The organism is Petrotoga sp. 9PW.55.5.1, assembly GCF_003265365.1.
In the GTDB taxonomy this organism is placed as follows: domain Bacteria; phylum Thermotogota; class Thermotogae; order Petrotogales; family Petrotogaceae; genus Petrotoga.
Genome location: NZ_AUPM01000010.1, coordinates 115,343 through 168,025 on the forward strand (window position 1 = coordinate 115,343; position 52,683 = coordinate 168,025).

At 31.6% G+C, this 52,683-nt stretch carries 50 protein-coding genes and 1 tRNA gene (1 of these 51 running past the window's edge); 26 read left to right on the top strand and 25 right to left on the bottom strand.

Annotation, left to right across the window (positions count from 1 at the left end; all coding sequences use genetic code 11):
- A protein-coding gene (gene ackA / locus PW5551_RS01820; protein WP_113073970.1) for an acetate kinase crosses the window boundary here: on the bottom strand, positions 1-938 show its 5' portion. It extends 268 nt beyond the left edge of the window; 938 of the gene's 1,206 nt are visible here — the first part of the coding sequence; the start codon lies at positions 936-938; its stop codon lies beyond the left edge, outside the window.
- 333 nt (positions 939-1,271) lie between these two features.
- Between ackA and PW5551_RS01825 the strand changes: the two genes are divergently transcribed.
- The 3 genes from PW5551_RS01825 to PW5551_RS01835 all read left to right on the top strand — a co-directional run bounded on the left by PW5551_RS01825 (position 1,272) and on the right by PW5551_RS01835 (position 3,997).
- The gene (locus tag PW5551_RS01825) at positions 1,272-2,495 is read left to right on the top strand and encodes a hypothetical protein (protein ID WP_113073972.1); all 1,224 of its coding nucleotides are present in this window, start codon (positions 1,272-1,274) and stop codon (positions 2,493-2,495) included.
- A 40-nt stretch (positions 2,496-2,535) separates the two neighbouring features.
- Positions 2,536-3,549 (top strand): alpha/beta hydrolase, encoded by a 1,014-nt coding sequence (locus PW5551_RS01830; RefSeq protein WP_113073974.1) that lies wholly within the window; start codon positions 2,536-2,538, stop codon positions 3,547-3,549.
- A 372-nt stretch (positions 3,550-3,921) separates the two neighbouring features.
- Positions 3,922-3,997: transfer RNA gene (locus PW5551_RS01835), tRNA-Pro, on the top strand.
- A 44-nt stretch (positions 3,998-4,041) separates the two neighbouring features.
- Here the strand turns inward: PW5551_RS01835 and PW5551_RS01840 are convergent.
- The 3 genes from PW5551_RS01840 to PW5551_RS01850 form a co-directional block, all read right to left on the bottom strand.
- Positions 4,042-4,641 carry an isochorismatase family protein gene (locus PW5551_RS01840; RefSeq protein ID WP_113073976.1) on the bottom strand — a complete coding sequence of 200 codons (600 nt, stop codon included), beginning with the start codon at positions 4,639-4,641 and terminating at the stop codon, positions 4,042-4,044.
- 42 nt (positions 4,642-4,683) lie between these two features.
- On the bottom strand, positions 4,684-5,445 hold the full coding sequence (locus PW5551_RS01845; RefSeq protein ID WP_113073977.1) for a YdcF family protein: 762 nt from the start codon (positions 5,443-5,445) through the stop codon (positions 4,684-4,686).
- 464 nt (positions 5,446-5,909) lie between these two features.
- A complete protein-coding gene (locus PW5551_RS01850; RefSeq protein ID WP_113073979.1) occupies positions 5,910-6,986 on the bottom strand; it encodes a lipopolysaccharide assembly protein LapB in 1,077 nt (358 codons plus the stop codon).
- 251 nt (positions 6,987-7,237) lie between these two features.
- Between PW5551_RS01850 and PW5551_RS01855 the strand changes: the two genes are divergently transcribed.
- Positions 7,238-7,591, top strand: a complete 354-nt coding sequence (locus tag PW5551_RS01855) for an encapsulin-associated ferritin-like protein (protein ID WP_113073981.1) — start codon at positions 7,238-7,240, stop codon at positions 7,589-7,591.
- 33 nt (positions 7,592-7,624) lie between these two features.
- The gene (locus PW5551_RS01860; RefSeq protein ID WP_113073983.1) at positions 7,625-8,422 is read left to right on the top strand and encodes a family 1 encapsulin nanocompartment shell protein; all 798 of its coding nucleotides are present in this window, start codon (positions 7,625-7,627) and stop codon (positions 8,420-8,422) included.
- Positions 8,423-8,473: 51 nt separating this feature from the next.
- On the opposite strand, the gene dnaA is transcribed toward PW5551_RS01860, so the two are convergent.
- Positions 8,474-9,838, bottom strand: coding sequence for a chromosomal replication initiator protein DnaA (gene dnaA, locus PW5551_RS01865; RefSeq protein WP_113073985.1), 1,365 nt, complete (start codon positions 9,836-9,838; stop codon positions 8,474-8,476).
- Positions 9,839-10,399: 561 nt separating this feature from the next.
- Here dnaA and PW5551_RS01870 point away from each other — a divergent pair.
- The 5 genes from PW5551_RS01870 (at position 10,400) to PW5551_RS01890 (ending at position 15,877) form a co-directional block, all read left to right on the top strand.
- Positions 10,400-11,902 carry an ABC transporter substrate-binding protein gene (locus PW5551_RS01870; protein ID WP_113073987.1) on the top strand — a complete coding sequence of 501 codons (1,503 nt, stop codon included), beginning with the start codon at positions 10,400-10,402 and terminating at the stop codon, positions 11,900-11,902.
- Positions 11,903-11,988: 86 nt separating this feature from the next.
- Positions 11,989-12,996 (top strand): ABC transporter permease, encoded by a 1,008-nt coding sequence (locus PW5551_RS01875; RefSeq protein WP_113073988.1) that lies wholly within the window; start codon positions 11,989-11,991, stop codon positions 12,994-12,996.
- An 11-nt stretch (positions 12,997-13,007) separates the two neighbouring features.
- Positions 13,008-13,883, top strand: a complete 876-nt coding sequence (locus tag PW5551_RS01880; protein WP_199562150.1) for an ABC transporter permease — start codon at positions 13,008-13,010, stop codon at positions 13,881-13,883.
- A 4-nt stretch (positions 13,884-13,887) separates the two neighbouring features.
- Positions 13,888-14,877: an ABC transporter ATP-binding protein gene (locus PW5551_RS01885; RefSeq protein WP_113073990.1), complete on the top strand. Its 990-nt coding sequence runs from the start codon at positions 13,888-13,890 to the stop codon at positions 14,875-14,877.
- On the top strand, positions 14,870-15,877 hold the full coding sequence (locus PW5551_RS01890; protein ID WP_113073992.1) for an ABC transporter ATP-binding protein: 1,008 nt from the start codon (positions 14,870-14,872) through the stop codon (positions 15,875-15,877). Before PW5551_RS01885 ends, PW5551_RS01890 begins: the two co-directional genes overlap by 8 nt.
- Before the next feature lie 5 nt (positions 15,878-15,882).
- Here the strand turns inward: PW5551_RS01890 and murJ are convergent, their stop codons facing one another.
- Genes murJ through PW5551_RS01910 form a run of 4 tightly spaced genes read right to left on the bottom strand, consistent with a single transcriptional unit; the run spans position 15,883 to position 19,190 of the window.
- Positions 15,883-17,370: a murein biosynthesis integral membrane protein MurJ gene (gene murJ, locus PW5551_RS01895; protein WP_113073994.1), complete on the bottom strand. Its 1,488-nt coding sequence runs from the start codon at positions 17,368-17,370 to the stop codon at positions 15,883-15,885.
- Positions 17,371-17,404: 34 nt separating this feature from the next.
- Positions 17,405-18,034: a uracil phosphoribosyltransferase gene (gene upp / locus PW5551_RS01900; protein ID WP_113073996.1), complete on the bottom strand. Its 630-nt coding sequence runs from the start codon at positions 18,032-18,034 to the stop codon at positions 17,405-17,407.
- 38 nt (positions 18,035-18,072) lie between these two features.
- Positions 18,073-18,255, bottom strand: coding sequence for a hypothetical protein (locus PW5551_RS01905; RefSeq protein ID WP_199562151.1), 183 nt, complete (start codon positions 18,253-18,255; stop codon positions 18,073-18,075).
- Positions 18,256-18,293: 38 nt separating this feature from the next.
- Entirely contained in the window at positions 18,294-19,190 is an 897-nt protein-coding gene (locus PW5551_RS01910) for an aldo/keto reductase family oxidoreductase (protein WP_113073998.1), read from the bottom strand.
- A gap of 134 nt (positions 19,191-19,324) precedes the next feature.
- Here PW5551_RS01910 and PW5551_RS01915 point away from each other — a divergent pair, with 134 nt between their 5' ends.
- The 3 genes from PW5551_RS01915 to PW5551_RS01925 are packed head-to-tail and all read left to right on the top strand — an operon-like array spanning position 19,325 to position 23,010.
- A complete protein-coding gene (locus PW5551_RS01915) occupies positions 19,325-20,146 on the top strand; it encodes an HAD-IIA family hydrolase (protein WP_233488395.1) in 822 nt (273 codons plus the stop codon).
- Complete coding sequence (locus PW5551_RS01920; RefSeq protein ID WP_199562152.1) at positions 20,139-20,696, top strand: methionine synthase; 558 nt, start codon at positions 20,139-20,141, stop codon at positions 20,694-20,696. Before PW5551_RS01915 ends, PW5551_RS01920 begins: the two co-directional genes overlap by 8 nt.
- Positions 20,689-23,010: a homocysteine S-methyltransferase family protein gene (locus PW5551_RS01925; protein ID WP_113074003.1), complete on the top strand. Its 2,322-nt coding sequence runs from the start codon at positions 20,689-20,691 to the stop codon at positions 23,008-23,010. The genes PW5551_RS01920 and PW5551_RS01925 overlap by 8 nt, the downstream gene beginning before the upstream one ends.
- Positions 23,011-23,062: 52 nt before the next feature.
- On the opposite strand, the gene PW5551_RS01930 is transcribed toward PW5551_RS01925, so the two are convergent.
- From PW5551_RS01930 to PW5551_RS01985, 12 genes are all read right to left on the bottom strand, one after another.
- The gene (locus PW5551_RS01930) at positions 23,063-23,830 is read right to left on the bottom strand and encodes an inositol monophosphatase (protein WP_113074005.1); all 768 of its coding nucleotides are present in this window, start codon (positions 23,828-23,830) and stop codon (positions 23,063-23,065) included.
- 28 nt (positions 23,831-23,858) lie between these two features.
- Complete coding sequence (locus PW5551_RS01935; protein ID WP_233488396.1) at positions 23,859-25,460, bottom strand: alpha-amylase family glycosyl hydrolase; 1,602 nt, start codon at positions 25,458-25,460, stop codon at positions 23,859-23,861.
- A gap of 11 nt (positions 25,461-25,471) precedes the next feature.
- Positions 25,472-26,545: a glucose-1-phosphate thymidylyltransferase gene (locus PW5551_RS01940; protein ID WP_113074009.1), complete on the bottom strand. Its 1,074-nt coding sequence runs from the start codon at positions 26,543-26,545 to the stop codon at positions 25,472-25,474.
- Positions 26,546-26,625: 80 nt separating this feature from the next.
- Positions 26,626-28,485 (bottom strand): nucleoside-diphosphate sugar epimerase/dehydratase, encoded by a 1,860-nt coding sequence (locus PW5551_RS01945; RefSeq protein WP_113074011.1) that lies wholly within the window; start codon positions 28,483-28,485, stop codon positions 26,626-26,628.
- A complete protein-coding gene (locus tag PW5551_RS01950; RefSeq protein WP_113074013.1) occupies positions 28,469-29,722 on the bottom strand; it encodes a DegT/DnrJ/EryC1/StrS aminotransferase family protein in 1,254 nt (417 codons plus the stop codon). Before PW5551_RS01950 ends, PW5551_RS01945 begins: the two co-directional genes overlap by 17 nt.
- Positions 29,723-29,800: 78 nt before the next feature.
- On the bottom strand, positions 29,801-30,652 hold the full coding sequence (locus PW5551_RS01955) for a hypothetical protein (protein ID WP_113074015.1): 852 nt from the start codon (positions 30,650-30,652) through the stop codon (positions 29,801-29,803).
- Between the two features lie 26 nt (positions 30,653-30,678).
- Positions 30,679-31,944, bottom strand: coding sequence for a histidine--tRNA ligase (gene hisS / locus PW5551_RS01960; RefSeq protein ID WP_113074017.1), 1,266 nt, complete (start codon positions 31,942-31,944; stop codon positions 30,679-30,681).
- A gap of 161 nt (positions 31,945-32,105) precedes the next feature.
- Complete coding sequence (locus tag PW5551_RS01965) at positions 32,106-32,477, bottom strand: S1 RNA-binding domain-containing protein (protein WP_113074019.1); 372 nt, start codon at positions 32,475-32,477, stop codon at positions 32,106-32,108.
- 247 nt (positions 32,478-32,724) lie between these two features.
- Positions 32,725-32,940, bottom strand: a complete 216-nt coding sequence (gene rpmE, locus PW5551_RS01970; RefSeq protein ID WP_113074021.1) for a 50S ribosomal protein L31 — start codon at positions 32,938-32,940, stop codon at positions 32,725-32,727.
- 131 nt (positions 32,941-33,071) lie between these two features.
- Positions 33,072-34,058 (bottom strand): alpha/beta hydrolase, encoded by a 987-nt coding sequence (locus PW5551_RS01975; protein WP_233488397.1) that lies wholly within the window; start codon positions 34,056-34,058, stop codon positions 33,072-33,074.
- 83 nt (positions 34,059-34,141) lie between these two features.
- Entirely contained in the window at positions 34,142-35,323 is a 1,182-nt protein-coding gene (locus PW5551_RS01980) for a hypothetical protein (RefSeq protein WP_113074022.1), read from the bottom strand.
- Between the two features lie 80 nt (positions 35,324-35,403).
- A complete protein-coding gene (locus PW5551_RS01985) occupies positions 35,404-36,894 on the bottom strand; it encodes a B12-binding domain-containing radical SAM protein (protein ID WP_370445888.1) in 1,491 nt (496 codons plus the stop codon).
- Positions 36,895-37,409: 515 nt separating this feature from the next.
- Here PW5551_RS01985 and PW5551_RS01990 point away from each other — a divergent pair.
- Positions 37,410-38,687, top strand: a complete 1,278-nt coding sequence (locus PW5551_RS01990; protein ID WP_113074026.1) for an alpha-amylase family glycosyl hydrolase — start codon at positions 37,410-37,412, stop codon at positions 38,685-38,687.
- Here PW5551_RS01990 and PW5551_RS01995 read toward each other — a convergent pair.
- The 4 genes from PW5551_RS01995 to PW5551_RS02010 are packed head-to-tail and all read right to left on the bottom strand — an operon-like array spanning position 38,684 to position 42,228.
- The gene (locus PW5551_RS01995) at positions 38,684-39,388 is read right to left on the bottom strand and encodes a YjjG family noncanonical pyrimidine nucleotidase (protein ID WP_113074028.1); all 705 of its coding nucleotides are present in this window, start codon (positions 39,386-39,388) and stop codon (positions 38,684-38,686) included. The genes PW5551_RS01990 and PW5551_RS01995 overlap by 4 nt on opposite strands.
- A 33-nt stretch (positions 39,389-39,421) precedes the next feature.
- A complete protein-coding gene (aroH, locus tag PW5551_RS02000) occupies positions 39,422-39,784 on the bottom strand; it encodes a chorismate mutase (RefSeq protein WP_199562153.1) in 363 nt (120 codons plus the stop codon).
- A gap of 14 nt (positions 39,785-39,798) precedes the next feature.
- Positions 39,799-41,895, bottom strand: a complete 2,097-nt coding sequence (gene infB / locus PW5551_RS02005) for a translation initiation factor IF-2 (protein ID WP_113074030.1) — start codon at positions 41,893-41,895, stop codon at positions 39,799-39,801.
- On the bottom strand, positions 41,896-42,228 hold the full coding sequence (locus PW5551_RS02010; RefSeq protein WP_113074032.1) for a ribosomal L7Ae/L30e/S12e/Gadd45 family protein: 333 nt from the start codon (positions 42,226-42,228) through the stop codon (positions 41,896-41,898).
- A gap of 219 nt (positions 42,229-42,447) precedes the next feature.
- On the opposite strand from PW5551_RS02010, the gene PW5551_RS02015 reads away from it, so the two are divergent.
- From PW5551_RS02015 to PW5551_RS02070, 12 genes are all read left to right on the top strand, one after another.
- The gene (locus tag PW5551_RS02015; RefSeq protein ID WP_113074034.1) at positions 42,448-43,596 is read left to right on the top strand and encodes an alanine--glyoxylate aminotransferase family protein; all 1,149 of its coding nucleotides are present in this window, start codon (positions 42,448-42,450) and stop codon (positions 43,594-43,596) included.
- Between the two features lie 6 nt (positions 43,597-43,602).
- A complete protein-coding gene (locus PW5551_RS02020) occupies positions 43,603-44,535 on the top strand; it encodes a D-2-hydroxyacid dehydrogenase (protein WP_113074074.1) in 933 nt (310 codons plus the stop codon).
- 147 nt (positions 44,536-44,682) lie between these two features.
- Positions 44,683-44,865 (top strand): ferredoxin, encoded by a 183-nt coding sequence (locus tag PW5551_RS02025; protein ID WP_012208110.1) that lies wholly within the window; start codon positions 44,683-44,685, stop codon positions 44,863-44,865.
- A gap of 198 nt (positions 44,866-45,063) precedes the next feature.
- Positions 45,064-45,888 carry a septum site-determining protein MinD gene (minD, locus tag PW5551_RS02030; RefSeq protein ID WP_113074036.1) on the top strand — a complete coding sequence of 275 codons (825 nt, stop codon included), beginning with the start codon at positions 45,064-45,066 and terminating at the stop codon, positions 45,886-45,888.
- 7 nt (positions 45,889-45,895) lie between these two features.
- Positions 45,896-46,162 (top strand): hypothetical protein, encoded by a 267-nt coding sequence (locus PW5551_RS02035; RefSeq protein WP_113074038.1) that lies wholly within the window; start codon positions 45,896-45,898, stop codon positions 46,160-46,162.
- Positions 46,163-46,185: 23 nt separating this feature from the next.
- Complete coding sequence (locus PW5551_RS02040) at positions 46,186-46,584, top strand: secondary thiamine-phosphate synthase enzyme YjbQ (protein ID WP_113074041.1); 399 nt, start codon at positions 46,186-46,188, stop codon at positions 46,582-46,584.
- Positions 46,585-46,863: 279 nt separating this feature from the next.
- Positions 46,864-47,994, top strand: a complete 1,131-nt coding sequence (locus PW5551_RS02045) for an ABC transporter substrate-binding protein (protein ID WP_113074043.1) — start codon at positions 46,864-46,866, stop codon at positions 47,992-47,994.
- A 76-nt stretch (positions 47,995-48,070) separates the two neighbouring features.
- Positions 48,071-48,985, top strand: coding sequence for a branched-chain amino acid ABC transporter permease (locus tag PW5551_RS02050; protein WP_113074046.1), 915 nt, complete (start codon positions 48,071-48,073; stop codon positions 48,983-48,985).
- 2 nt (positions 48,986-48,987) lie between these two features.
- Positions 48,988-50,040: a branched-chain amino acid ABC transporter permease gene (locus tag PW5551_RS02055; RefSeq protein WP_113074048.1), complete on the top strand. Its 1,053-nt coding sequence runs from the start codon at positions 48,988-48,990 to the stop codon at positions 50,038-50,040.
- Between the two features lie 54 nt (positions 50,041-50,094).
- Positions 50,095-50,892, top strand: a complete 798-nt coding sequence (locus tag PW5551_RS02060) for an ABC transporter ATP-binding protein (protein WP_113074050.1) — start codon at positions 50,095-50,097, stop codon at positions 50,890-50,892.
- Positions 50,889-51,623 (top strand): ABC transporter ATP-binding protein, encoded by a 735-nt coding sequence (locus PW5551_RS02065; protein ID WP_113074052.1) that lies wholly within the window; start codon positions 50,889-50,891, stop codon positions 51,621-51,623. Before PW5551_RS02060 ends, PW5551_RS02065 begins: the two co-directional genes overlap by 4 nt.
- A 132-nt stretch (positions 51,624-51,755) precedes the next feature.
- On the top strand, positions 51,756-52,448 hold the full coding sequence (locus PW5551_RS02070) for a hypothetical protein (RefSeq protein ID WP_113074054.1): 693 nt from the start codon (positions 51,756-51,758) through the stop codon (positions 52,446-52,448).
- Positions 52,449-52,683 lie beyond the last annotated feature (235 nt).

Genomic DNA, 52,683 nt, shown 5'->3' on the forward strand with positions numbered 1-52,683 from the left:
ATATACTTTGCTATTCTGTATTCGTATATATCAAGTGCTAACCTACAAGTTTTATCTCCCTCTAAGGCGTTGTCTTCAATATCTCTCATATCGCTTGAAAATCCTTTTGTTAAACCATATACACCACTCTTTTTATTCAATATGTCTACTACTTCTTTTGCGGTTATACCTTCTTCCTGAGCTAAGAATGAAACTACAGCTGGATCTAAATCACCACTTCTTGTTCCCATTACTAATCCTTCTAAAGGTGTAAATCCCATGGAAGTGTCGATGGATTCTCCATATTTTACAGCTGCAATTGATGCTCCGTTTCCAATATGGGCAGTAATGATTTTCAAACTTTTCACATCTTTTCCAATTATTTCTGCGGCTCTTCTTGAAACGTATTTATGACTTGTCCCGTGGAATCCATATCTTCTTATTTTGTATCTTTCATAGTATTCGTATGGGATGGCGTATAAGTATGAGGTTTTAGGCATAGTTTGATGAAAAGATGTGTCAAAAACCGCTACCTCGGGAACATTTGGCAAAAGGTCCATTGCTGCTTTTATACCCATTACATTTGCAGGATTATGTAAAGGGGCCAAGAAAGACATCATTTCTATAGTATCTAAAGATTCTTTGTCTATTATAACTGATGATGAGAATCTCTCTCCTCCATGAACAACCCTATGCCCGACTGCGTTAATTTCATTCAGAGATGAAATGACTTTGTATTCATCCGATGTAAGTAAAATTAAAACATCCTTCAAACCATCTTCATGGTTTTTAATCGGCTTTTCTATAATTTGTTTTTTTTCATCTACTCTGTGAATTATTCTAGAACCTTCTATTCCTATTCTTTCTACTAAACCCTTAGCCAATACACTTTCATTGGTCATATCTAATAATTGATATTTTATAGAAGAACTACCAGAGTTGATAACTAGAATTTTCATAATCTTCCTCCTTGCTGAATTTTTGTTCCTTTAATTATACAGCATAGTTGAGAAATTTTCAAACAAAAATATCCAAAATTCAGAGAAAAATAATTCTAATTCAACACTAAAATTTTTGAATATATTTGCTAGAATATGACAACTAATTTCAACAATATCATGATTTTGTGTTATAATATTATTAAATTATATAAAGAACATTCATTTACGATACAAGTAAAAAAATGTTAGTTTATCCAGTGAGCGATTTTTAAATCAATTCAAAGGAGAAGGGTTATCTGTTAAATTGAACTTTGCGTTTGGTTTTTAATCAAATATAAAGGGGGGGAATCTTTGAAAGTCAGACTCATTAGTATGTTTTTGTTATTGGCAGTGTCTTTTATGGCATTTTCAACGACCTTAACAAGTTTTGATAGTGAATTAAACACATCATTACTAGAAGCTATGGGAAAGAGACAGTTTTTTGAAATTGGAGTGGAAGGAGATATTTTTCTTTTTCAAAACGCTTATGATTATACTAATCTACTAAGTATTGTCGGAGATTTTATTTCACAGGATTTTAGCTTAGATTTTGTAGAATTAACAGATACAAGAACTTTTGATTTTGAAACTTCAGATAATATGAACGGTCATTTTCTTGTTAGCATTGCAGATTTTGGGTTGGGTGTTGTTGGTAGTTTTGATTTAAGAAATAACTTTCAAATGTCTGATGATTTAATCTTAGCAGTGAACAATAAATCTTCTAAAACAGGGAAAATTTCCTTTGATTTGGATACCTTGTTAAAATTTGGTTTATATGGTTCATATAATTTTGAAGGAATCTCGGTTGGGGTATTATACAATTTCTTGTTACCTTTGGTTTATGCTCCTGAGATGAGTATGGATTATGATTTAAATCAAGATTCAACAAATTCTTCTTTGTTTTTAGATACAACTTTACAATTGTATTCGCCTTTTAACGATGAAGATTTGAATGAATTTATGGAAAGAAGAGTAGATGTAGTACCATTATTTTCAAAAGTATATGAAAATGGGGGGCAAAGTTTAGATATTGGTGTGACGTTTGGAGAATCTAGTGATCCTGTTTTTGGATTTGGAGTAAACAATATTGAGATAAAACAACCTACTTTCAAAAATGAGATTACTTATGAAACAACATTTGAGATTTCGTCAGATGGAGTTGCCACCCCATCTGAAGATTCTACATTGACATCTAAACCTTTTTCCGATCATGTTGAATATCCTGTTCCTTTGGCATTATCAGGATTTTTAAGAATACCTTTTGACATTTTTGATATATTGACCTATGGGGAATTCTTGATCGACGATCAAAAAATTAACTGGGGAGTTATGTTAAAATCATCGCTTTTTGGTTTTATTCCTTTATCCTTAGGAATAGAGTATTTTAATGATTATTGGGCTACTAGCGTAGGATTTGGTTTAGATACCCGTATAATTGAAAATAGAACAGAAATAGGTTTAAAATCTAAAGATTTAGATACTTTAATTGATCTAAGAGGGTTTACTTTTAAAACAAGTTTTGCGATAGGTTTTTAATTTAGATATACAAACTAAATTAAGGAGAATAAATTAAAAAATGTTTGAAGATGTGAGAAAAATTGATTTTAGTTATAAAAGAGGAGATATAGATTTTTCACGGGCTTTTATAAATAAGGGGGAGAATTTTAGAGAATCCTTAGTCAAATTTTATTCAAAATATTATTCACCGAAAAAAGGAACAGAAACTGTTGAAGTATTTATTTTTGAACCTAAAGGGAAGGTATTAGGGGTAGGACTTATTCTTCATGGTTTGGGCACGAAAAATATCTCTTATATTTTAAAAATGGGGAAATATTTTTCTCGGTTGGGGATAAGAGCTATAGTACCAATATTACCAGAGAATTACACTAGAACATCTCATGGTTCAATGAGCGGTAAAAATTATTTTTCAAGTGATATCAACACCATTTTAAACACATGGGAACACGCTGTGGTTGATGTATTGTCTATAATAGACTTTTTAAAAATGAATAAACTTTGGCATGAAAAGAATTTTATGGTTGGATATTGTCTAGGGGGAATGGTATCTGTAATAGCTAATGCTTTAAACCCATCAATTGATCATACTTTTATAATAGCCAGCGGTGGCAATATGGCTGAACTCATATGGGATTCTCCAACTTTAGAATATACAAGAAGAGAACTCCTAGATAATGCTAAAGTATCCGCTTATTTGAACGATAGAGAAAGACTCGTAAGTACAATTAACAAATCTTTTGAAAAAATATCGCAATACCATACTGTTTCAGATATATTAAATTCTGATATTCACCCACTAATGAAAGTGGACCCTGCAGTATATGCTAAATTTTTGTTGAGAGAAAAGGTAACTTATTTGGAAGCAAGATTTGATAGAACTCTTCCAAAAAGCACAAGAAATCTCTTGTGGAAAAATTTAGGAAAACCCCGAAAAATCTTGATACCTATAGACCACATTTCTTGGTTGCCTTTTCAAAGGTTAATTTCAAACATTATTATCAACGAAATGAGGTTTGAAGGTATAGGCTACCGACCAATTAACCTTAGATATTTAGCAAAATCATATAAATAAAAAAACTCGATTTTATCATAATATGATACCTCCAAAGTATACACGTAATTAATAAAAATTGCGAAACTGCTTTGGAGGTATAATATTATTAAAATTGGCTTTAATTCCCCTCTTGAGAGGGGTGGATGCGACGTTCTTTGTCGCAGCCGGGGTGTGGCCACAGACGGGGTAGTTGCTTTTGAATTGGATTTTCAATTTGCTAAAAGCAAATTAAAGAGTGACTACCCCGTCTGCAGCATAAAACGCTGCATCCACCCCTTCGAGGAAGGGGAATTGTGTTGTGTGTTCGAAATTATAGAAGAATTCAAAGATTTATTGTGCATAAAAATTTGACCATAAAAAAGAAATATGATATAATTTCTCTAGCTATAACGGAGCGTAGCGCAGTTGGTAGCGCGTCAGCATGGGGTGTTGAAGGCCGCTGGTTCAAATCCAGTCGCTCCGACCAATAAAGTGGGATATTTTAATTTTATCCCACTTTATTTTTGTTTTTTACAGGATTTTTCCAAATTTTTCTTCTATTATTTCTTTAATTGATTTTTTATTTACTGATTTAATAAACCTGGATACAGGGTAAACTTTATAACCTCTTTTTATAGCATCTTCTATTGTAGATATTACACAAACATCTCCAGCTAATCCTAAAACTATTAAATTTTCAATTTCATTTTCTTTTAGTAAGTTGTCTAACTCAGAAGGTTCATTATCTAAAATATTCTTATAAAAAGCGGAATAACTATCTCCATTTATATGAATTCCTTTTTTAATCAAGAAATCATAAGTTTTTATAAACAACTGATTTCCATAAGTTCCTTTAACACAATGAACAGGCCATTTATTAAAAGACATATGATTTTCTGGATGATCATCCATACTTGCGAAAATTTTAAATCCGTTTTGCCTCATAACTGATAAAAAATTATTTAATTGATCGATCCATTCTTCTGTGGTTCCTTCAACCGGTAATTCATCAGGACACCTTTCTGTAAATCCATTTTGGCAATCTACACATAATATACCCGTATTGGTTGAAGAAAGAGTTAGAGTTTTTAAAATTTGGTCAGTTATGTCGAAAATATCGTTATTATCCATACTAATCACTCCTACCAAGCCATATATAGTAAATATGGGGAATCATTTTTCTATATTGTATTTGATTAATCCTAAGTATTCATGCCAAGCTGACGAATTTGCTTTTAAAAATTGAATATCAGGTAAAAAATCGTAGAAGTTCCATTTTTTTCTAGAAATTAAATAATCACAAGGAACAGGGGTGATCTCTATATTATCGTATTCTTTAAAATATTTCATCGCTCTAGGCAAATGAATAGCACTAGTTACAAGAAAAACTTTTTCTATTTTATAATTTTCCACTATTTGCATTGATAATTCGGCATTTTGTTTTGTATTTTTTGCTTGTTCTTCAACAAAGATATTTTCGGGTTCAACCCCTAGTTTTATCAATTCATTTTTCATAACTGTTGCTTCAGCAACCTGCATCCCCATAAGCTTACCGCCGGTAACTATTATTGGAGAGTTCAATTGCTGATAAAGTAAAAATCCTTGGTATACTCTTTTCATCGCACTATGAGATAACTCTCCCAGCTCTCTTCCGGGGGTTTCAGGGATGATTCCTCCACCTAGTATGATAATAATACTTGGCTCGTTTAATGGCCTTATTTTTGAAATCTCTAAAGGTTCGTATTTGTTTTCCAATGGAAAAACAAGTAACTTAGCAAACCACCCTGATGAAAAGGCATAGAAGGTAATAGATAAAACTAAGAGAGAATAATAAAATTTTTTATCTTTAATGAATTTTAACATTAAGAGAATTAGCGTTATAAAAATAAAAATCCCCGGTATTTCAATAAAAGCAGTAAAGATGTCATATAACATAATATAGCCACCTAAAAAAATAGAAAATAAAACTACTGAGCATTGTGTAAAAACCTAAAGGAACTTTTGTGACCTTTTTTCTTAAGTTAAACAAAATTAATAGAAACATACTCAATGCAAGAACGGGAAATATGAAAAAACCAAGAATAAAAGTAAGAACTGTCAACAGTTTTACGTCTCCAAACCCCATCTTTTTATGGTACCAATAATAAAAGGTTAAAAGGAATATTATTAGAGCATACAAAAGATTAGAGAGTTCAAAATTCAATATTGCGATGATTAATAAAACTGCTATCCCTAAATCCGGTATTAGAAAAGTATAATAGTCATATAATCCAATAAAAAAAAGCGTATTAGCAACAACTATACTTTGCCAGTTAAAAGAAGTTTTTAGTATAAAAAAATTAACTACTATTATAAATAAAGTTATAATTATTAATGAAAAATGTTGTCTTTTATTAATTTTACACCTTTTCTATCTCTTCTAATTGATCTTTCGATAAGTTGTTATTTAATATATCTTTTAATCCGTATATATACCACATATAGTTTTCTTTAACTTCGTTATAAATTTTCTTTGCTTCTTCTATCTTTTTATCTTTCAAATAAGGAATTACTAACAAAAGTTTAAAATGTTGATGGTCTTTGTTTTGTTCCACAAATTTTTCTATAAAATTCTGAACTTCCTTATATTTTTGGTTCTCGAACATAACTTTAGCCCACACTTCTATATCGCTGGAGTATTCGGGTGTGGAATTTAAGATCTCTTCTTTTAATTCGTTTGCTTCTGTTTTTCTAGACAGGTTTTCATAAATTGAAGATAGTTCATACTTACCAAGTATGCTATTTGGAAATCTATTTAAGAATTTTTCTAAAACATGTGCAGCTTTTTCATAAGATTCTTTCTGAATATAAGCATCTGCTATCATAAAATAGGTTACATAATTATTAGGAGATAGTTCTAATTCTTTTTTCCAAATTTCAGCTGCTTTTTCATATTCTCCTAGATTAAAATACAGTTCTCCCAATTCTGATAAAGCCGCTATATTCCAAGGATCTAATTTAATTGCTTTTTCTAAATATTCTCCGCCTTCTTCTATTTCTCCTTTTTCAATTAGAACAGAACCCATTAATTCATATGCTGGAGCGAAACTTGGATCAATTTTTAATATAAACTCTATGACTTCTTTAACAAACTCAAAATTCTTTTTATCTGCTTCCAGAAGAACAGTATCGAATAAGCCGTTCAAAGAAATATGTGCTAAATCGGAATAACTAATATTAAACTCAGAAAGATAAGAAATGAATTCAGAAAGTACAAAAGGATAAATCACGAAGTTGGAATTTAAACCAGGTAAGTATTTAATAAGTTTTTCTATTTTATTAGATTCTTCTATAAATTTTGAATTATGCTTTAAATCCGCTTTCATTAACTCAAAATCACCTTCATATAGAAATTCACAAAGTAAAATCGGAAACGGAGTTAATTCTGTGATCTCTACTGAATCATTATCAAGATTCATTTTAACTATGTTCTGCATGATAATCTCCTCCCTCATTAATTGATATTATTTTAAGTTTTTTCTTAGTAAATATTATAACATATTTAACTTTTGTTAAGAAATATATAGTGACTAATTATAATTACTTTTTTCTACAAAGGTTGATATATGTGTTTTTCTTAGAAAGTAAAAGAGATCTGAAACTTTTTGAAAATTACTGAAAATATTATATAATAATGAAAAAGAAAGGATTTACTATAAATAATGAAAACAAAAGGAGGGATAAGTAAATGGGAGACTATCATGTACCCTACGAAGAACTTAGTGAAAAAGACCGTTCTTTTATGTTTGCGTTGAACAGTTTGAAGGAAGAGATTGAAGCAATTGATTGGTATAACCAGAGAGCATCAGTTTCAAAGGATCCTACTATAAAAGAAGTTATGGAACATAACAGAGACGAAGAAATTGAACATGCGGTAATGCTTATAGAATGGCTCAGAAGAAATATGGAAGGCTGGGATGAAGAATTAAAGACGTATCTTTTTACTGACAAACCATTATTGCAAGTTGAAGAAGAAACTTTAGAAGGAGAAGAAAAATCTTCTTCAAAGGGAGATTTAGGGTTAAGAGATTTGAAGGGGTAATTTTTATACGACATTTTGAAAGGAGGATGGAAAATGGACTTTTTAAAACGTAATTTAGCTCCAATAACAGAAAAAGCTTGGAAAGAATTAGAAGGAAGATCCAGAGAGATTTTTAAAAATAAATTAAGAATGAGAAAAGTAGTTGATATTGAAGGTCCTTATGGTTGGGAATATTCTTCTTACAATCTGGGTTCTAACGAACTAGTCGATAATCCAAGGGATGGTTTAGGATGGGGAATTAGGAAAAGTTTACCTCTTATAGAAGCTAGAAATACATTTGTTTTAAAACAGTGGGAATTAGATAACATAGAAAGAGGATGCCAGACTCCTGATTTAGAAGGCTTGGAAACAGCTGCAAAACAATTTGCAGAGTTTGAAGATAATATAATTTTAAAAGGATTAGAAAGAGCTAACATAGTTGGTTTACAAAAAGTAGCTAAAGAAAATTTAGTAAAAAGTTCTAATCGTGATTTGAAGGTTTTTATTAAGTCATTATCAGAATCAAAAAAGAGATTTATGGAGCAAGGAATTGAAGGGCCATATACTTTATTGATTAATAGGGAAATATGGGAAGAATTATTTTCACAAAATCTTTCTTATCCTTTGGACAAACTTATTGAACAAATAATTGATACTACAGTGAAACCAATTCATAACTTAGAACAGTCATTTTTTATTTCGAATAGAGGCGGAGATTTCAAATTAATTTTAGGTCAAGATATTTCGCTAGGATATCAAGATAAATATGAGGAAGATTTAAAGTTCTTTTACACGGAGACATTCACTTTTCACATTCTAACGCCAGAAGCAATAATTGGTTTGGAATTATAACCACTATTTTTTTAAAGAAGAGGTTTTAGAAAATTATTTAAAACCTCTTCTTTAAATTGCTACTAATCCTCTATCTCCTTCGAGTTTTTCTTTTACATTGTTTATTTTATCTCTTACAACATCATTCCCCATTAATAGAGAATGTTCTATTTTCTTTATCGAATGAATAATAGTAGAGTGATTCTTATCTAGTTTTTCCGAAATATCTTTAGTTTTCATCTTTAATATTGTCTTAAAAAGATAAGCTAGAACTTGACGAGCCAAAGCTATATCTTTTTTTCTTGAAGAAGAGAAAATTTCTTTACGTTCTATATTGAATTCATTAGCTACAGCATTAATAAGAGTGTCGACTTTTATAGACTCAAGTATCTCGGGAGATTGGAATTTTAATTTATTTGAATTCATGCGAATCATAGAATCTACTATCTTTTTTGCCGATTCAATATTTACAGGTAAACCTGAAATCTGACTTTGTATAAGTAAATTCATTATAGCGCCGCGCAGTTTTCGCAAGTTCTGATCGATATGTTCGGCTAAATAATGAGCGACATCATCTGTAAGTTGTAAAGAAATCATCTGAGCCATCTTTTTTGCTATTAAATATTTTGTTGTTTTATCAGGTATTTGAATATCTGTAATAAGTCCCATTTCGAATCTGCTAATCAACCTTGGATGAAATGTTGCTAATTCTTGAGGTGTCCTATCAGAACATATAACTATCTGTTTTCTTGAGTTAAAAAGTGTGTTAAAGGTATGGAAAAGCTCACTTTGAACAGTGTTTTTACCAATTAAAAATTGCACATCATCTATTAAAAGAAAATCGATATTTTTCCTGAACCGCTCCCTGAATTTCTCCATCTCACTGGCTCTGATTCCATCCATCATCTGATTCATAAAATCTTCTGCAGTAATATATTTAACTTTCAAATCAGGGGAGTTCTCCATTAAATAATTTCCGACAGCGTGAAGTAAATGAGTCTTGCCAAGTCCCACATCGCCATAAATAAAAAGAGGGTTATATTTCCCGGGATTTTTACAAACTTCTAAAGCAGAATAATAAGCGATTCTATTTGAGTTTCCTGTAATAAAACTATCAAAAGTAAATTCGGGGTTAAAATCAGAAAGTTTCAATGGTCTGTTTTTTATAATAGGGCCACTAACAGTTTGCTTATGTTCCTTATCTATAGAAATTTCTTTAAAAACGATTTCTAACCTCTTGCCTGTTATATTGTTAATAGTATCTTTAATTATTGAACCGAACCTTTTTTCGACCGTTTCTTTTATAAATAAATTACCTAATCCGATTATAACTTTTTCTTCATCAAGCTCTAGAATTTTCGCAGTAGAAAGCCAATTGTTCCAAGAATCTCGAGACATATTAGCACGAAGTTTTTCAAGTAGTATATCTTTATCCATTAATTATCACTCCTTGGAATGAAACCTAATATATAGATTATCATATAGGATGAACTTAATCAAGAAAATTTTTGATTAAAAATCCGATTAGATACTATTTAAGCGTATTATATCTTATGGAATTCATATAGCCCTTATTCCTAAAAGATTTAAGAACTGAAATTTTATAAGTGAACTGTTAAAAAAATGTTTTAAAAGATAGATATGTATACTATACATATGTATTATTTTTGAAATAATAAGAAATATTAATATATATTATGTTAAATTAAATAGAAAAAAACTTATAATGCCTATAAAACTAAGTTTTCATGAAAGTAAGGATGGTCAGAAAGATTAAAAGTTGAAATATCTAATATTATATGAAAATTTATTTCTTGACTCTCTAACTTATTAAGTGTATAATATAAAAGGTTAAATCAAAGCAAAGAAAGTTAATACAACACATTAGATATGAAAAAAATATCATTATTTTAAACACAATGAAAATTATTTCATACTCAAAAATAAACTTTGGGTAAAGTTACGGTGGCTTATTACTATTATACGAGGAGGGATTTTATGAAAAGGTATTTGTTAAGTGCGTTAGTTTTGGTAGGTTTATTCGTAGGTGTTTGGGCACAATCAACCATCGTTGTTGGAACTACTGATAAAATAAGAACGTTAGATCCTGCGTTATGCTATGATTATTTTTCAAGTAATATATTACAAAATGTTTTAGCAGGACCTGTTGATTATGAAGTGAATTCAACGGAAATTGTGCCTAACCTTTTTGAGAGTTGGGAGGTTTCGGAAGACGGTTTGGAATACATATTTCATGTAAAAGAGGGAGCTGTTTTTGAAGATGGGACTCCTATTGATGCGAATGTTTTTAAATTTTCTTTCGATAGGGTTATAAAACTTGGAGGAGATCCAGCATTTTTACTTTCGGATATTGTAGAAAAAACTGAAGTAGTAAGTGATTATTCATTTAAAGTCACTCTAAAATATCCATTTTCAGCATTTGTATCAGTTTTAGGTTATACGGTAGCTTGGCCTGTTAATCCTAATGTATTTTCCGCTGACAGTTTTTATGATGGAGCTCCATCAGCTTCTGGGCCATATAAAGTTACAGAATGGATAAGGGATGTTAGAATTACCCTTCAAGCCAACGAAAAGTACTTTGGAGAAAAACCAAAAACTGATAGAATAATCATTTTGTTTTATGAAAATGCAGCAACTTTGAGATTAGCTCTGGAAACAGGTCAAATCGATGTGGCATTCAGACATCTCGATCCCAGAGATATTCAGGATATGAAGCAAACTGGAAACGTACAAGTTATTCAAGGGGAAAGTCCTCAAATTAGAATGATGGTTTTTAATGCTCAAAAAGCTCCATTTGATGATCCGTTGGTTAGACAGGCGATATCTTTAGCGATAGAAAGAGATGTAATAGTAGAAGATGTCTTTTTAAATATGGCATCACCTTTATATTCTCTTGTCCCTATGGGAATGTGGAGTCATGAAGATGTTTTTCAGGATGGAGATCTGGACTCTGCAAAACAACTTCTATATCAAGCAGGTTATGATGAAAGTAATAAATTAGTAATAGATCTTTGGTATAGTCCCACTCATTATGGAACAACAGAAGCCGATGTGGTCCAAGTAATTATGGAATCCTTAGAAAAAACAGGTATAATCGATGTCAATTTACAATATGCTGAATGGGCAACATATGTTGATTATTTCCTAAATGGAAATATGGGTATGTTCTTGCTAGGTTGGTACCCAGATTATATAGATCCCGATGATTATCTATGGCCATTTTTAAGTGAAAGTGGAGCACGATCTATGGGAAGTTTTTATGAAAATCCAGTAACTGAAGCTATTATGAGAGCGGCTAGAATAGCTACTGATATTGAAACAAGAGAAAAATTATATCATCTTGTTCAGTTAGATCTAGCTTATAATGTACCGTATGTACCACTATGGCAGGGGATTGAAACGGTGGCAGCTCAGAAGAATATAAAAGGGATCTTGTTAGAGCCATCGCAAATATTCAGATATTATTTGTTGTATAAATAGTAATTTAATCAACTTCTATAGTTTTATTATAAAATTACATAATTGCCCCGATTATAATCGGGGCAATTTTAAGAAAGGTGGTTCCAGTGTCTTTAAGAAATTATATTATTGTGAGAATCTTATTAGCTATACCCATGCTCTTTGTTCTTCTAATAGTTATATTCGTTGTAATTAGAATTATTCCAGGTGACCCAGTTGCAGCGATGCTTGGAGGAAGAGCTTCGCAAGAAGTAATTGAAGCTAGAAGAGCAGAACTTGGTTTGAATGATCCCATTGTAATACAATTTGTTAAATATGTAGGAGGCTTGTTTAAGGGTGATTTAGGAACTTCTACAATGACTGGAAGGCCAGTTCTTGATGAAATATTAGAAAGGTTTCCAGCAACTTTAGAATTATCCATATTTGCTTTTATTATAGCGGTATTGATAGGAATATTTTGGGGATCAAGAGCGGCTTTAAAAAGAGATAAGCCTGTAGATATTGTTGCAAGAGGATTTTCAATGCTTATGTATGCAGTGCCTGTGTTTTGGTTTGGATTAATGATGCAATATATTTTTGGAATGCAGCTGAGGCTACTTCCAATTGCAGGAAGGATTAGCGCTACAGTCGAATTCGAACAAATAACAGGGTTATTTTTGTTAGATTCTATCTTAAGATGGAATGGGGTGGCTTTTTGGGATGTTCTAAAACATTTAATCTTACCAGGAGTAACTCTTGGATTAGTTATTTCAAGTATATTTTTAAGAATGGTTAGAAATAATACGATATTAACTTTAACCTCAGATTATGTTAAATCTGCTAAAGCAAGAGGAATTCCTGAGAATAGAATACTATATAGACATGCTTTAAGGAACGCTTTAGTGCCTATTTTAACTGTAATGGGTTTACAATTGGCTCTACTGATGGCAGGTGCTGTGTTGACGGAAACTACTTTTTCATGGCCAGGAATAGGGAGTTACTTGATCATGAAAATACGATATAGAGATTTTCCTGCAATTCAAGGCACAATCGTATTTTTTGCGATTTTTGTAATAATTATAAATATTATAGTAGAAATAATTAACGCATTAATAGACCCCAGGGTTAGATACTGAGGAGGGTTTGCATGGAAGAAAAAAAATTTGTTTCCTCAAAAATAGCAAAACGTTTTTCTAGAATTTTTAAAGGTTCAAATGCGTGGATTACTTTTGTTGGTTTAGTTATTTTAATATTTTATGTTTTCTTAGCTATTTTCTCTCCGCAGATAGCTCCTTATGATCCTACTGCACGTGTAGGAAGATCTTTGACACCTCCGAGTAGCGAATTTTGGTTTGGAACGGATAATCTTGGCAGGGATGTCTTTAGTAGAGTTGTTTATGGCGCAAGGATAGCATTGACAATAGCTTTTGTTTCTGTATTGATTGCATCAGTTATAGGCATACCCTTAGGATTATTATCTGGTTTTGTCGGGGGTATTTTTGATAGAATCATGACAATCATCATGGATGCAATTTATTCTTTCCCTGGATTAATACTAGCAATAGCTATTGCAGCCTTTTTAGGACCAGGTGTTTTGAATATAGCTATTTCTATAGCTGTTGTTTACATCCCTACCTATTTTAGAGTTATTAGAAATCAAGTAGCGTCTGTAAAAAACGAACTATATGTAGATGGAGCCAGAGCAATAGGGGCTTCAAACTTGTCAATTTTGGGTAAATATATATTGCCTAATGTACTTCCTTCTGTAGTGGTTGTCCTTTCTATGAATTTGGCGGACGCAATAATGACAGAAGCGGGTCTAAGCTTTTTGGGTTTAGGAATAGCTCCTCCAACTCCTGATTGGGGATTCGATCTGAGTAATGGTCAGAGATTCATTTTGAGTGGTGCATGGTGGGCGCTAACTTTCCCTGGCATTGCCATAATGACCGTAACACTTGGTTTTTCTATGTTTAGTGAAGGTTTAAATGAGATGTTGAATCCTACAATAAGAGAAAGAAGGTAAAAAAGTGTTAGAAATTAACAATTTAAAAGTCTATTATAAAAGTGATGATGGATTAATTAAAGCAGTTGATGATGTCAGCTTTAAGGTTAATGATGGAGAAACATTAGGCTTGGTAGGAGAGTCAGGTTGTGGTAAATCAACCTTAGGGCAGGCTCTTATGAAAATACTTCCAAGAAATGCTCAGATTTATGGGGAAATTATTTTAAATGAAAATGAAATATTGAAGATGAACGAAAAACAAATGAGAAAAATTCGAGGAAAAGATATTACTATGATTTTTCAGGATCCAATGACGTCTTTAAACCCTATTATGAAAGTAAAGGATTTATTTATTGAGATGGTTCAAGCGCATTTTCCTGATATATCTGAGGAAGAAGCGATAGGAATGGGAGGAAGGGTTTTAAAAGATGTAGGAATTGATCCAAGTAGAATGAGCCAATACACATTTCAATTTAGTGGAGGAATGAGACAAAGAGTGATGATTGCATTAGGTTTGGTTTTAAAACCATCGTTTGTAATTTCCGATGAACCAACTACTTCATTGGACGTTATAGTTCAGGCTCAAATTATTGAATTAATGCAAAAACTTAGAGATGAATATCAAATGTCTATGTTGCTTATTACTCATGATTTAGGTGTAGTTGCTCAACTTGCCGATAGGATAGGAGTTATGTACGCAGGTCATTTAGTTGAAATTTCTTCAAAAGAAAATATTTATTACAATCCAAAACATCCGTACACTAAGGCACTTCTTGAATCTATTCCGAATACAGACATTAAAAACAAGAATTTAAAATATATTCCTGGTAGCCCACCGAACCTGATAAATCCTCCAAAAGGTTGTCGGTTTGCCCCAAGGTGTGAGTATGTAATGGATGTTTGTAAAGAACAAGAACCAAAAACTTATAATGTAGAAGGTTCTAACGTAAAATGTTGGCTTTACGAAAAAAGTAGACAATTAAAGAAAGTTAATGTGGGTGGTTTTGATGGATGAAAATTTGATCTTGAAAATAGAAAATTTAATTAAGTATTATCCTATAAAAAGGACTATAGGTGAAGCTTTAACCCGCAAACCTCCTAAATATGTTAAAGCAGTAGATCGCATTAATTTAGAGGTGAAAAAAGGAGAAACTCTTGGATTAGTGGGAGAGTCTGGAAGCGGTAAAACTACTACGGGGAGGTTAGTTACCAGGTTAGAAGATCCAACAAGTGGTAAAATAATATTTAAAAACAATGATATAAGTAAATTTTCTAAAAAAGAGTTAAAAAAGGTTAGAAAAAGTATTCAAATAATATTTCAAGATCCTCTTGCAGCTTTGAATCCACATATGAGAGTGGGGGAGGCTGTTATGCACCCCTTACAGATTCATAATGTTGGAAAAAGCCGAGAAGAAAGGCAGAAGATAGTTTTGGATATGTTAGAAAGGGTTCAGCTATCTCCAGCTCAAGAGTATTTTAATAGATATCCACGTGATTTGTCTGGCGGTCAGAGGCAGAGAGTAGTAATTGCAAGAGCGTTGATCTTACATCCCACTTTTGTAGTTGCTGATGAAGCAGTAGCTATGTTGGATGTATCAGTAAGATCTCAACTTTTACAATTAATGATTGATTTGAAAAGCGAGTTTGATCTAACTTATCTTTTCATTACCCACGATTTAGCCACTACCAAATATATATGTGACAGAATTGCCGTTATGTATCTAGGGAAAATAGTAGAAGTAGGTGATTTTGAGCATATTTATACAAATCCGAGTCATCCTTACACTCAAGCACTGATATCAGCAGTTCCAGAACCTGATCCAAAAAGCAATAAAAAAAGGATAATACCGAAAGGAGAAGTTCCCAATGCAGTGAATATCCCAACAGGTTGTAGATTTCATCCACGCTGCCCTTATGTAAAGGAGATTTGTAAAGTTCAAGAACCCATTTTAAAGGATATAGAAACTCATCAAGTGGCTTGCCATTTGTATGACTCTGAATATGAAAAAGTGTAGTCTTACTACTTTATTTTTCTGAAAATTAAATTTACAGCTTGTTTTAACTTTTTAGAACCAAATAGGTATGCTGAACCAAAATAAACTATTACACATATGAATATAAATATAAGGATCATTAGTCTAGAAGTAAAAAAATCTTTGAAAAGTATTATAAAAATTGTCATTACCATACTAGACATAAATATTTTTAAAATTTCAATCCAATCATATCTTTCCAGTGCCATGAAATATTTTGAACCAGTCATTACCGTACCTATAAAACCAGCAATGGTTGTTGCTAAAGCAATTCCAACAACTCCATATCTAAAGGCAAGTATTACATCAAGAACTGCATTTATTGTTAACATAACAACTGCCACAAAAGAAGGATACTTTGTATTTAATCTTGAATGGTATGTTCTTATAAATATAGTGTGTAATGAATAAAAAGGAAGACCTAACGAGTAAAACAATAAGGTTCTAGAAGTAATAACAGTGTCAGAAGCGGTAAAACTCCCATGCTGATAAATTAAGGCAACTATCTCTGTATTCATAAATATCAAGCCCAACATAGAAGGTATGGTAAAAAACAGAGTTAGTTCTATGCTATCTTTTAGGTTTTTATTGTATTCTTTGTCATCCATAATACTTGAAGAGTGGGAAAGCTTTGGTAAAAGTGCGTTTGCAACACTAACAGCAAAAATGCTCAACGGAAGTTGGTAAATTCTTAATGCATATTGTATTGTGGAAACTCCTCCTGTACCTGTCCATGTAGCTATATTGGTGTCGATTAAAGTGTTAAGAGTTCCTACCGCTACACCTAATAGTGCAGGGCCAAAAAGGTTTAAGATACTTTTTAAATCTTTTTTGTTAAAGTCAAAGGTTATCTTGTAGTTTATTTTTCGTAAAATATAAAAGACTAAAAGAAATTGCAATATCCCTCCTATTGTAAATCCTATAGCAGGGCCTAGTATTTTAGGAGCAAAAAAAGAAGATAGAAATATAAATATTATACTTGAGAGGTTAGAAAGTGCTGGAGCAAATGCAGGGCCAAAATAGATATCTTTGCTGTTCAAAACCCCAGTAATTACTGCCCATAGCGAGATGAATATGATGAAGGGATAAGTTATTTTAAGTAGATAAGACGTTAAAGACATAGTAGATTCTGATAAACCAGTTCCTAATACAAAAACTATTTGATCAGAAAAGAAAAAAATAGGTATATATAGTAAAACGGTAGTGATTAATACAAACCAAACAGTTGTGCTGAAAAAAACTTGAGAATCTTTTCCTGTTTTTCTTGTAAATAAGGGAATGAAAGCTGATGAAAGAGCTCCATCAGCAAAGATTTTTCTCAAAAAAAAAGGTAAGATTATTGCAACTAGATAAGCATCGTACTCTGCACTTATTCCAAAATAATGGGCAAATGTAGCATCCCTTAAAAGGCCAAGAAGTCTACTTATCAAAGTTGCTAGAGAAAAAAGGAAAGTATGCCTCAACAATTTCGACATTTATTCTGCCCCCGATATTTCTAGTATGTTAATATTATTTTGTTCTATATAACCTATCCCCGGCATCACCTAAACCAGGTAAAATATAAGCTTTCTCATTTAACTGTCTATCCAAAGCAGCTGTAAAAATTTTCACATCAGGATTTTCATCTAAAACAACTTCAACACCTTCCGGAGCGGCTATAAGAGACATAATTGTTATATTGTTTCCTCCATGTTTTTTAACCTCTTTAATAGCGTGATTCATTGAATGTCCAGTAGCAAGCATAGGATCTACAATAAAGATCTGGTGGTCTTCAGTTAAAGGAGGGAACTTCTCATAATATTCAACAGCATTCAATGTTTCAGGGTCTCTAAAAACTCCTAAAAAACCAACACATGCATTTGGTACTAGGGAAAGAACTCCTTCCAGCATTCCAAGGCCTGCTCTTAAAATAGGAACTATAGTAACTTTCTTATCTTCAACCATTTCTCCTTTTGTATTTTCAAGAGGAGTTTCAACTTCTACTTCAACGGTTGGAAGGTTTCTTGCAGCTTCATATGTTAAAAGAAGAGTGATCTCATTTAATAGCTCTCTAAACTCTTTTGGCCCGGTATCTTTATTTCTCATTATAGCAAGTTTATGCTTTATCAAAGGATGGTCAACAACTTGTAGGTTATTCATTTATAAAAAAACACCTCCCAAATTCTTTAAAAATTTTCTCAACCCAGAAAAGATATTGCAACTGAACTCCCATCTAACTCCTTGATCGCTCTAAAAACGTCTATACCCTTTCCTGCTCTGTAATCTTTTGTCTTATTAACCCTTGTTGTATCATTAGGTTTTAATTCATCTAAATAAATATACCTATCTAAACATGGGTTAGGAGTTAGGGTAAATATCATCCTTCTTTATATTTTGTTAGAATCTTAATAATAGTATTTCATGGCACATCATGTCCAAGGCCTGCTTTATAGATCTTAAACCAAAGTTCTCTTGGCATTTGTAAATCTAAAGCTTCTATGGCATTTTTAAGTCTTTCTATTTTTCCACTTCCAGAGATAGGAAGTACCTTCAATGGATGACTTAGAAGCCATGAATAAACGATAGTATCCAATTTATCTATATTTAACTCTTGAGCCACCTCTTTTAATGCGGTAAGTATTCTGATACTCTTTTCATTAGTGGCATCAAATAATTTACCACCCGCTAAAGGTGACCATACCATGGGGTTAACATTCTTTTCTAATAGGAAATAGATATTATCGTTTTGAAAATGTTCCAAATTGTATGGAGATAACTCTATTTGGTTTGTTACAATCGGGATACTTAACTTAGATTGAAGAGTTTTAAACTGTTGGATAGAAAAGTTTGAAACCCCGAAGTATAAAACTTTACCTGATTTATGCAATTCAATAAAAGCTTCGGCAATTTCCATGGGGTCCATTAAAGGGTCTGGACGATGAATAAGAAGAAGATCTATGAAATCAGTGTTCAAATTTTTTAAAGATTGGTCTACTGAGTTTATGATATGTGATTTTGTAGTATCGTAGTAATGGATTCTCCTTTTTTCTTTGTTTGGAAGAACTATACCTGTTTTTGTAACTATTTGGATCTTACTTCTCAAAGAAGGGTTGTTTTTAAGTACTTCACCAAATAGAGATTCACAAGTATAATTTCCATAAATATCCGCATGATCAAAAGTGGTAACTCCTAAATCGATAGCCTTTAAAATAAAATTCTCCGTTTCTTTAACTGAAAAATTCCATTGGTTCAGCCTCATCATTCCCTGCACGATACGGGAAAGTTCTAATGCACTGTTGGAAACATTTATCTTCATCTTTTCGCCTCACAGTATTTTGAGATTTCGCTGGTAATATTATAACATATTTTTCTTCTTGAAGAATCTTCATTTTCTGATTTATGGTATACTATAATGAAGTTTAAAAAATTTTTCATAAAAGGAGCTTGGTTGTGATATATACTGAGGAAACTTTAAAAAAACTAAAAGAAACAGATTTATTTGTTCTGGATATAGATGGTACTTTTTATGTTAGTCAAGAGTTAGTTGCAGGAGCTTTAGAGTTTTCAAGCTTATTGAAAAAACTAAACAAAAAATTGATTTTCTTAACTAATAATTCCAATAAATCAAAAAAAGAATACTTAAAAGAGTTCAAAAGTTTAGGTTATCCGGTTAGAGAAAACGAGATTTATACAGCTGGAATAGCCGCTGCTGAATACATAAAAAATAAATTTGGTAAAAAGAAGATATATCTGGTAGGAACTTCATCTATAAAGCAAGAGTATAAGAAGTATGGGCATGAGATAGTAGAAAATTCTCCTGAGATGGTTGTTGTAACTTTTGATAAGAGTTTGACTTATGATAAGTTGGCAAAAGCATCGATTTTTGTATCAAATGGGGCATTCTATGTTATTACGAATCCAGATTTAAATTGTCCGACCAAAGAGGGACCAATTCCTGATACAGCCTCTATTGCTAGTGCTATTTCAAGAGCAACAAATAGAGAACCAGATCTTATCTTTGGAAAACCTGATCCAAAAATTCTTGAAATGATTATGAAGGATTTTGAAATATCACCAGAAAAAACTTGTATGGTTGGAGATAGGCTTTACACCGATATACTAATTGGGATAAACGCGGGAACTTTGACAGCTTTAGTATTAACGGGAGAAGCAAAGTTAGAAGACCTAAAAGGCATTGCAATAAAACCGGATATAGTAGTTAGTAATTTAGGTGAGTTAGCAAAATTAATAAAGGAGAAAGAAATTGGCTGAGATATACATTCCTCAAAATTACGAAATTATGCCTCAAAAAAAGTTTTATTTACTTAGAGCCGGTTTTGATGGGAAAAAACTAGAAGTTAATGAAAAACTTAAAGGTGAAATAAATAGAATATATTTGTTGGGATTAAAGTTAGCTAGACCGAAAGCAATTATTGAAAGTTTTAAAGTAGATTCCATACCAGTAGATTTAATACCTAAATCTTTTGCAAAAGTTAAATCTATAACTTTTTTTGCATCAACATTAGGTGAAGAGATAGATAATTATGTTTCAAGCTCAAACGTTTTAAGCTCAATGCTCATGGATGCGTGGGCCTCTGAATCTTTAGAGGCTTTTAATGAGTCGATTGACAAGAGTTTAAGAGAAAAATTTAGAAAAGGTACAAGGAGGTTCTCGCCTGGATATTCTGATATCGATATAAGAAAAAATTGGGATATCGTTAACCTTATACTTAAGACAAACCTTGTAAAAGTAAACAAGAACACGGGCATTATAATCCCAAGAAAAAGTACAATATGTATGATAGGGTGGTACGATGAATAGAAAAGATTTCTTACAACTTCTAAATGAAAAGATTTTGATTTTAGATGGAGGATACGGCACAGAGTTTATTAAAAAAGGATACTCCAAAATTCCAGCAGAAGTCTTAAATATAAAGTATCCAGATGTTGTGTACGATTTACAAAAAGAATATGTAAAAGCTGGTTCAGATATACTTTTAACAAACACTTTCAGTGCAAATAGAAAAAAGTTAAGAGAATTGGGTTTTGAAAAAGAATTTGAACAAATAAATGCGCAAGCTGTTCAAATTGCAAGAATGGCATCTAATCAAACAACTTTAGTATTTGGGGATTTGTCTTCTTTGGGGGAGTTTCCAAAACCTATGGGAAAGCTTGATATGGATGAAGCAATAGAAGAGTATTATCAGCAAGCGAAGGTACTTTTTGAAAACGGAGTCGATGGTTTTATAGTAGAGACTATGACAGATATCAAAGAACTTAAAGCAGCGGTTTATGGTATAAGAAAGGTTACTGATAATTTACCTTTAATTGCTCACATGACTTTTGAAAGTAATGGACGTTCTGTAACGGGTACTTCTGTTGAAATATTTGCTAATGTTTTTAACGATTTGGACGTCGATGTTTTAGGTATAAATTGTACCTTAGGTCCTGAAGAACTTTTGAGAGTTTTTGAAAGGTTATCTCTTTCGACGAATAAATTTTTATCGGTTGAGCCAAATGCTGGAAAACCTATATTTGACGGGGAAAAATTGGAGTATAAAATGTCTCCTGAAATATTTGGAGTATATACTGAAGATTATTTAGATGCTGGGGTTAATATAATAGGTGGTTGTTGTGGAACTACTCCCGAACATATAAAAGTAATAAGAAAAATGGTTCAAAGAAGGCCAAGAAATATATCGAAAGAAATACCTGTTATGTACTCTTCAAGAACCATTTTGAAAACATTTCATCCTTTTACTGTAATTGGCGAAAGAATTAATCCTGCAGGAAGTAAGAAGTTTCAAAGTGAAATAGAAGCATTTAATTTTGAAAGAGTTATTAAAAGGTCTAATAGTCAGAAAAAGGCTCAGGCTGATGCTATAGATTTGAATTTAGGAATCGAAAAAATATTAACAGAAGAACATTTTATACAGATTGTAAATGAGTTAGACAAACACTCATCACTCCCCATATCTTTTGATATTCAAAATTTCGATTATTTAGAAAAGGCATTAAAAGAGTATCCAGGAAGAGCAATAATAAACTCATCAAAACTTTCAAAAAAAGATTTAGAAAGAAAGTTGGAATTAATCAAAAAATATGGTGGATTATTAATATTATTAGCTCTTGAAAAAGAGATACTAGAAACTGCGGAAGAAAGGTTTCAACTTGTTGTAAAAAAATGGCCATTAATAAAAGACAAAGGTTTTGAAAAAAATAGATTTATTATCGATCCTTTGGTTTTGTCATTAGGAGCTAACAACGATCCAAAAATTACATTAGAACTCATAAAATTACTTTCTCAAAGTGGCTTCAACACAACTCTTGGGCTTTCCAACTTAAGTTTTGGTTTGCCAGATAGAAAGTTTATCAATGCAGCATTTTTATCAAGAGCTAGGTATAACGGACTAACTTCAGCAATCATGAATCCAGAGGACGAATTTTTGATGAATACTTTGAAAGGGAATTTGCTACTAGATAAAAACATAGTAGCAACCAATAAAATTGAAGATCAAGACGAATTAACTGAAAAGATTCTTCAAGGTGAAAAAGAAGAAGTAAAGAAGATAATTGAAAGAGAATTGGAAAGCAAAAGTCCATTGGAAGTCAGTCAAAAAATTCTCGGTGAATCTATGGAGAATATAGGAGAATTATATGCGAAAGGGAGCATATACCTTCCAGAATTATTGCTGGCTGCTGAAACAGTGAAACCTATCTTTGATTATCTAAACCAAATGATTCCTGCAACTGAAAGTAACAAAAAAGCAAAGGTAGTGTTAGCAACTGTTGAAGGAGATATTCATGATATTGGGAAAAATATAGTGGGATCAGTTTTAAAAAGTGGTAACTTTGAAGTAATTGACCTAGGAAAAGACGTAGAAACCAAAATTATAATAGATGCTGTAAAAAAACATTCTCCAGAGATACTAGGATTATCTGCTATGATGACAACGACAGTTGGAAAAATTGAAGAAGTTGTGAAAGAATTAAAAAAATACGGTATTAATGTGAAAGTTATTGCGGGTGGAGCATCGATGAACAAAAAATTGGCAGAAAATTTTGGATGTGACGCTTATGCAAAAGATGCTAGCGAAGGTCTTAAAATCTGTAAAAATTGGGTGTCTGAATTATAAGAAATTTACAAAATAGAACGGAGACAACTTTGTGGTTGCCTCCTGATTTTTTTCAATTTAATTCTTTAAGACTTTCGATTAAATCTTTGACTATGTAAGGATTACAATAAATAGCGTTGGAACAAAAGATATCTGCATTATTTCCATCGAATTTAATTATTTTTCCACCACTTTCTTTTAGTAAAAGATACCCAGCAGCCACATCCCATGGGTGTGATCTTATAGAGATAAATGCATCTAAATAACCCGATGCTACATAGGCAATCTGTAAAGCAGCTGTTCCAAAAAGTCTGATTCTCATAACCTTTTCTTCAAGTGCTTTGAAATAGGTATGGGTTTTTCCTCTTTTATTTCCTAAAGATAGCATCGAATCTTCAAAATTTACTGCCCATTGTGGATTTATCTTTTCATCGTTGAGAAATGCCCCTTGATCTTTTGTAGCAAAGTAGAAAAGATTCATAAATGGCGCATAGATGATTCCCAAAGTAGGTTCGCTGTTTTCAACAAAGGCTAACGAAATACAGTTTTCTGGTAATCCTCTTGAAAAATTTACAGTTCCATCAATTGGGTCTATTACCCAATATTCATTTTTATCTGGTGTTTTTGTTAATCCAGATTCTTCAGCTAGGAATAGTGAGTTTGGGAAACTTTTATTGATCTGTTCAATTAAATACTCTTGTATCTTATAATCGACATCTGTTACTAAATCTGTTCTAGATTTTTTAGAATTAACCTGAAAATTTTCTTTGCTCCACTTTTTAAGATTTTCTCCAGCGGCCTTTACGATTCTTTTAACTTCTTGCACATCTTTTTGAGTCAAAATATTTCCCTCCAATAAAATGAGCAACTTAATCTAATACCCATTTGTATTCATATGGTTTAAGTATTACATCGTCTACTTTTTTCTCTTTATTTGTTAAATTATTGTATATAATGAGTGATTTATTTTCACTATTTCTGCTTACTTTAAAAACACCCTCTATATTCTCATAAACAGGTTCTTGTGAAAAAATATCCGTATAACCTTTTTTGAATTCAATTAAATTTCTAATACTGTTATATATCTTATAACTATCACTTTGTGGGTCTAAAATCGCTTTTTTCATCTTTTCTTCATTAAAAGGACCTCGGTTAAAAAATCTAGAATCCTTATATCCTATCTTTTCAGTCATAATTTTGTAGAATTGTTCGTCGTTTTCCATAGCAATTTCATCACCATAATAATTTATTGGAGTTCCATTCAAAGAAAACAAAACGGAGTAGGCTAAAAGTACTTTTTTATAATCCTTATTCATCTGGTTATATAGTCTACCGGCTATTCCTTCTCCTTCTCGAAAGTTCCATCTTTCATCCAATAAATAATATTTAAGCATTTTATTTCTTTCTTCAGGTTCTACAAACTCCAAAGTTAATTCGTCATGGCACCTAAGAAATACAAACCATTGACAATCTTTTGGAACCGGGGGAGTAATTTTTTCTGACAATGTTTCAATGATATATTCAGGGTTCCCTTCTGCAATGGCTAAGAAAATTTTCGGCATAACAGGGAAGTGATAAGCGACATGGCATTCATCACTTTCTCCAAAGTAATCCACAACATCTTTTGGAGGTTGGTTAGCCTCAGCTATCAAAGCGGTACCTTCTTTCAAATAATCTAAAGCTGCTCTGAAAATTTTTAAAATCATGTGAGTTTGAGGGAGATTTTCACAGTTAGTACCTTCTTCTTTCCACAAAAATGGTGCAGCATCCATCCTAAATCCGTCTACACCGTGTTGTTTCCAGAAAGTGAATATCTTTATCATCTCATTTAATACTTCTGGGTTTTTATAATTTAAATCAGGTTGTATTTCATAGAACCTATGGAAGTAATAATCATCAGTCTCAGGATTGTAAGTCCAATTACTGTTAACCATACCTTTAAATAGTAAACGAGCTTGAGAATATTTCTTATCTGTATCGCTCCATATGTAATAATCCCTATATCTCGAGTTTTTTGATTTTTTTGCATCTTGAAACCATGGATGTTTATCCGAAGTATGGTTTATTGCGACATCAAAAAGGATTTTAATCCCTTTTTGATGCGCTAATTCTACAAATTCAAAAAAACTTTTATTTCCTCCCAATTCATCTCTAACTTTATAAAAATCAGAAATATCAAATCCTTGATCGTTCATTGGGGATTCCAGTATGGGGAGAAGCCATAATATAGTAACTCCTAGATTGCTTAAATAATCAAGTTTTTCCTTCATTTTTTCAAAATTACCAGCAAATAAATCAACATAGGTGGAATATACAAGGCCCTTTTTATACCAAAATTTATCCTCCGGTTCATACTTCATATTTTCTTTTTTTGATTTCAAAAAGTCTATAAGTTCATTCAGTTTTTCTTCTTCATTAGCAGGATATAATTTAAGCCACAATTCTGATATTTTATTTAATTTATTATTCATTTTTTGCACCTCTATCGGGGTATTTGTATATTACTGTAATCTCCAATTATTAATTTTAATGAATATGGCTTTCTATCAACGGAAAATATCTTTGAATTTTCTCCTATAATAGAAGATTCTATTCCTATTTTAACATCGGATATATTAGCAAAACTAAGAATAATACTATTTTCTATCTCAGAAGAAGAAATGTAAACGCTATCTCCAATACTTGTATATGGTCCAATATATGCATTATTTATAGTGACATTATTACCTATAATAGCCGGGCCCCTAACAATAGAATTAATGATTTTTGTATTTTTCCCCATATGAACATTTCCCTGAACTGATGAATCTGATCTTACTTCCCCTTCGATTTTTTGCTCTTTTAAAGTCTCAAGGATAGTTCTATTTGCTTCAATTAGGTCTTCTGGTTTTCCGGTGTCTTTCCACCAACCATCGACGATATGTGCACCAACATTTTTAGAGTTATCTATCAACCATTGAATAGCATCTGTAATCTCTAATTCCCCTCTCCAAGAAGGAGAAATATTTTCTATAGCTTCAAAAATTGTTGGAGTAAAAATATATACTCCAATAATAGCAAGGTTGGAAGGAGCATCTTTAGGCTTTTCAACAACTTTAGTTACCTTAGAATCCTCCATAACAGCTATTCCGAACTGTGAAGGATTGTCAACTTGGGTTAGTAAAACAAATGATTCGTAATTGCCTTTTTTAAATTTATCAATAAAAGTCGAAAGGTCGAAGTTTACAAGGTTATCGCCAAGATACATTAAAAAATCATCGTTACCTAAAAAATCCTTTGATACTTTAACAGCATGAGCTAATCCTTTAGCCTCTTGTTGAATTATATATGATATATTAATGCCTAGTTGTTTGCCATCTTTCAAGACATTTTTAAAATCATCTATGTTTTCAGGGCTTACAACCAAACCAATTTCGGTTATCCCGGCATCTCTTATCTTTTCTAAACTATACATAATAGTAGGTTTATTAGCTATGGGTATCAACGGTTTAGCATTTGTAAAAGTAATTGGTCGTAGCCTTGTTCCTTTTCCAGCACATAGTATCAATGCTTTCATACAAAAACCCCCTTTGTTTTGTTAATTTATAATCTCTACTTTTATTACTTGAATAAGTAAATATAGTTTTAATTATGCTCTCAAGAGTACGTAGTATCAGTTTTTAAATCCATTTGGGCATCAGAAATAACCTCTTTAAATATATATGGTATTTTTTCAACATCGTTTCTTTGAATGATATTTTTTATCTTGTTGATAAAACTTTCAAATTCTATGTTACTCATTTTGTTATTATTTTTAGAGATAAAAATCCATTTGTTTTTTGTTTTTTCGAATTTTTCGCTTTCAGTAAAAATTTCTTCATAAAGTTTTTCTCCAGGCCTTATTCCAGTGTAGACAATTTTAATATCTTGATCAGGTATATATCCTGAAAGTCTTATTAATTCTCTTGCTAGCCTATCAATGTTTACGGGTTCTCCCATTTCTAAAACGAATATTTCGGCCTTATTTGCAAATTGACCGCATTGTAGTACTAGGGATACAGCCTCTGGAATGGTCATAAAATATCTTTTCATATTAGGATGAGTGACTGTAACGGGACCGCCTTTTCTTATTTGTTCTTTAAAAATAGGAATGACGCTACCTCTACTATCCAAGACATTTCCAAATCTGACTATTCCGTATCTTGTTTCATAAATTTCAGATAGGCTTTTAATAACAATTTCACCGAGTCTTTTTGATGCACCCATAACAGAGGTAGGTTTTATTGCTTTATCAGTAGATATAAAGACAAACCTTTCAACTCCATATTCTCCTGATAGTTTAGCAACATTGTAACTTCCGAGGGTATTTACTTTTAAAGCTTCCGTAGGATTTTTCTGCATTAAAGGAACGTGTTTATGAGCAGCTGCATGAAAAACTACATTAAATTTATATTTAGAAAAAAGGTATTCCATCCTTTTTTCATCCGCAACATCTGCAATTATCTCTTCTATTATAGCGTTTGGGAACTTCTCTTTGAGTTCATTTGATATTTCAAAAATGCTATTTTCCCCTTTACCCAATAAATAAATAGCCTTTGGACCCATTGGTAACACTTGCCTGCAGATTTCCGAACCAATACTTCCACCAGCTCCTGTTACAAGGATTTTTTTGCCTTTTATATATTCCTTTATTTCTTTAAGATCTACACTTACCTCTTTTCTTCCCAATAAATCAGAGATATCAACTTCTCTTAAAAATCCTAATGAAAGTTTATTATCCAAGATTTCCAATATTCCAGGTAATGTTTTTAGTCTAACTTTTGAAGTGTCAACATAGTCAATTATTTTTTTAATTTGTTCAGATGATGCACTTGGAATTGCTAATATAACTTCTTCGACGTTGTGTTTTTCAACAAAATCCATTACTTCTTTAGTTTTACCCAAAACAGGATATCCTCGTATGCTTCTTCCTATTTTATCAGGGTCATCATCTAAAAATCCAACAACAGTTCCTTCTTCGGGGTGTCTTTCATACTCCCCCAATAATTCTGTACCAGCATCTCCAGCCCCTATTATCAGAATATTTTTTATATTTTCAAATCGTTTTTTTGAATCTGGGGAATGTTTTGAAAACCAGTAGATTCTGCTTGCTGAAACGAGAACAACTCCAACTAAGGAGGCGGTAGCAGCAACGCTAAAAGGAAGGGTGAAAATTTGACTGATGTACCTTCTAACGAATTCAAAAACAAAAAAATTTATTAAAAATCCTATAAATCCACTGTTAAATACCGGTTTTAATTCGTTGAGAGTAGCGAAACGCCATATATATTTGTAAATACCTGAATAATAAAAAACTATAACCATTATTAATGGGAAAAATAGAATGGGAGAAATATATTTTCTCATTTCTAGAAAATCAAATTGAAACCTTATAAACATAGCTATAATATAGGATAATAAAAACAACAGATAATCTATTACAATTAAACTTGTAGCTCTTTTAGAAAGCTGTTTCATTTTTAATCTCCTTTAAACTTTTATCAATCGCGTTATATACATCCTTTTGCTCTTCCTGAGTAATATTAGAAAAAAAAGGAATTGCAAAGGTCATAGAAGAAACTAGTTCAGTAACAGGATAATCACCAGGGGTGTATCCAAACATTTTCATATAGAAAGGTTGTAAATGAATAGGATAAAAATAGTTTTTTGATTCTATACCTTTTTGATTTAACTTTTTAATTAAGTTCTGTAAAGTGTTCCTCAATTGTTTAATTATTTTTGACCATTCTTCTTTGCTTTTTTGAGTTTCAAATTTAGTGGGGAGTTCGAAATTTTTAACCCAATTTGGTATATTTAAGAAATTTGATAGCCACCCTAAGTCCAATCGTAAAACAAATACAAACCAGCTTTGAGAAGTTACAACAGACGGTACATTAGGAAGAACAATTCTATTGTCATTTTTAAATAGCTCAAAGTATCTTTGAGCTTTTTCTTTTCTTTTTTTGCTTATCTCATCTATACGTTGCATTTGTGCAAATCCCAGTGCGGCGGACATTTCATCCATGCGGTAATTATATCCTAATCTTTCACTGATTAGCCATTCTCCGCTTTTTCCCCTGCCTTGATTAGACATGGATTTACACAAATCGAAAATTTCTTCATTATCTGTCACTATTATACCGCCTTCTCCGGTAGTTATTTGCTTATTCGGATAAAAAGCGAACGTTCCAGCTTTTCCAAAGGTTCCTAACTTTTTATTTTTATACTCTCCGCCCAAAGCCTCGCAAGAGTCTTCTATAATATTTATTTCTTGAGGTAGGATAGAATAGATTTCATCCCAAGGTGAAGGTATTCCAAAGATATCAACACCCATAAAAGTAGTTATATCTTTTTGATAACTTTTATCAATAAATTCCTTTAATTTCTGAGGAGAAATGTTATAAGTTTGTGGATCTATATCAATAAAGACTGGTATCCCACCCTCGAATAATGCCACATTGGCAGAAGAAATAAAGCTAAAAGGAGATACAAGCATCTTTTGGTCTTTTTGAAAGTTTAAAGATTTTAATATCAAATGTAATGCTGAAGTGCCGCTGTTTACTGCTAAGGCATATTTAACTTTCGTAAATTCTTTAATTGATTGTTGAAACTTTTCAAGATAAGGGCCTAAAGCTAATCTTTTTGACTTTAAAACATTTAACACGGTACTTATTTCCAGATCTGTAATATCAGAATCAGATAAAGAAATGGTCATCAGAATACCCCCAATAAGAAAATTCAATAGTCTAAACTATTTCATGGAATTAATCAAATTTTAAGAGGATACAAATATTTATAAGAATTCCAGTAGTTTCTCATACTGCTCTCTTTTTATATAATTTTTCTCATATAATTCGTCAAGGACTTCTTTTGCTTTTTGTTTATCCTCTAAAGAAGTTAATTCTGAAAAAATAATACTGTATCTTTCATTTTCTTCCGTGTTTTTTATTTTTTCAATTAATTTTTGTTGCAAGGTTTCTTCTTCTTTATTTTCAAATTTTTCTTGACTATTTTGATCTGTTTTCTCAACTTTTTGTGTTTTAATTAATTGAGTGTATCTACCAGTTGCAGTACCATCTTCAAAATAATGTATGGTTGTTTCTCTTAATAAAAAGAATAGTAAGAACCATTGATAGATGTCCAGAGTTATAATTCTGAGAAACATTGCTACATTACCATCTCTTAGTTTTATAAACCTATTTTTTACTATCTTGTGAGTGATTTCAGATTCTTGTAGTTGCCATTGATCTTTATCTATACGATTTATTATCGTAGCGTAAGAAATCCAACTCATTATAAAACTTCCTAAAAAGAGATAAATCTGCCAATTTGGTAAAACAAAATTTTCAAGTTCCTCAAAAGATAAAGATGAAATTTGCTGTGATAAATACAAATAAAATATATTGATTATTAAAAAAGAGGCGATGTATACAAACAACCATATCAATGGACTTTTTTCTTTTATATTTGGAAAATCTAAATTATTTGAACTATAAACTTCTTTCATCTTTTTAATGTGAAAATTTCTGTTTCTTATTAATACGTGATAAATAAAAAAAAGAAGTGCCAGTCCAATGAATTGTAAGATAGGTATGTACGACAAAATAAAAGTTATAAATATAACAAAAGGTCTTAATAGTATCATAGTTAATTTCCTCCAAATACAATTCGTTATTTTTCGTTTAATTTTTCAGTAATTATCTCATATACCCAGTTTTTTTCGACTTCGGTTTGTTCGCCATTTTCCATGTTTTTTATTGTAACTATCCCTTTTGAAATTTCCTCATCTCCAATAATGATTACGAATTTAACGTTTAATCTGTCAGCGTGTTTGAATTGGCCTCTCAAATTTCTTTTTGAGATATTTAGAAATGTTTTTATGCCTTTCTTTCTTAGGTATTTTGATAACTTTAAAGCTTCTGCTTGTCCTTTTTCCCCCTGATAAGCTATGTAGACTTCTACATTATAATCACTTTTAACAAAAATATTTTCTTTTTTTATGGCCTCTATCAGCCTTTCTATTCCAATTGCAAAACCAACTCCAGGAGTTTTAGGGCCTTCAAGTTGTTCCACTAGATTATCATATCTGCCTCCTCCTGCAATAACCGCTTGCTCTCCTAAATTCAAATGTTCAACTTCAAAAGCTGTTTTTGTATAGTAATCTAAACCTCTTACAATCTTTGGATCAACTACATAAGGAACGCCATAGATATTTAAAAAATGTTGTAGTTCTTTAAAATGTTTTTGACTTTCTTCATCTAAATAATCAAGTATTGAGGGAGCTTTCTTTGAAGCCTCTACATCTTTTTTGCAATCTAACAATCTCATTACATTGGTATTGTACCTTCTTTGGCAATCTTCACATAAATTAGGAAGCAAAGGTTCATAATACTTTTTTAAAATCTCTTTGTACTTTTCTCTACTCTCAAAAGTTCCGATACTGTTTATTTTTATCCTAAAATTGCTTAATTTAAGATTTGAGAAAAAATCATAAATGAAAGCAATTAACTCTGCATCAGCTAGAGGATGATCAGTTCCAAATATTTCCGCTCCTAATTGATAGAACTCTCTGTATCTTCCAGATTGAGGTTTTTCATATCTAAACATAGGTCCTATATAAAATAATTTTTGAGGAGATCCAAATGAGATCAAAGAATTTTCAATATATGCTCTTGCAACAGATGCCGTACCCTCGGGTCTTAGGGTAAGAGATCTACCTTTTTTGTCATCAAAGGTATACATTTCTTTTTGAACTATATCTGTTTCTTGACCAACACCCCTACTAAAAAGCTCAGTTTTTTCAATAGTCGGAACTCGTATCTCTTTAAATGCGTACCTTTTAAATAAATCTTTTGCCTTATTTTCAACATACTCCCAGTATTTCATTTCTTCACCAAAAACATCTTTGGTTCCTTTAATTTTAGTGAACGCGCTCAAAACATACTCCTCCTTACAATACAATCACTTTATTATAATCAAAATATCTATTTTTAAAATGAATATTGGGTCATTAATATTGTATCATAAAAATTGAGAGGGATTTTAATCCCTCTCAATTTTAATCCTACATATAATCTATAAAATAACTGTTAAATTTTTTATCTTTTTCTTGGGTTTCTTTTCTTGTCTAAATGTTTTCTATATTCAGATATCTTCTTTTCGCTGTCTTTTAAGTATTGGTTAAGTCTCTTTTCAAAGTTCTGAGACTTTCCTGTTTCAGGCTCATCGTTGTTAACTTCTTTCAAAGACAATTCATATTTTCCATCTTTTGTTTTTCCTATCACTTTACCTTCAATTTCTTGTCCAACCTTTAAAAAGTCAGAAATTTCTTTAACGTATTTTTTGGAAATCTTAGAAATATGTACAAATCCTTCTTCACTATTTTCAAGTTCTAAAAAAGCCCCAAATTTCTTAATATCAATAACTTTTCCTTTTACGAAATCCCCTGTTGCAATACTTTCGTTTACCATAATTCTTACCTCACCCTTCTTTCTTTATCACGAGAACCTTGCTAAGCTGTGATATCACCTTTTTTAACAAAGGTGGCCTGGGTCCAGGCGTTGGTCTTCACCTCCGAAGTTTTTTCTGTTTTTCAGTTGGATATTGATAAGATTTACTTAACAATAGCAAGGACCAACTAAACAAAGAACTTTTTACAATGAAAAAAAACTATGGATTTAGTCTAATAAATCCCCCCTAGAAAATTTTTTAATAAACTTAGTTTTTAAGGAAATCTTTGTATTTATTCTTAAACCTTTGAACTCTTCCTTCAGTGTCTAATATTTGTGATCCTAATTCACCTCTATAAAAAGGATGACATTCGGAACAAACATCTAACCTGAAACTATCTACTGTTGAATATAATTTATGTTCAGCACCACAAGCGCATTTAACCGTTATAAGTTTCATTTCTGGATGTATACCTTGTTTCAATCTCAACACTCCTTAATTGATATTTCTTTCTGTCATATTATAGCATAATTTGCTGAATATGTCAAACAAAATATACCCTACCTTATTACTCGAAAAAACAATATCTTGACTATGTGAAGAATAATTATATATCAATTTCTATTCTTATGGAAAGCATAATTGGGTAAATTTTCAACTCTTTCTCTGATAAAGTTAACAGTTTTTTCGACTAGTCTTTGAGTTAGGAGATCTTTTAATTCCAGCTCAAAAGAATGTTCACCTTTAGGGTGCGTTAATAATACAGAATTTACTCCTTGCTTTTTTAATTCTTCGTAAAATTTTACCGAACTGTTCAATGGAACAGTGGAATCTTTTTCTCCATGTATCAGCATGGTGGGAAGCATTCTTTCCGAAATATAATTAATTGGGGAAAAGGCTTTATAATCTTCATATTTGTTTTTTGGGGTTCCTTTCATTGTAGTTGTCACAGCAAACTGGGCAAACAAAGAATCAACTTGTATATTCCACAAATCTAATAAATCTGTGGGAGAATACCAAGCGACCACTCCTTTTATACCTTCTAACTCTTTAGTGTGATTGAAATAACTATGATATGCAGCGTAATAAAGAGAAAGAGTTCCTCCTGCAGAAGTTCCCATTAATACAATTTTATCTTTATCGATGTTTAGATTGTGATAGTTTTCTCTAATATAATTCAAGGCACTGCTGTAATCTTCTATTAGATCTTCAAATTTGTAAAAGTATCCATATCGATAGTCAATTGCTACTACAGCAAAACCTTTGCCTGACAAGTACTTTGCCCAGGAAGTCACACTAGAAAGTTTCCTGCTTCCTGTTACCCATCCTCCACCATGTGCGAAAAAAACTACAGGATATTTATTTTTTGGCTTTGAAGGATAGTAAATATCTAGTTTTAAAGGCAAGTTGGCTTTTTTGTATTCTATCGTTATAGGACCCTTATAAGAATTTTTTTTGGTTTCTAAAGGAAGATTTCCGAAGACGGATTTTTTTAAGCTTTTGATATTAAATAGTATTATGAAAAAGGCTGCAACCAAGAAATTCCAAAACATCATAATGAATAAAATAAGCAACCCTAAAATCTTAATTATTTTTTTCAATGAAAGATAAGAAAACCGTCTTTCATTATTTTTCTCAAATTTGTCTTCATTCAAATCATCATTAATTCAAACCACCCCATTTTTTAGAGGTTATCTCTGTTAATGACAAAAATGTCAGATTCAGAGTGATAATTTGTGAAAAAAATAAATTTTTTGTCGGGAGAATAGCTTGGATAAAAGCTATCGTTTGTTATAGATTTTGAAACGTTATTTTTTTGGCCGTTTATATATTCATTAATTGTAAAATATCTTCCGTTGAATTCAGAATAAACAAGTAATTCTGATCCATTAGACCAATTATCAGTTTGGTAAGTATCGTTAGTTAAAATATGAATCTTATTATTTTCATCCATATAATAAATGTTCATATCAGCATTTTTCGAGTCTACAGCATAAAAGCTTATTTTATTTCCATCCCACTTTACTGGACGGAACTTTAATAGATTCTTTGAGTCGGTAAGTTTTTCTAACTTATCAAAATATATATCATACATCCATACCTCAGTCGATTGTCCAGAATCTTCCTCCATAGTGAATATTAATAAAGTATTATCATAAAAATAAGGTGAATACGCATTTTTATCCGAAGGACTTATTCTATTTATGCTTTTTGTCTTTAAATCATACAAAACTACATCCCACTTACCGAACATTGTTGTTTGAAATGCAAGGAGTTCGTTATTTGGAGAGATATCAGGGAAATACTCTGCAGAATATTCCAAAGAAATTTTATCTTCTGAACCGTCTTCAAAATCAAATATATAAACTTCTCGATTTCCAATGTATCGATCACTAATAAAATATAGCTTATTATCTTGGAAGATAGGATATTCATCTACTCCTTTCCAAAATGTTAATTGCAGAACATCCCAACTCTCATCGTATAAAAATCTTTGAAAAGATATTGTTTCAAGAGTTTTAACAGAAAATCTCTCTACCCAATCACTAGTTTCACCTGTGAAATCTGAGTAAGAAAACCCCCCACCTTGAAAATATCCAAAAGCGATACTAATATTTTCTTTTGAGTTTGTAAATATATTCAATATTACGTCATAATCGCTTGTATATGTAGAATTTGACATAGCTTTTTCTATTTGAATATTATACATGTAATTACCTATACTTCTTATCTTTTCAGCAATTTGATTGGTAATCCAAGAATCATCATTTAAATAAATTAACATACTGTCTTTGGAAAGATTTGCAGTAAAAGATATTAGGACCATTGTTATAAAAAAGAAAGTATTAAATATTTTTTTTGACATTATTTTTTCACCCTAAGTTTACTTTTTGAAATGTCTTATAGTGTGAGCACGAACCCTCTTGACATTTAATTATGTAAGATTCATAATTTTGATGATATTTTTCTAAAATGATAACCATATATGGAAAGAGTTATAAACTTTGGAAATGCTTGAGGTTTTTTAAAAAGACCCCAGAAAAAAGTCTTCCAGTAATGCTTCCTTTCTTTTCCAAAAATTCCCAAAACAAAAATGGATTTAATAAATGCTTTTATTTCTTGAAGTCCTATTTTTGGTTTTGAATTATTAGGTGCTATGTAATTCACTAGAAATTTTTTCATTCTCGCGTAATAGTATTTTGGAGAATAAAGCTTATTCATCAGATTTTTGTAGTTATTTATTAAAAAATCAAAATTCATTTTTGGTATAATATTCGTATTGACGTCAACGTTGTTACCGCTAATTTCCCCTTTTAGTCTATTCTCTTTTAAAAGTCTGTTATAAAGTTCGCTTCCTCTTGGAGCATTTAATATACCAACCATAGCAGTTACTATACCATTATTTTGTATAAATTCAAACATTTTATCAAATATCGTAGGCTTATCATTATCAAAACCTACAATAAATCCTCCTTGAATTTCAAAACCATGACTTTGTATCTTCTTTATCGATTCCTGAAGATCTTTTTTTAAATTTTGATACTTATTTGCTTCTTTCAAACTATCAACATCAGGCGTTTCTAAACCAATAAAAACCCTATCAAAACCGGCATCATGCATTAAATTCATTAATTCATCATCATTACTAAAATCAATCGAAACTTCTGTATAAAAAGAGAATGGGTAATCATGTTCTTTCTGCCATTTGATTATTTCAGGAAGGATTTCTTTTTTCAATTTAGATTTATTTGAAATGAAGTTATCATCAACAAAAAAAACTGATCTTCTCCAACCTGTCTCATATAAAGTTTGCAGTTCGTAGATCACTTGTCTATCGTTTTTTGTTCTAGGTTTCTTCCCATTCAAAGCACTAATATCACAAAATTCACAGTTATAAGGACAACCCCTTGAGTATTGTATACTCATTGATCCATACTTTTTTATGTTCAACAGGCTCCAACGAGGGGGAAGAGTCTTTCCAATATCGCAAAAATTTGGTTTTGCATAATATCTTTTCAGAGATTTTTCTTGCATATCGTTTACAAGTTCTTCCATTATTTCTTCTGCTTCCCCTAGGACGAAATAATCAACAGAGTCTTGGAAAGTATCTGGTTCCATTGTAAATAAAGGTCCACCAGCAACTATAGGAATTTTCAAGTCGTTACAAATTTTAATAACTTTTTTAGCTGATTCTCTTTGAACAGCCATAGCACTAATAAAAATATAGTCAGAATTAACTATATCTTCTATTTGTAGTTTCTGATAATTCATATCTATTAATTTAACATTCCATTCCTTAGGTAAATACGAAGCAATAGTTAACAATCCTAATGGAGGTAAAGCGGCACTTTTTGAAATAAATTTAAGAGCATGTTTAAAACTCCAAAAAGTTTCAGGGTATGAAGGATAAACCATCAATATATTCAAAAATATCATCCCCTTCACTAGTCGATTCAAAAGTTGGAATTTCAATAATTATAATTTAATTATATCATATTTATCGTAAAATATTTGTTTTCGGGTTAGATCATATTAAATGTCCGTGAAAACAATTGGTTAGATCATAATTAGATGTCTTTGAAATGATAACATATCCTTGACTCTTTTTAAAGGGGGCAAGGAAAATTAGCGGCATTTGATATCGAACGAACCGGAGGGCTCCACCATTCCGCCTCGAAAAGTGGAATTAAAGCCAATTCCCCTTCAAAATGGGGAATAAAAATCAACAGACCTCTCAAGATTGGAATTAAAGGTAAATCTTTTGCAATTTGAAAAAAAATAGTTTTGAAATTTAAATATCATTCCATTTGATAAAAGAACTGACTAATATAAATTTAGGAAACGTTTTCATTGTTTTAAAATAAGAATGATAAAATTCTTTCGACAGATTTTTACTTGAGGAGGATAAAGAGTGTTTATAGGATATCATATATTAATTAAATTCTTCAAAAATGGAGATAAAAAAAACGAATACACCAATAGAAAGTTATAAATATTATGAAAAGAATGCAATCAACGGGGACCTTCAAGGTATTATTCAAGAGCTAGATTATTTAAAAGAGTTAGGAATAGATTTGATATATCTTGGTCCTATTTTCAAAAGCGATACAACCCATGGATATGACGTTACAAATTATTTTTCAATCGCTGAGCACATTTCTGATGTTTCAGAAGAAGTATCAAGGAAGATTCTTATTAATTTTTTAGAAGAAGCACACAAAAGAGGTATAAAAGTTATACTTGATTTAGTATTAAACCATGCTTCTAAAGAGTTTGATTTTAATTCAGTTCCAGAAGATTTAACAGTAAGTGTAGAACCACCTCAATCTCCTCAAGAAGAAAGATGGCAAAGGTCTTTTATTTTTTGGGATTTAAACGATAAAAATACTAAAGAGTTTTTGATAAAAGTTGGTGAATATTGGCTTAAAAACTTTGATATCGATGGTTATAGATTAGATCATGCCTTGGGTCTTCCACTAGATTTTCTTGAAGAGTTTCTAAGTAGGATGAAAAAAATAAAAAAAGATGTAATTGTTATCGGAGAAGTTTGGGAAGATGAAGGGAATAAAGTTAAAAATTTCCAACTTCTAAAAAGATTTAAGGGTAGAGATGCCCAAAGATTCACAAGTTTATTTGATTTTGCTACATACGATACCATAAAAGAAATAATAGGTATGAAAAAAGGAAGCTTGAAAGATTTGTACGATCAAATAATTTTGTCTAATAAACTTAATGAAAAGGAATTTCAACTAACCTACTTTATAGAGAATCATGACTTACCTAGATTTATAGATATTTGCAAAGATGTTGAAGACTTAAAAATCGCGCTTGGATTATTGATGAGTCTAACAGGGAATATAATATTAGAATATGGGAACGAAATTGGTTTGCAAGGTGATGCGACTATACTGCATTTTAGTGAGAGTGGGAGGGTTCCAATGAAATTTAAAGAAGAATGGAACCAATCGGAAAAAGAAATGTTTGAGTACAGTAAAAAACTTATATCACTTAGAAAAAACAATCCAGCTTTAACCTGTGGGGAATATGATTTAAGAGAGGCAAATGGAGATGTACTTATTTTTGAAAAAAAGAGTTTTGATAACCGGGTTATTGTTTTAATAAACAGAGGAAGAGAAAAATACAAAACAAATAAAACGTACTTAGATATAATAAGCAATAAAAAAATTTCAAGTTTTTATAAAGGGATATACTACCTGAAAGATATTTAAAATATGTTTTTTAATTCAACCAACTTATTTATTGATAAGATTCCATTATCGGTTGGTTGAGTTTTGTTTTGATGATTTTTAAACCAAATAGCTTTCATTCCATATTTTAAAGCAGGTAAAATATCATTTTCTAAATCATCACCTATATACAAAATCTCTTCTTTAGATTTTTTAGCTACAGTTACTGCATATTCAAATATTTTTTCATCTGGTTTTGGTACTCCAACGTCATCGGAACTTACCAAAATATTGAAGTAATCAATTATTTGAGAACTTTTCATTTTGGTCATTTGGATATTTTTAAAACCGTTGGTTAGAATACCCAATTCATAATTTTCCTTTAAATAATCTAAAACTTCAAAAGCGCCCTCTACAAGATGTCTTTGTTGGGCTAAAGTTTTTAAGTAAAAATCGTTCATCTCTCTTACTAAACCTTCCTTATGTTTGATTTTTAAGGCGTTTAAAGTAATTTCAAAGCGAAGTAATTTCAGATCATCTTGACTTATTTCTTTATTACGATACATTTCCCATAATTTAGAATTTATTTTAAGGTAAGAATCTATAAAATCTTCAAGTGACGTTTTCATGAATATTTTATGGTAATTGTGAAATACTTTATTCAAAGTTTCTTTTGAATTTTTTTCAAAATCCCACAAAGTATGATCTAAGTCAAAATAAATCATTTTAACCTGATCCTTCAAAATATCACCTCTTACATTTAATTACAGGCAAAATTAATTGTTATTTTTTTTTGTTCTTAACTCTTTTGTTTCGTGTAAATAGACGAAATTTTGTGTTTTACTTTCACATATAATGAGTATCCTTATAATTCTGACTGCAGAATTTTCAAAAGAAGCCTCTTGCAGACACATAAATGGAATGTTATTTAAATCTAATTTTTCTCTAAGTATAGTTGCGGGATTTAAGCTTTTGATATCAGGTGTTACAGAAAATATCACAGAGATGATATGCATAATATCATTGTTTTCAATTATTTTATTCCACAATTCTAAGACCTTTTCAGTTAATTCAATCGGATGATCTTTGCTTAAGGATGTTGCTCCTCTTATTCCAACTATTTTATAATCAAGGTTCATAAATCATCCCCGCTTCAATTAGTTTTTGATTGCAAATCCAGCTCTCTTTTTACAAATACTGATTTATAAAACTCTAATTCGTCACCTTTTGAAAAATCTTCATAATTTTCAAATTGAATACCGCATTCTTTGGGAGCTTCTACTGACTTAACTTCATCTTTGTAGTGTTTTAAACTCTTTATCTTTACATCTGCTATTAGAGATCCATTTCTATAGATTCTTACACCACCGTCTCTTTGAACATGCCCTTCATTTAACTGTACCCCCGCAATTTTTCCTACACCTTTTATTTTAAACTCTTCTTTCAATATTCCGTTACCAGTAATTTCTTCTTGTTCAACAGGCTCTAACATACCTTCCAAAGCTTTCTTAATATCATCTATAAGATCAAATATAATATTATATCTACGAACTTCAATTCCTTCGGCTTCAGCCATTTTTAATGACTTTGAATCTGCTTTGACTCTGAAGCCCATTACGACTGCATCAGAGGCAGAAGCTAGCATAATATCGCTTGTGCTTATGGGGCCTATTCCAGCATGGACAACATCGATTTGTATATCAGGATTTTCAAATTTTTTGATTGCATTTTTCAATGCTTCTATCTCTCCATAAGTACTTGCTTTAAGCAATATATTTAGTTTTTTCTTTTCCTCTTCTTCCATTTTTTGCATAATGTCCTCAAGTCTCACATGTCTTTTGGAAGGAATCTTACTTTGATCTTTTTCCTTCTCCTTGATCTCTTCAGATATAGATCTAGCTTCATCCTTGGAATCTACAACATAGAAAATAGAGTGGATATTAGGAACTTCATTGAAACCCAATACTTGTACTGGCGTTGAAGGGTCTGCCTCTTTTAAACTTTGACCTTTATCATTGACAATTCTTCTAACTCTCCCGAAGGTTGAACCAGCAACAAAATCATCACCAACTTTTAGCTTTCCATCTTTCACAATAACAGTTCCCAAAGGCCCCATTGCTTTATCGATCCTACTCTCTATTATAACAGCTCTGGCAGGTCCATCAGGAATGCATTTAATTTCTTGCATCTCAGCAACTAAAATTATCATTTCTAGTAATTCGTCTATTCCTTTTCCAGTTTTCGCTGATATGGGGACGGTTATTGTATCTCCTCCCCAATCTTCAGGAACTAAATTCAATTTAGAAACCATTTGTTGTTTTGTCAAATCTAAATTCGCATTAGGTTTGTCTACCTTGTTTATGGCCACTATTATAGGAACGTTAGCATTTTTAGCATGATTGAAAGCTTCGATAGTTTGAGGCATAACACCATCGTCTGCTGCAATAATAAGTACGACTATATCTGTTACTTGAGCACCTCTTGCTCTCATTTCTGTGAAGGCTTCGTGCCCGGGTGTGTCTATAAATGTAATTTTATGATCATTGTATTCTATTTGATAAGCCCCGATAGATTGAGTGATTCCTCCTTCTTCTTTTTCAGCAACCTTTGTGTTTCTTATTTTATCTAAGAGTGTAGTTTTTCCATGATCAACGTGTCCCATAACAGTAACAACTGGTGGCCTTAAGACCAGTTTGTCTTTATTACTTTCATAAATCTCCTTCCATCTGTTAGAAAGAATAGTTTCTAAATCAGATATATTTGTTTCTTGTGTTTCTTTTTGTTCCTCTTCAAAGTTTAGAAGAATATTGTAATTTAAAGCAATATTTTCAGCAGTTTTCACGTCTAATTTTTGACCCGGTCTAAGGGCTATACCTTTTATGAACATATCTTTTATAATTTCTGTTTGAGAAATACCAACATATTTCGATAAAGTTTCAAGAGTTAAATCTGTAGGAGAAATTGTTACTTCTCTAATTGGTTTTTCTTCTTCTATAGTTTGTTTGGTTTGTTTTTCAGGTTTTGAAACTTTCTTTTTTTGTTTATCTTCTTCTTCTTCTTGTTTTTTTGGCTTTTTCTTTAATTGACGTTCTTCTTCTATAAGATCTCTTATAGCCTCAACAGTCTCATCTTCAATTGTGCTCATGTGGCTTTTAACAATAATATTTAGTTCCTCCTCTAAGAATTCAATTAGTTCTTTAGAATTCATTCCTAATTCTTTTGCAACTTCATATACTCGGGTCTTACCCACCTATAAAACACCTCCACTGGAAATTAACTTAAGTATTCCCTCTACAATATTTTCATTCTTAATCCCTATTATACTCACATTTACTTTACCAAGTAATTTAGCAAATTCAAACTTATTTTTATTTATTTCAATGTATGGAACATCAAAGATTTCACAATGTTTTATTATATCTAACTTAACTCTGGCGCCAGTATCTCGAGGTATTATGATCAACTTTTTGTTTTGATATGATTTAATATAGCTTCTTAAACTTTTTTTCCCATAAAGAATCTGACCAGCTCTTGCTGCTAAACCTATCAAACCAAGTATCTTTTGTTCTGTAGATTCGTGCAATTTTCTTGACTTTCTCCTTTATATATATTTTTCCCATAACAATTATAACACCTTATAGAGTTCAGGCAAAATAATTTTGAAGTTGTTTCTATTAGACATGTTAATTTATGATGGAATAAATATATATAGATAAAAATTGTCTCTTATTAAAATATAAAAAATATGATAAAATAATAAATAATAAGAAAATTTTCACAAAATTTAAGAGGAGGGATTTTTGTGGCAAAACTTGTTAAAAAGAATTATCTTATGGCACCAGGTCCAACACCAGTTCCGATCGATGTTTTATTAGAAGGTGCAAAAGATACAATCCATCATAGAACGCCTCAGTACTTAGATATCCAAAATAAAGCTTTGGATAATCTCAAGTATTTGTTTCAAACAGAAAGTAACGTTTACTCATTATCTTCTTCAGGAACAGGTGCTATGGAAGCTGCAGTGGCTAATTTGGTTTCACCAGGTGATAAGGTTATTGCTGTAAACGGAGGAAAATTTGGTGAAAGATGGTGTGAGTTATGCAACACCTATGGTGCTAATTTGATTCAAATAGATGTAGAGTGGGGGAAATATCTTAGGCCAGAAGAAATAAAGAAAGTATTAGAAGAAAATCCTGATGTAAAAGCTGTTTTTACTACATTAAGTGAAACTTCTACAGGTGTAGTTAATCCTATTAAAGAAATTGCTGAAGTAGTTAAAGATACTGACGCTGTTTTAGTTGTAGATGCTATTTCTGGAATGTTAGCAGAACCATTAAAGATGGATGAATGGAACGTAGATGTTGTTGTAACTGGGGTTCAAAAAGGATTCATGATGCCACCAGGAGTTGCAATGATTGCTTTAAGTGATAAAGCTATGAGGTTGGTAGATGGTTGTACAAGTCCTAGATATTACTTTGATTTGAGGGCATACAAAAAAAGCTACCCTGATTCACCTTACACACCTCCAGTTAACCTCATATATCAACTTGTAGAATCTACTGAAAGCCTTAAAAATGAAGGAATAGAAAATATATGGGAAAGACATAGAATATTGGCGGATGCAACTAGAGCCGCGGTTATAGCTATGAACTTAGAAATTTTTGCTGAAAGGCCAGGAAACGTTCTAACTTCTATAAAAGTTCCTGAAAATATTGATGGAAAAGGAATAGTAAAATTCTTAAGAGATGATTGGGGAGTAACTTTTGCTGGTGGACAGTCAAAATTAAAAGGAAAGATTATAAGAATTGCTCACTTAGGATACATGTCAAAATTTGATATTATAATCGCTATAAGTGCTTTAGAAATGGCATTGAAAAAGTTTGGTTATGCTATTGAATTAGGCACAGGAGTAAAAGCAGCTGAAGAAGTTTTCATGAAAGAGGGGGTATAGAAAATGTTGAAAATTCATATAAATGATCCATTGGATGAAGATGCTTTACGGAAGTTGAAAAATGATCTTCCAAATGCTGAAATAACTTCTGAATATTTTGATAAAGAAGTTTTAAAAGAAAAGATTAAGGATTACGACGTTTTAATAGTAAGAAGTGCGACTAAAGTTACAAAAGATATGTTAGAAAATGTAGATAAGTTAAAGATTATTGGAAGAGCAGGTATGGGATTGGATAACATTGATGTCGAAACTGCTAAAGCAAAAGGTATAAAAGTTTTAAATACCCCTGGGCAAAACTCACTTTCAGTTGCTGAATTAGTTTTAGGAATGGTTTTAGATATTTATAGACATATTACAAGAGGGACGGTTGGGCTTAGAGAGGGGAAATGGGAAAAGAAACAACTAAAAGGGTTAGAATTATCGAAAAAAACTTTTGGTATAATTGGATTTGGTTACGTGGGGAAAAATCTAGCAAATCTTTTAAAAGGTTTTGAAACAGAAACGTTGATTTATGATTTGGTAAAATTAACAGAAGAAGAAATAAAAGAATACAAAGTTAAACAGGTTTCTTTGGAAGAGTTACTGAAAAATTCAGATGTTATTTCACTACATGTTCCTAAGAACGATAAGACCTATCATATGATTAGTGATGAACAATTTGAAGAAATGAAAGAGAAGGTTGTTATAATAAATGCGGCAAGAGGCGGAGTATTAGATGAAAAAGCTTTATTGAAGTATTTAAAAAACGGTAAAGTTCTCGGTGCAGGACTCGATGTTTTCGAAGAAGAACCTCCTACGTCTGAATTTTATAAAGAGCTTCTTTCCATGCCAAATGTTGTCGCAACACCTCATATTGGGGCTTCAACTGATGAAGCACAAGCAAGGGTAGGAATTAATATAGTTGATAGAGTAGTTGAAGAAGTTAAAAAGCTTAATTAATTCAAGAAACATTTTCTTCTTCAAATATTCTTAATTTTATTTTTAATTTCTTTATGATTCTTATATGATATAATCACAAAGGTTTGATGTTTTGAAGTAGTAGGATATAACCTAGAATCATCTTACAAAATACTCGGAGGTGCAGATATGAAGATAGTTATAGACAAAGAAGCTTGTATTGGAGATGCTATTTGCGAAAGTTTATGCCCAGATGTTTTTCAAATGGCAGATGATGGTAAAGCAGAGGTTATTGATGAACAAAGTGATGCTCCATGTGTTCAAGATGCTATTGATGCTTGTCCTACAGAAGCTATAAGTATTGAAGAGTAAAATTAAGTAACAAGAAAGTTTTATATTAAATCGGGGAATATTCCCCGATTTTTTTATATATTTTTTATTTTTAAATATTTTATAGTATAATCTGATTAGCCCTTTTGTATCTAAATTTTCTTTTTCTTTTACATTTTTTGTTTTGTTATAATGTTAACAAAAAAATAGGGGCGAAGTTTTTATTGCGGAGGGGTTGAGATGGAAAATGCAAAGGTATTTGTTGTAACCTCGGGGAAAGGCGGAGTCGGGAAAACTACTATTGTAGCTAATTTAGGTTCAACTTTAGCAAAAAAAGGTTATAATGTTTGCCTTATAGATGCAGATATCGGACTGAAAAATTTAGACTTGATATTGGGATTAGAAAATAGAGTTGTTTACACTATAATTGATGTTGTAAACGGTAATAAGACCGTTATGGAGGCGTTAGTAAGACATAAAAAGTTAAAAAACCTCTCATTGTTAGCTTCGTCTCAGATCGCTAATAAAGATATGATATCTCCTGATGATATGTCCAATATAATTTCAAAGTTATCAAAACACTTTCATTACATTATCATTGATTCTCCAGCAGGAATAGAAAGAGGTTTTCAGAATGCTGTATCGGCTGCACAGCATGCAATTGTGATCACAACTCCTGATCTTACGGCTATAAGCGATGCTGACAGAGTAGTAGGGTTGCTTGAAAATCAAGGCTACAATGATGAGAATATTTCATTGATAGTTAATAGGTTAAAGTTAAGACTTGTAAAGCGAAATGAAATGCTTTCTGCTGATGATATAAAAGAAGCTCTGGCTTTAAACTTGTTAGGTGTTATTCCTGATAGCGAGGAAATACTTCTTTCTTCAAATGAAGGGATACCAATTTCTGAGAACCCGAACGGAAAGCTTTATTCAGTTTTTAACAATATTTCTGATAGAATTTTAGGGAAAAATGTTCCTATAGAAAAAGATTTTGCGGGGTTTGATCGTGATTCAGAAAGTTTTTTTGAGTTGCTTAAAAGAATTTTTTCAAGAAGAGGGTGAGAGATAAATGTGGCCCTTCAAGAAAAAAAAATCTAAAACGCGTGAAACAGCTAAAAAAAGAATGAATTCTTTATTAACAACTTCGGATAGAAAAAATGGCAGTAGTGGCCAGCTTAGATTTGAAAACGTAAGTGAAGATGAATTAGATTATGTAATTGATTACATAAAAGATTATGCAGTTAAGCATCTTTCTGTAAAAAAAGAAAATGTAAAAGTGCATGTGTCTAAAGAAGGCAATTCTATAACGATTGTTGCGAATATTATCTACCAATAACTACTGAAAAGGAGGTCAAGAGAATGTTGTTTAAATATTCCATAAATAGTCATAGAAGAGAAGAATTGATTGATATAACTCATTATGTAAAAGAATGTGTAAAGAAATCAAAAATTGAAAAAGGAATCGCAGTTCTTTTTGTTCCTCACACAACTGCCGGAGTAACTATTAATGAAAACGCTGATCCCTCAGTACAAAAAGACATAACAACATTTTTATCTCAAAAAGTACCGAAAAGCAACAATTATTCTCATCTTGAAGGTAATGCTGACTCTCACATAAAATCGAGCCTTATAGGTCCATCGATATCTTTGATTATTGAAGAGGGAAACCTAATCTTAGGTACGTGGCAAGGAGTTTATTTTTATGAATTTGATGGCCCAAGAAACAGAAATCTCTTGATAAAAATTTTAGAAGGATAAATATTAACAAAAAAAATAATATATTATGCGAAATTAGCTGAGAAGATCTCAGCTTTTTTTATTTCTATTTTTCATAGGAATAGCAGCTAAGAAAATTAAAATTCATATAAAAAGTTGAATATAAAAAAAGAATGTAGTATAATTAATAATATTGCCTTGAAGTTTCAGAAATATTATATTATATATAATAATATATGAAGATAATTTCATTGTCCGTTAATTCTATGAAATAAATTTCATTTATGTTTAATATATATTTACTTAAAGGAGGGGTTATTTATGAAAAAGGGATTTTTTATCGTTTTTTTGGTGTTAGTTTTAACGATGGTTATGTTTGGAGAGGAAGTTATTAAAATTGGTATTAATTTTGAACTTACTGGTCCTGTTTCAGGATATGGACAGATGTCAAGAGACGGAGTTTTACTAGCTAACAAAGTAAAATCGACTGTTAATATAGGAGGACAAGAAGTTAAGATTGAACTAGTTACTGTAGATAACAAGTCAGATAAAGCAGAATCAGCAAACGCTATTAGAAGATTAATTGATCACGATAAAGTTGTTGCTGTTATTGGTCCAGCCACAAGTTCTGCTGCTTTAGCAGCAGCATCCATTGCAGAAGAAAAACAAATTCCAATGGTGGTTAATACAGCAACAAACCCTTTGGTCGCGCAAAACAGAAATTATGTTTTTAGAACATGTTTTGAAGATACTTTGCAGGGAGCATTGCTTGCTCAATTTGCTTGGGAGGAACTAGGAGTTAGAAACGTAGCAATAATGATTGATGTTGCCCAAGATTATGTTGTAGGTCTTGCTAATTATTTTAAAAGAGCTTTTGTTGCTCGTGGAGGTACAACATTTGATGAATTCTATACAACTGGAGATCAAGATTTTACAGCTCAGCTAACAGATGCACTTTCAAAGAAACCAGACACTATTTTTATGCCGGGTTACTATGCTGAAATTGCCTTAATTTGTAAACAGGCAAGAGATTTAGGATATACTGGACCATTTTTTGCAGGAGACGGAGCAGATGCTCCAGAATTGATAGAAATAGGTGGAACTTACGTTGAAGGTTTGTCTTATACAACATATTTTCACGAAGACGCCGAGCTCTCCCCAGCGACAAAATCGTTTGTTGAAGAATATCAAAAAGAATACAGGAGAAGGGCAGATGCTTTTGGTGCGCTAGCTTATGATGCTTACATGGTAATCGTTAATGCCATAGAAAAGGCTCAATCATCAGATCCGGTTAAAATTAGAGAGGCAATTGCAAAAACTGAAAATTACCCTGGTGTAGCTGGAACCATAACTTATCCGCAAGGTTCGGGAAATCCTATTAAACCCGCTGTAATTAATATGGTAGAAAACGGTAAGTTTGTTTTTAGAACTGTTGTAAATCCATCTATTTAAATAATATTTTTTATTTATTAGGCCATCTTTAAAAGGATGGCCACTATATTTAGTTTGTCTTTGAAAGGGTGATATTTTGACAATTCAAATGTTTTTTCAACATTTAGCCAATGCAATATCGCTTGGAGGTATATATTCTCTTATAGCAATTGGATATACTATGGTCTATGGTATTTTAAATCTTATTAATTTTGCACACGGTGATATTTTTACCTATAGTATGTATTTTGCATTTTACGCTGTTACTTTGTTTTTGTTCCCTTGGTGGGCATCTTTTATACTAGCAATAGTTTTAACTGCATTGCTGGGAGCTGCAATTGAAAGAGTTGCCTACAGGCCATTGAGGAAAGCAAATGCTCCAAAAATATCTGGTTTGATAACTGCAATAGGTATTTCTTTCTTTTTGCAAAATTTTGCCGTCGTTGTGTTTGGAGGAAGGGCAAAGTCTTTTAATCCACAAATAGGAGTTTATCCCACTCAGTTTGCTCAGGTGATAAACTTAAAGGGTATAAGAATTCCCTTGTTGACTTTCATTATAATAGGGGTCACCATTTTCTCTCTTTTGATTTTGGTATGGATTGTTTATCGTACTAAACCAGGAATGGCTATGAGGGCAGTATCAAAAGATGTTACAGCTTCAAAATTAATGGGAATAAACACTGATAGAACCGTGTCTCAAGCATTTATGTTGGGTTCAGCTTTAGCCGCAGTTGGAGGGATTTTATGGGCGATGAAATATCCTCAAATCTATCCTTATACAGGGATGATGCCAGGTTTAAAAGCTTTTATTGCAGCAGTAGTAGGAGGTATAGGAAGCATCCCTGGAGCAATGTTAGGGGGCCTTATTTTAGGAATTTCAGAAATAATGATAGTTGCATTTCTCCCAACAATGGCAGGTTATAGAGATGCTATAGCTTATATAATTTTAATATTAATACTTTTAGTGAAGCCAAATGGAATCTTAGGTGTTGAAATAGGAGAGAAGGTGTAATTTTGGAAAAAACATTATCTTTTAAATCAAAGTTCATTATGACAATTTTGTTTATTTTGTTTATTTTTTTATTATTACTGTTGGCCAATAATAAAGCCAGTGGTTACGTGGTATTGATTTTGAATCTTATGGCTATTAATATCATTTTTGCGGTTAGTCTCACTTTTATTAACGGTATTACTGGAATTTTTTCTTTAGGGCACGTCGGTTTCATTGCAATAGGAGCCTACGTATCATCTATTTTAACGCTTTCTCCAGCTCAAAAAGAAATGAGTTTTTTAATTAAACCTCTTATATACCCATTGAATGTAATTCAGATACCTTTTTTACCGTCAATAATTATAGCTGGACTTGTTGCAGCGGCTTTTGGATATTTAGTTGCTGCTCCTTCACTTAGATTGATTGGAGATTATCTGGCAATTGCTACATTAGGGTTGGGAGAAGTAGTAAGAGTTGTGGCAAATAATACATGGGCGATTACAAACGGAGCACTAGGTTTGAAAAGTATTCCCCAATACACAAACTTATGGTGGACTTGGGGATTTGCCTTACTAACGGTTGTTTTCATATCGAGTTTAATTAATAGCAGTTATGGAAGAGCATTAAAAGCGATAAGAGAAGACTCTGTAGCTGCTAAATCAATGGGGATAAACGTTTTTTCTCATCAAGTGGTTACCTTTGTCATTGGTTCTTTCTTTGCAGGGATAGGTGGGGCATTGTGGGCACATCTTATTACAACTATTGATCCGAAATCTTTTATGTTTGCGAAAACTTTTGAAATATTGATAATGGTAGTTATAGGAGGACTAGGAAGTATAAGTGGTGCAATAATTGGTGCATCACTGTATACTGTAGGTTTAGAGTTTCTTAGGGTTTTAGAAGAACCAATGAGGATTGGGCCTATTTATATACCAGGCATACCTGGAATGCGAATGGTAGTTTTGTCATTAATTTTGATAATTATAATGTTATTCTGGCGAAGAGGTATTATGGGAAGAAATGAGATAACTTGGGAAGGAATACATAAACTTATACAAAAAATAAAGAAAAAATAAAGAAATTATTATTTAATTCTTGTTTTAACGTTTTATCTACTGGGAGGACAATTTATGAATAATTCAAAAGACTCTAATAATATATTGGAATTAGACAGTGTAACTAAAAAATTTGGTGGATTAATAGCAGTAAATAATTTTAATGGATGTTTAAAAAAAGGAGAGCTATTAGGTTTGATTGGTCCTAATGGGGCTGGGAAGACAACGCTTTTCAATTTAATTACAGGGCTATATACCCCAGAAGAAGGGGAAATAAAGTTGAAAAACACTGTAATTAATACAAAAAAACCTCACGAAGTTACACAATTAGGTATAGCAAGAACTTTTCAAAATATTCGTTTGTTTCAGGATATGACAGTTTTAGAAAATGTGTTGGTATCCCAACATCTCAGATTTAAAAGTTGGATTTGGTTATTAAAAAGTGTATTCAAAACTCCAGATGTTCTGAAAGTGGAAAAAGAAATGCAAAAAAAAGCCTGGGATATTTTAGATGAAGTTGGTTTAGCCATATATGCTAACGATAAAGCAAACTCTTTACCTTATGGTTTACAAAGAAAGTTGGAAATTGCAAGGGCTTTGGCCACAGGAGCTGAATTATTATTGCTAGATGAACCTGCAGCAGGGATGAATCCTAATGAAACTAGTGAATTAATGGAATTTATAAAGCATATTAAGGATCAATTTCAGCTTTCTATACTTATAATTGAACATGATATGAAGGTTATCATGGGAATATGCGAAAGAATTTATGTGTTAGATTATGGTAAAAAAATAGCTGAAGGAAACCCTGAAGAAATTCAAAAAAATCCTCAAGTTATAAAAGCTTATCTGGGTGAGGAGTTGTTTGTATGAACGCTGAAAATACAAATATAATAATGAAAATAATGGACATGGATGTACATTATGGAGCAATTCATGCAGTAAAAGGTATAAGCATGGAGATTAAAAATGGACAGATTACAACTCTTATAGGTTCAAACGGTGCAGGGAAAAGCACTACCTTAAACGCTATTATGAATACAATTAAAAAAAGTAATGGGAAGGTTGTTTTTGATGGTATAGATATCACCAATATAGAAACTGATAAAATAGTTTCTAAAGGAGTTGCATTAGTTCCAGAAGGTCGTAGGATATTTCCTAATCTTACAGTTTTAGAAAATCTTAGATTAGGGGCATATTCAAGAAAAGATGAAAATAAAATCAACGAAGATTTTGATTGGGTGTTAACATTATTTCCTCGTCTAAAAGAAAGGCTCAAACAACTTGGGGGGACATTATCTGGAGGGGAACAACAAATGTTAGCAGTGGCTAGGGGATTAATGTCAAGACCAAAAGTTCTTATGCTTGATGAACCATCCCTAGGTTTAGCTCCTATTTTAGTAAAAGAAGTTTTAGAAACGATTGAAAAAATCCGAGAAGAAGGAGTTACAATCCTATTAATTGAACAAAACGCTGTAGGGGCATTAAAAATAGCCAACTATGGGTATGTCTTAGAAACTGGGAAAATCGTTCTTGAAGGTCAAGCAGATAATTTGTTAAGTGATGATCAAGTGAAAAAAACATATTTAGGGATAGTTAAGTAAAAAATTAAAAACTAGTATAAATGATTTATATTTTTAAGCTTATTCTAAGCCTTTATTAAGTAAGTTTTAAGAACTTTCTATTATTATTCATCTGTACCAAATAAAAAAACATTACTTAATGGAGGTGTTGTTATGAAAAAGTTATTTGTTTCGATGTTTTTAGCTATTTTAGTGGTAGGTTCAATTTTTGCGCAAGGTGGTCCGGCAAGTAATTCTCCAATGTCTCAGGAACAAAGTTTTGCTGGGATACAAAATCAAAGGCAGATTCAAGATTCAGATACTCAAATGCTTAGAGATCAGGACAGGTTGCAGGAAAGATTGCTATGGGAAGATGTTTCCCCCGTAACAGTTACAGGGACTGTGAAGAGCACTGTTGATAACGAAGTATTTTTAACTATGAGTATCGAGGTAGACTCTGAAATTTATTCTTTAAGAGTTCCGAAAAGTTTTTTGGAAGAAGTAAAACCTGGTGAAAATATTGAAATAACAGGATACAAGGTTTCATTAAATGATAATAGAACTTTGGTTCCCTTAGAAATTAGGTATCAAGACAAAACAATAAGTATGGAACAATATAGAGAAAATATAAGAACCCAAGCTTTTGAAAGATATCAAAATAATGAACCAAATTATCAAAGGGAAAGAAATTATCAAGATTATAAAGATTTCCAGGACTTTAGACGATATCAACAGTATAAAGATTTCGAGGAGTATAAACGATATCAACAATATAAAGATTTTCAGAATTTCCAAGATTTTCAAAGATATCAGAATTATCAAAGATATAACCAACAAAGATATTATGATTGTCCTAATTACAATTAAATCTATTAACAAAAGTTAAAAATCGGGGGCCTAGTGAAATGCCCCATATCAAGTAGACACAAAAATTAATAAAAAACTATATACAATTGGATGCTCGGTTTCTGAAATCAACAGGAGCCAAGCATCCAAGTTTTTTCTGGGATCTATCTTCGTTATAAAATCGGTTCAATTCCCCTTCCTCGAAGGGGTGGATGCAGCGTTTTATGCTGCAGACGGGGTAATCACTCTTTANTTT

Excerpts from the sequence above, each read along its gene's own strand:
- PW5551_RS02070 (WP_113074054.1), top strand. The coding sequence starts at position 51,756 with ATGAAAAAGTTATTTGTTTCGATGTTTTTAGCTATTTTAGTGGTAGGT.
- PW5551_RS02065 (WP_113074052.1), top strand. The coding sequence starts at position 50,889 with ATGAACGCTGAAAATACAAATATAATAATGAAAATAATGGACATGGAT.
- PW5551_RS01830 (WP_113073974.1), top strand. The coding sequence starts at position 2,536 with ATGTTTGAAGATGTGAGAAAAATTGATTTTAGTTATAAAAGAGGAGAT.
- PW5551_RS01945 (WP_113074011.1), bottom strand. The coding sequence starts at position 28,485 with ATGAAACAGCTTTCTAAAAGAGCTACAAGTTTAATTGTAATAGATTAT.
- PW5551_RS01985 (WP_370445888.1), bottom strand. The coding sequence starts at position 36,894 with ATGATATTTTTGAATATATTGATGGTTTATCCTTCATACCCTGAAACT.
- PW5551_RS01940 (WP_113074009.1), bottom strand. The coding sequence starts at position 26,545 with ATGAAAGCATTGATACTATGTGCTGGAAAAGGAACAAGGCTACGACCA.
- PW5551_RS01935 (WP_233488396.1), bottom strand. The coding sequence starts at position 25,460 with ATGAATAATAAATTAAATAAAATATCAGAATTGTGGCTTAAATTATAT.
- PW5551_RS01950 (WP_113074013.1), bottom strand. The coding sequence starts at position 29,722 with ATGACCATTTCTTTATCTGATTCTGATATTACAGATCTGGAAATAAGT.
- PW5551_RS02060 (WP_113074050.1), top strand. The coding sequence starts at position 50,095 with ATGAATAATTCAAAAGACTCTAATAATATATTGGAATTAGACAGTGTA.
- PW5551_RS01905 (WP_199562151.1), bottom strand. The coding sequence starts at position 18,255 with ATGATATTTACCCTAACTCCTAACCCATGTTTAGATAGGTATATTTAT.
- PW5551_RS01890 (WP_113073992.1), top strand. The coding sequence starts at position 14,870 with ATGGATGAAAATTTGATCTTGAAAATAGAAAATTTAATTAAGTATTAT.
- PW5551_RS01990 (WP_113074026.1), top strand. The coding sequence starts at position 37,410 with ATGGAGATAAAAAAAACGAATACACCAATAGAAAGTTATAAATATTAT.
- PW5551_RS02035 (WP_113074038.1), top strand. The coding sequence starts at position 45,896 with ATGTGGCCCTTCAAGAAAAAAAAATCTAAAACGCGTGAAACAGCTAAA.
- upp (WP_113073996.1), bottom strand. The coding sequence starts at position 18,034 with ATGAATAACCTACAAGTTGTTGACCATCCTTTGATAAAGCATAAACTT.
- PW5551_RS01850 (WP_113073979.1), bottom strand. The coding sequence starts at position 6,986 with ATGCAGAACATAGTTAAAATGAATCTTGATAATGATTCAGTAGAGATC.
- PW5551_RS01965 (WP_113074019.1), bottom strand. The coding sequence starts at position 32,477 with ATGGTAAACGAAAGTATTGCAACAGGGGATTTCGTAAAAGGAAAAGTT.
- murJ (WP_113073994.1), bottom strand. The coding sequence starts at position 17,370 with ATGTCGAAATTGTTGAGGCATACTTTCCTTTTTTCTCTAGCAACTTTG.
- PW5551_RS01855 (WP_113073981.1), top strand. The coding sequence starts at position 7,238 with ATGGGAGACTATCATGTACCCTACGAAGAACTTAGTGAAAAAGACCGT.
- PW5551_RS01980 (WP_113074022.1), bottom strand. The coding sequence starts at position 35,323 with ATGTCAAAAAAAATATTTAATACTTTCTTTTTTATAACAATGGTCCTA.
- minD (WP_113074036.1), top strand. The coding sequence starts at position 45,064 with ATGGAAAATGCAAAGGTATTTGTTGTAACCTCGGGGAAAGGCGGAGTC.
- PW5551_RS01840 (WP_113073976.1), bottom strand. The coding sequence starts at position 4,641 with ATGGATAATAACGATATTTTCGACATAACTGACCAAATTTTAAAAACT.
- PW5551_RS01910 (WP_113073998.1), bottom strand. The coding sequence starts at position 19,190 with ATGAAGATAAATGTTTCCAACAGTGCATTAGAACTTTCCCGTATCGTG.
- PW5551_RS01860 (WP_113073983.1), top strand. The coding sequence starts at position 7,625 with ATGGACTTTTTAAAACGTAATTTAGCTCCAATAACAGAAAAAGCTTGG.
- dnaA (WP_113073985.1), bottom strand. The coding sequence starts at position 9,838 with ATGGATAAAGATATACTACTTGAAAAACTTCGTGCTAATATGTCTCGA.
- PW5551_RS02025 (WP_012208110.1), top strand. The coding sequence starts at position 44,683 with ATGAAGATAGTTATAGACAAAGAAGCTTGTATTGGAGATGCTATTTGC.
- PW5551_RS01870 (WP_113073987.1), top strand. The coding sequence starts at position 10,400 with ATGAAAAGGTATTTGTTAAGTGCGTTAGTTTTGGTAGGTTTATTCGTA.
- PW5551_RS01845 (WP_113073977.1), bottom strand. The coding sequence starts at position 5,445 with ATGTTATATGACATCTTTACTGCTTTTATTGAAATACCGGGGATTTTT.
- PW5551_RS01955 (WP_113074015.1), bottom strand. The coding sequence starts at position 30,652 with ATGATACTATTAAGACCTTTTGTTATATTTATAACTTTTATTTTGTCG.
- PW5551_RS02040 (WP_113074041.1), top strand. The coding sequence starts at position 46,186 with ATGTTGTTTAAATATTCCATAAATAGTCATAGAAGAGAAGAATTGATT.
- PW5551_RS01925 (WP_113074003.1), top strand. The coding sequence starts at position 20,689 with ATGAATAGAAAAGATTTCTTACAACTTCTAAATGAAAAGATTTTGATT.
- PW5551_RS01880 (WP_199562150.1), top strand. The coding sequence starts at position 13,008 with ATGGAAGAAAAAAAATTTGTTTCCTCAAAAATAGCAAAACGTTTTTCT.
- aroH (WP_199562153.1), bottom strand. The coding sequence starts at position 39,784 with ATGAACCTTGATTATAAAATAGTTGGAATAAGAGGAGCAACATCCTTA.
- PW5551_RS02045 (WP_113074043.1), top strand. The coding sequence starts at position 46,864 with ATGAAAAAGGGATTTTTTATCGTTTTTTTGGTGTTAGTTTTAACGATG.